Source organism: Chromobacterium vaccinii, assembly GCF_000971335.1.
GTDB classification, from domain to species: Bacteria; Pseudomonadota; Gammaproteobacteria; order Burkholderiales; family Chromobacteriaceae; genus Chromobacterium; species Chromobacterium vaccinii.
The window spans coordinates 1-46596 of record NZ_JZJL01000041.1 but is presented as its reverse complement, the minus strand read 5'-3'; the positions used below and the strand labels follow the sequence as shown (position 1 = coordinate 46596).

Sequence of the window (46596 nt, the reverse complement as noted above, 5' to 3'; positions counted from 1 at the left end):
ACGGCACCTGGCAGTTGCTGGCGAACGGCGATCTGGCTTTCATCAAGACCGCCAACACCCCGAGCGGCAACGTAGAAGTGCACATTGCCTCGCGCGCGTCCAACTATCAGACCCGCACGCTGGAAACCGCCACCACCTTCGGCAACGAAAACGACGGCACTTGGCAGCTGCTGACCAACAATGACCTGGCCTTCATCAAGACCGCCAACACCCCGAGCGGCCGCGTAGAAGTACATATCGCCTCGCGCGCGTCCAACTACCAGACCCGCACGCTGGAAACTGCCACCACTTTCGCCAATGAAACCGATGGCGTTTGGCAGTTGCTGGGCTATTAAGACCATCGCGGCGGCGGCAGGCCGCAAGCGAAACGGGCAAGGCCATTGGTCTTGCCCGCTTTTGTATCGGCTCATTCAGCCAGGCCCGCCAGCTTGAACAGGCTTTGGATGAAACCGATGGTCTGTCGCAACGTCAGACCGAGCAGGCCTTGACGGTCAAGCAGAACTGAATGGCCGCATCGCTGCAGGTCTGCGCCCGACCTCGCTTTACTTGCGATCTTGCCTGCCACTTCATGTTCACATCCAGCCAGATGGACAGCGAGCCGCGCTGGATCAGGGCTTGCTTGCAGGCTTGCCAGTTAGCGGTTCGATACTGTTCCGAAGCAGGCTTGGTCATGTTGCTAGCTTACCAAGCCTTCAGCGCGCGGATTTAGGCAACAGAGCCTCTCCAAATCCAGCACATGCCACTTTCCGAAACTCAATGAAATACATTCCGGACAAAACGAAAACTGAATCAGAACGATGAACAATCACATTTTTAATTATTCAGAATCAACCTGAAATTGTTACACAAAAACACTGCGCCTAATTATCAAGATAGCAATTCCGACATTTCAGAAAAGCGTTTCAAAACTATACAACCATGCTAAAAAATCAAGTCGAAAAATAATAAAGCTGTACTTTAAGACATGAAATCCATATTTCCCGCTCAAATATCTACATTCCAGGAATTTATATATTGCGCCGCCGCCGGATTGGAAATACCATGCGACCAGCATGTGGATAGCAGCTGGCATTGTAAAACTTGGCCAACCGCAATCCACATCGCTTTCTGCCTCAGCTTTTCCTGACAACCTCATTTCAAGGAGTGGCAACATGGCAAGCACCCTTCTCCCCAATCAGGTCCTGGGCATCAACGAATACCTGCTGTCGACCAACGGCGCCTACCAGCTGATTCTGCAAAGCGACGGCAACCTGGTGCTGTACCGGATGGCCAACCACCATCCGCTGTGGGCCTCCAACACCAATGGCAAGGACGCCATGCGCGCCATCATGCAGACCGATGGCAACTTTGTGCTGTACGACTTCCACGGCAAAGCGCTGTGGGCATCCGGCACCAACGGCAAGCCCGGATGTTTCGTCACCATGCAGGATGACGGCAACCTGGTGATCTACGAGCCGAAGATCCCGGTTTGGGCATCCAACACCGCCCAGTAAGCTCCAGGCGCCAGGACCCGCTGCAATGGCGGCGTCCGGGCGCCCCCTCCCCCGATCAAAGCCGCCCCGCCTGTCCTGCGCCCTGCGCCAGCGCCTGCAACTGTCCGCGCATCTCCAGCACCAGCTGCCATACCCGCTCCGCGGCCGGCGACAGCGTGCGATTGCGCCGGCGGATCAGCACGATGCGGCGGCTGGCCCGCGGCGACAAGGGACGCGCCGTCAGGCCACAGTTCTCCGGCAAAGGCATTGCAAGCCCCGGCGACACGCTGACGCCGATGCCTGCGGCCACCATGCGGAACACCGAATGGGAATGGCCCAATTGCTGCGCCACCGGACAATCCAGGCCATGCTCGCGCAGCAGCTGGTCTATCAGCGGCCGGCTGCCGGAACTGCCGTCCAGCAATACCAGCGCCTCGCCGTCCAGTTGCCGCCACTCCACCCGCTCCCCGGCGACCAACGGGTGATCGGCGCGGCACACCAGCCAGAAGTCGTCGATCAGCACCGTTTCTTGTTCCAGATCGTCGCAGGGCTCCGGCTCCACCACCAAACCAAAATCCACCTCGCCGCCGCGCACCGCCGCGACATTCAGGCGCTGGACCTGATCATGCAGGAGCAGGCCGAGTTGCGGATAGCGTTCGCGGCAGGCGGAAACGATGGCCGGCATCAAGCTGGCCGACAGCGTCGGACTGCTGGCGACGTGGACGCTGCCCAGCGCCTGCTCGCTCTCCTTGCGCGCGGCGTCCAGCACCTCGTCCAACTCCTCCAGCGCCCGCCTGAGCTTGGTCAGCAGCCGCGCGCCGGCCGCGGTCAGTGCCACTTCGCGGGTGGTGCGGTCCAGCAGGCGCAATTCCAGCGCCTGCTCCAGCTCGCGCACCGCGCGGCTGACCGCCGGCTGGGTCAGGCCCAGCTCATCGCCGGCCCGGCTGAAACTGGCATGCTCGGCCACCCGGCAGAAGGCTCTTAGCTGTCTCAGCGTGAAATTCATAAAAATATCTTTTTAATTGATCAGATAAATGCATTTGTATTCTTAATTAATCCGCGCTTCAATAGCAAGATCAAACAACGAATGCCCGATGCCATGCCCAAGCTGTTGGATTCCTTCACCCTCGCATTGCTGGCCACCGTCGCGCTTGCCAGCCTGCTGCCCTGCTCCGGCCAGGCCGCGCAGATCTTCAACTTGGCTACCAATCTGGCGATCGGCCTGCTGTTCTTCCTGCACGGCGCCAAGTTGTCGCGCGAAGCGGTGGTGGCCGGCGCCGGCCACTGGCGGCTGCACCTGACCGTGCTCGCCTGCACTTTCGCGCTGTTTCCGCTGCTGGGCCTGCTGCTCAAGCCGGTGCTGACGCCGCTGGTGACGCCGGAGCTGTACCTGGGCGTGCTCTACCTGTGCATGCTGCCGTCCACCGTGCAGTCGTCGATCGCCTTCACCTCGATGACCCAGGGCAATGTGCCGGCCGCCATCTGCAGCGCCACCGCGTCCAACCTGCTGGGCATCTTCATCACCCCGCTGCTGGTGGGCTGGCTGATGGCCAGCCACAGCGGCGCGGCGCAGAACATGGGGTCTGCGCTGGACATCGTCTACCAGTTGCTGCTGCCCTTCATCGCCGGCCAGATCGCCCGCCGCTGGATAGGCGGCTGGGTGGACAAGCACAAGGCCTTGCTGAAATACGTGGACCAGGGGTCGATCCTGATGGTGGTGTACACCGCGTTCAGCGCGGCGGTGATCAGCGGACTGTGGCAACAGACGCCGCCAGCGGCGCTGGCTGGCCTGCTGGCGGTCAACGCCATCCTGCTGGGCCTCCTGCTGGCGATCACCTCGCTGACCGGCCGCAAGCTGGGCTTCAGCCGCGAAGACCGGATCACCATCTTGTTCTGCGGCTCGAAGAAGAGCCTGGCCAGCGGCGTGCCGATGGCCAAGGTTCTGTTCGCCGGCCACGCGATCGGCGCCATCGTGCTGCCCTTGATGCTGTTCCACCAGATCCAGCTGATGGTGTGCGCGATGCTGGCCCAGCGCTTCCGCAAACGGCAGCTGGCAGAAGCCCGCGCCTGAAAGAAAACCCCCGCCGCAGCGGGGATTTTTCGTCGGCAAGCCGTCAAGCCTGCCGCGACAGCGAGGTGATCACCGGCAGCGACTCCTTGCCGTAGCACAGCCGACTGGGGCGCACCCGCATCCGCGCCAGCGACAGCAGCAAGCTGAAGCCGGCCTGGTTGGGGTCGATCACCGGCACGTAGCAGCCCAGCGTCGCCTCCAGCAGTTGCTCCACCCGGCGCGCCACGCCGACGAAGCCGGTGCAGCCAAGCAGGATGGACTGCGCGCCATCGCGGCGGACAGCCTCCAGCGCGCATTCGTATACCTTGGGCACCACCACATCCATATTGGACAGCTGGTCCACCGGGCAGTCTATCGCCCGGATCGAGCTGAACGAATCCTGCAGGCCGTAAGCCTGGACATGGCCATGCTGCATCGCCAGCGTCGACTGCAGCACGGTGACGATGGAGAAGCGCTGGCTGAGCAGCAGCGCGCTGAATGCCGCAGTCGGAAAGCCGCCGACAATGGGGATGTTCACCGCCTCGCGCGCGGCTTCGACGCCGCACATGTCGAAGTCGCTGAGCCAGATGCCGTCGAAACCCTCGCGCTCCAGCTGCAGCGCCGTTTCCACCACCGCCAGGCCGTTGGCCAGCCAGTCGATGCGGTCCTGGATATGGCTGGTGCCGCGCGGCAGGTTGCGCACCTCCACCTCGACATCGGCCGGGATAACCGGGCGGATGGATTCCAGTATCGGCTGGTTGAAGGTATCGACGCCCACCGGCACCAGCACGCAGATGCGCAAGCTCATCGCGCGCCCTCCACGCATGCATCCACCGGCGCGTACGGCCCCAGGTAGCCAAGCTGCGCCAGTTCGTCGGCGAAGCTTTGCAGGATCAGGCCCTTGCGCAGCGGCGCGGCGGCCGGCAATGCGATCACCGCCGCCTTGCGGCCGCGCACGGCCGGGTCCAGGCCATGGTCATCGCCCGACAGGTCGCCGTTGCTGAACACATGCTGGCCATCGCCTTCGACAAAGTAGCTGATGGCGTCCGGCGCGGTCGCCAGCGGATGGGAGACCGCGCTGTCCCAAGCCAGCAGCGATTCGTTCTGGTACAGCACCGTGCAACGGCGCTCGCCGTCCTCCAGGCTCACCTTGCCCAAGTCGAAGCCGCCGGCGGTGGCCACCTCGGACGACTCCAGCGTCGCCGGGCCGAACAGCAGCTTGCCCTTGATGTCGAGCTCGCGGCGCAGGAAGTCCAGCATCGCCTCCGCGGTCTTCACCTCGCCGTCCTGCAGCGCGCGGCCCAGCTTCAGCGCCCGGCTCAGGGTGCCGCGCACCGGCAGCGCGCCGTCCAGTTGTTCCGGCGACATGATCCACATCGCCAGGCCGCCGAATTGTCCGAACTGCGGATTGGTCAGAATGGGACGCAGCATCTGCTCCACCACGGTGGAAACGTCTTCCTGCGGCTTGCCGTCCGGCGGCGGCATGCGCACGCCCAGCTCCACGCACAAGCCGCTCTCGCCGGCCAGGAAAGCCGGCGTAGGCGGCACGCCGGCGGCGGCGTAGGTCAGCATCGGCAAGGACGGCACCGCGCGGCCGGCGCCGTCGGCGTCCACCACCGCCAGCCCCAGTTTGGCCGCCACCAGGCTGGCCACCACGAAACCCAGCGCGCCGCTTTCCGGCGCCACCACGTAGGCCAGCTTGCGCCCCTGCGACTCCAGCCGTTGCTGCGCGGCGCGCGCGGCCTCCACCGGCCCGTTCGGCCATCGCACCTGGTTGATCGCATCCGGCGCGCCCATATAGGCCACCATCACGCAGTCGCCGTCGGTCGCCTCGTCCACATCCACCACCCGCACCTTGTCGGTCGGGTAGTAGTCGCCGCTGCGGAAATTCGCCGCCAGATGGCGGGCGGAGATCATCGTCCCGCCGCCGCCGCTGCCGAAAAAGCACGCGCCTTGCAGCAAGGGTTCCAGATCGCGGGATGAAAGTTCAAAAGCCATGGCTTGCACCTGTTGTTGCGTTGTGGTCGGCGCGGCCGCCCGGCAAGCCGCCGAGCAGGCGACGCGCCCTTTGCAGCACGGGGTGGGCCGGCTCCCCGCGGCCATCGCAGGCCCGCAAGGTGGTTTCCAGCATCTCCCGCGCCTGTTCTTCCCTGCCCGACGCGGCCAAAAGGTCCGCCAGCCGGGCCGCGGCTTCCACTCTGGGCGGCACCGCGCCCAAGGCTTCCGCGGTGGTCAATGCGCTGCGCAAGCCTTGCTCGGCGCCGGCGGTATCGCCCTGCGCCCTCAGCGCGCTGGCGCGCGCGATCAGCAACTCGCCCAGATAGGCGCGCTCCTTGTGCGCCATCGCCAGCTCCAGCGCCTGCTCGGCCAGCGCCCTGCTCTCGGACGCCCGTCCCGACGCCAACAACAGCTCGCAGCGCCGCCAGGCGTAGAAAGAGTGGAACAGCTTGCCGCCATGCCGCAGCATCTGTCCCTGGTAGCCCTCCTGCATCGCAGCCTCCGCATCCTTTGCGCGCCCCTCTCTAGCCAGGCCGCAACCGAGGAAAAACTGGGCGACGCCCAGGTAGAAGGCGAAGCCGTGCTGCCGGGACAGCTGTTCCATCTGCGCAGCCAGCTCGCCCAGCGACGCGTCTTCGAACAGGCAGGCCAGCCATACCGCGCCTTGCAGCGCGATGGCGCGGCTGAAAGGCTGATCCTCGCCGGCCCGTCTCGCCAGCAAGGCCGCCAGCGCGGACCACGCCCGGGCGAACTGCCCCAGCTGGAAGGCCGCCAGCCCCTCGAAGGTCAGCACCAGCCCGCTCAGATCGAAACCCTGGGTGCCCATGCGCCGCCCACGGCCGCCTCCCAGCAAGCCGCCCCGCTCCAAGCAGGCCAGCACCTCGGCATGGTCGCCCAGCCAGAACAGGGTGTTGGCCATCACGAAATGGGCGTCGGCCAGCGCGCTGGCGTCGCCGGCCGCCTGGCCGCGCTGAAGCATCCGCTGCGCGGTGCCGCGCGCCCGGTCCAGTTCCAGCGACATCAGCTGGCTGGTCCAGACGCCGAACAGGATGGACATGATCTCCGGCTCGCGATCCAATTCCTTGCCCACCGCCAGCGCGGCCTCATAGCAGGACAATGCCTCGCCGTTGGACCAGCCGTGCCGCGCGCTGTGGCAGATGCCGAGCTGGCGCAGCAGGTGGAAGTGCTCCTCCCTCGCCTCCTGCTGCAGCGCCGCTTCCTCCAGCAAGGCCAAGCCGCGCGACAGGACTCGAGCCGCTTGCTCAAGATCGCCCGCTTCCAGCAACCGGCCGCCGTCCTCCAGCAACCGGCGCAGCGTCTGGCGCTTGTCTTCCCGCGCGCCCAGCCGGCGCTCCACCACCTTGCGGCCCACCCCCAGCATGCGCGCGGCCGCGGCCTTGTTGCCCCGGCACAGCTGCAGCGCCCGATTGAGCAGCAGGGTCTCGGCAGCCGCCAGCTTGTCCTCGCCCGGCAGGGCCAGCATGGCGTCCGCCAACTCGTCCGCGTCGGCCTGCCACGGATGGGCGTGCGGCTCGAGGAATTCGTCCAGCGCCGCCGCCGTGATCAGCGGACCGTCGGACAACACGCCCAGCCTGTCCACCAGGCTGCGCAGCTGGCGCACATTGCCAGGCCAGCGGCTGTTCTGCAGCCGCGACACGGCGTCGGGAGCGAAGCGCAGCGGGCGCGGCTGCGTCGCGGAGAAATGTTCGACCAGAGAAGGGATGTCGTCGCGGCGCTGCTCCAGCCCCGGCAGGCTGAGCACGAACACCGACAGGCGGTAGTACAGATCCTCGCGAAAACGGCCATCGCGCACCGCCGCCTGCAGGTCGCGATGGGTGGCGGCCACCACGCGGCCGGCGAAATGCTGCGGCTCGGCCGAACCCAGCGGGCGGAAGCTGCGCGTTTCCAGCACCCGCAGCAGCTTGGGCTGCAAGGCCAGCGGCAGTTCGCCGATCTCGTCCAGGAACAAGGTGCCCCGCCCCACCTGGGCCAGCAGGCCGACGCGGCTGCCTTGCGCGCCGGTGAAGGCGCCGCGGGCGTGGCCGAACAGCTCGGCCTCCATCAGGTGCTCGGGAATCGCCGCGCAGTTCAAATCGATGAAAGGCTGGCCCGCCACCAGGCTGTGGCGGTGCAGCTCATGGGCGATGACCTCCTTGCCCGCGCCCGTGGGCCCCCAGATCAACACCGTCTTGTCGGTCGGCGCCACCCGCCGCACCAGTTGCAGCAAACGCTGGAAAACCGCCGACTGGCCTATCGCCCGCTCGGCCGGACCAGGCGGGACGGAAAGCGGAGAAACATCGTGCGCGGAAATGTCCATGGCGACCTTGAGCAAAGGACGCGCCAGGCTGGCGCGCCGAATATGGCAAGGCATTATGCCAACGACTTTCAAAATGACAAGAAAGACGAGCGGAGATGGCGTCCGGATTCATCCATCAAAAAATCGAAAAATGGACGAATTCGTCCACCAGGCGGGGCAACGAATCGGGACAAGCGCAATGAATACAATACTTTACAAACTGGCACGCTTGCTGCTGTAGACAGCCGATGCCTCTGCAGCGGCCACAGCCGCCCGGCAACGAAAAACACACACCCGGACATTGGGCATGAACGCTCGCTACACCATCAATATTCTCAACAACAGCCGACACGCTCAGGACTTCTTCCTGTTTCAGGAACCCGCCCGCTACGCCGGCGCGGACAGCGCCGTCTACAGCAACAGCCTTTACCATCGGACGCTGCCGCCGATCTCCGAGACCGGCTCCATCCTGATCCTGGAGCTGCTGTCGTCCAGCTTCGCCGCCGCGCAGGCCCGCCTTGATCCGGCGCCGCGCGCCGGCCTTCCCTCCGGCCAGGCCATGTCCTGCCAGCCGGTGCGCGCCTCGCGCTCAGGCTTGCCCTCCCCCAACGCGGTCACCATGAGCCTGGGCCCCGAACCGGAGCTGAGCGCCCCCCGCCACCACCCCGGCGTGGACGAGGAGGCGTTCCGCATCAGCATTCCCCACTACGACGCAGGACGGCGGCCCTGCAATGTCGGCCAGGCGGTGCGCACCGGCGACGGCCGCATGGTCCTGTCCAGCTTCATCGACGCCCAGCCGGACAGCCACATCGATTGCGCGCCGCTGCCGCGCTTCTATGCCGGCGTCGGCCGCCGCCACGCCGGCACCGTCATCGACTTCGACAACAGCAGGCAAGGCGCGGCGCTGTGCGACGCCAGCGAAGGCCATACCACCTTCAACCTGATCTACGACCACCGCGGTGACTGGATCGTCGAGGCCGTCAAGGGCCGGCCCGCCTGGCAAGGCTGAACTCAGCGCGCCTGCGCCGCCGCGTCCGAAGCCTGACGCCTCAACAGCTGGCGGTAGTGATCGATCAACTCGGGGCCGTGCAGGGCGTCCAGGTGGCCGGCGATGACGGTATCGATGTCCAGCCCGCTGAGCGCGAGCCTGTCCAGCGTCTTCGGGTACTCGTTCAAATCGGCGTAATGGAGATTGCCCAGCTCCTGCTTGAGGATGCAGTTGCCGTACAGCACCTTCTCTTCCGGGAAGTAGACGAAAATGCCGTCACGGGTATGCGCCGCCCCCAGATGAAAGGCCTTGACCTTGCCGCCCTGCAATTCGAAATCGCCGGGAAACACCCGATCAGGCATTGAGGCGGGCAGCGCCGGGTAATCCGGAAAACCCTGCCGGGTAAAAGCGACGATGTCGTCCCAGCCGCGGCTCATCTCGTCGACCGTCTGCCGGGTGGCGACGATGCGGGCGCCGATCGACTTCCAGTACGCGTTGCCGCCGGCCCGGTCGGTGTGATAGTTGGGATTGATCACCTCGGCGATGGGCTTGTCGGTGACCGCGCGTATTTGCCGCGCCAGCTCGCGGGCGGTGTCCGGCGTCCAGGTGGCGCCCACCACGGTCACATGCTCCGCGCCGACGTATACCGCCGAGTTCTCCTTGGCGTAATAGTCGTCTTCCACCACGTACACGCCGCCCTTCAGGTGCTTGAGGCTCAGGCTGCCCTGCGCCGCGCAGGCCCCGGCCGCCAGCGCCAGGCCCAGCATCGCGCCGGCAAATTTAAATATTCTGTGCATTTTATTTTCCATTTATATTTCAAATAAAGGCGGCGATTTCCCAAATTTCCATTTTGGGGAGAACTCGCCGCTCGCCTGCCGCTCCAAAATCACGGTTCCTGCCAAACCTTGATCTTGGCAAGATTCTAGCCAGCCCGGCCCGGCGGGGTAAACCGCGCGGTCCGTAACTGCCGTAACCTGAAATAATGACCGCCGACGCCATCCATTTCGAACTCACCCCGCCCTACCGCCATGCCGGCAAACCCGTACGCTTCCAATCGCTGTGGCTGCTGGTCCGGCTTTACTACGCCGCGGCCCACGAAGACGGCATGGTGGCGGTCGCCGCGCTGCGGCAGCGCTTTCCGGCCAGCCGGACGCCGCGCATGCTGGTTTCCCGCGCCTTCGCCGATTTCGCCGCCTGGGGCGTGGAGGCCGGCTGGGGCGCGCCGCGGCGCGAACCCGCCTCCTTGCTCAATCCGGACGGACGCAGCCGCGGCCCTTTCTGGCTGGCCTCTGACGGCATGGCCCGGCTGGAATTTCTGGCGGACGGACTGCCGGCAGACCGCCGGCAGCTGGAACAATTCCTCGGCCTGGAGCCGGCCGCGGCGGAGGCTCCCGATTCGATTTCGCAACTGGAGGCGCTGACCCGCGGCCTGGATTACTGGAGCCAGCTCACCCAGGCGATCCGCGACGAGCGCGACGGCATGGGCAGGCTGGCGGGCCCGCAGGTGGCGGCTTCCTTCCATGCCGCCAGCCTGGCCGCGCACAACGATTTCCAGCAGGCGCTGGCCCTGACCAAGGAAAGCCTGGCCTGGCGCCGCGGCGCGCAGTTCGACGACAGCCGGCTGGCGCTGAAGAAACTGGGCCAGGTGCTGGACGGCCGCCGCTTCGAAACTGCCCAACCCACCTTTGCCGCCATGGCCTGCATTGCCCGCGCCTGGGACCACTACGCGCGCGGCGAGCCAGACGGCGCCGAGGCCTGCCTCGCGCAACTGCGCAATCCGGGAGAGCTGCAGCCGGTCTATCGCTACAACCCCCGCGTGCGCTTCGAATGCCTGAACCTGGGCGCGCTGTTGCACAAGCAGGCGGCCATCTCGGGACAAGCGCCGGAACGCGCCGAAGCGGCGTTGCGGGACCTGGCCGGCGCGCTGGAAGCCGCTTACGAGGCGGACTCCATCGACGCCGCCCAGCACGTTGCGGCCAACCTGGGCTGGTGCTTGTGGCTGTTCTGGAAGCAGGCGCTGGTCGATCCGCAACGCGCGCTGCCGGTCGCGGACATGCAGCGGCTGGCGATACGCTGGCTGGGGCTGTCGGAATGGATTTGCGATCGCTTCGGCGTCGGCAACGGCTCGGCGTGGAACGTCGTCTTCCTGCTGCGCATCGCCCGCGGCGACTGTCAGCGGACCAAGCGCCCGGCTCTGGCGGGCTTCCAGGCCGCGCGGCCATTCCCGCTGCAGGAGATGCGCCTCGCGCTGGCCCTGTCGCCCTGCCCGTTTTCCGCCGCCAAGGGCTACCGCAGCTGGACCGCCGTCGCCGAGCTGACGCTGGACGAGCACGATCAGGGCCGACTGCCGCTGACGCCGCTGCAACTGGCCAATCTGCTGCTGGAAACGCTATGGTTCCAGGCCTGGGAAGGCGGCGTCAGCCGGCAGGCCTGCGCCAGCGCGCTGCGCCTGAAACAGTTGCTGCCGCAACTGCGGCGCGGCGAGCGCAGCTTCTTCCGCGACGAGCTGGCTTTCCTGCCGCAGGAGTTGCTGGAGCCTGCCTGAACGGCCCGCTCGCCAGAAGGACGCAAAAAAACCCCGCGTCGCCGACGCGGGGTTGAATGGACTAAGCCGGCTCACAACTCGCTGAGCCAGGCCTTTTCCTTCAACTGCTTCAATTCGTCGCGGATGCGCGCCGCCCGTTCGAACTCCAGATTGCGCGCGGCCTCCAGCATTTCCTTCTCCAGCCGTTTGATCTCCTTGGACAGCGTCTTCTCGTCCATCATCGCCACCTTGGCTTCGTCCACCAGCTTCTTGCGCTCGGCTTCGACGCTGTAGACGCCGTCGATGATGTCCTTGATCTTCTTCTCCACGCCGCGGGGGATAATGCCGTGCTCGGCGTTGAACGCCATCTGCTTGGCGCGGCGGCGCTCGGTCTCGTCCATCGCCTTCTTCATCGAATCGGTGATGCGGTCGGCGTAGAGCAGCGCACGGCCGTTCAGGTTGCGCGCGGCGCGGCCTATGGTCTGGATCAGGCTGCGCTCGGAGCGCAGGAAGCCTTCCTTGTCCGCGTCCAGGATCGCCACCAGGCTCACCTCGGGAATGTCCAGGCCCTCGCGCAGCAGGTTGATGCCGATCAGCACGTCGAACATGCCCAGGCGCAGGTCGCGGATGATCTCCACCCGCTCGACGGTGTCGATGTCGCTGTGCAGATAGCGCACCTTGATGCCGTGCTCGGTGTAGTAGTCGGCCAGTTGCTCGGCCATGCGCTTGGTCAGCGTGGTGACCAGCACCCGCTCGCCGCGCTCCATGCGGTCGCGGATTTCGGACAGCAGATCATCCACCTGGGTCGCCACCGGACGGATCTCGATCTGCGGGTCCACCAGGCCGGTCGGCCTCACCACCTGCTCCACCACCTGGCCGGCGTGGTCCTTCTCGTACACCGCCGGCGTGGCCGAGACGAAGATGGTCTGCGGCATCAGTTGCTCGAACTCGTGGAACTTCAGCGGCCGGTTGTCGGCCGCTGACGGCAGGCGGAAGCCGTATTCCACCAGGTTGGCCTTGCGCGCGGCGTCGCCCTTGTACATCGCGCCCACCTGCGGCACGGTGACGTGGCTCTCGTCGATGAACATCAGCGCGCTCTTGGGCAGGTAGTCGATCAGCGTCGGCGGCGGATCGCCCGGACCGCGGCCGGAAAAATGGCGCGAGTAGTTTTCGATGCCCTTGCAGAAGCCCATCTCGTACAGCATTTCCAGGTCGAAGCGAGTGCGCTGCTCGATGCGCTGCGCCTCCACCAGCTTGCCTTCCTTCTGATACCACTCGATGCGGTAGCGCAGCTCGTCCTTGATCTGCTCGCAGGCGCGCAGCACGGTGTCGCGCGGCGTCACGTAGTGGCTGGACGGGAACACGGTGAAGCGGCCGACGCGCTGTTTCGTCGTGCCGGTCAACGGATCGAACAGCGTCAGCGTTTCAACCTCGTCGTCGAACAGGCTGACGCGCAGCGCGGTGTCGCTGCTTTCCGCCGGGTAGATGTCGATCACGTCGCCGCGCACGCGGAAGGTGCCGCGGCCGAAGTCCAGGTCGTTGCGGCTGTACTGCATGGTGGTCAGGCGGCTGATGATGTCGCGCTGCGGCGTGGCCTCGCCTTCCTTCAGGTGCAGAATCATCTGATGGTAGTCGGACGGGTCGCCGATACCGTAAATCGCCGACACCGTCGCCACGATGATGCAGTCGGGACGTTCCAATATCGACTTGGTCGCCGACAGCCGCATCTGCTCGATGTGTTCGTTGATGCTGGAATCTTTCTCGATGAACAGATCGCGGCTGGGAACGTAGGCTTCCGGCTGGTAGTAGTCGTAGTAGGAGACGAAATATTCCACCGCGTTGTGCGGGAAGAATTCGCGCATCTCGCTGTACAGCTGCGCCGCCAGCGTCTTGTTGTGCGCCATGATGATGGCCGGCCGTCCCGTCTGGGCGATGACGTTGGCCATGGTGTAGGTCTTGCCGGAGCCGGTCACGCCCAGCAGAGTCTGGTAGGACAGGCCGTCGGACAGGCCCTCCACCAGTTTCTCGATGGCGGACGGCTGGTCGCCGGCCGGCGGGAAAGGCTGGTTCAGTTGAAACGGACTGTCGGGAAAAGTGAGCAGCATGGCGGCCCCGGAGCAATGGCGAAAAGGTTGATTTTACGCCCATATCCGCCCGATCTCACCTTCCGTTTCCCCATCCCCGGCAAAGGACCGCCAGGCAAGGAAAAACCGCCGCCGCGCGCTGCTGTGAAAAACCGCAATTTGCCCTACACAGAGCGGAGACATTGTTTAAAATGCAAACAGGACGCAGCGGGCGCCTGCAACAAATGATGCCAACATCTTGACTGATTTTGCCTGCAGATGCCGTGAAAATGCCGTCCGGTTTTCTCCAAAATAAGCGCACAGTGGAGTGACGCATGATCAAGAAAATCGCAAGCCTGCTGGTATCGGCGGCCCTGGCCATGCCGGTGCTGGCGGCTTCGCCCCAAGGCGTGCTGGTAGCCAGCGAAATGTCCGGCTACACCGCCCCCAGGCTCAATTCCCATTCGGTGCTGATCCTCAACGGTCTGACCGGCGAGGCTCTGTATGAAAAGAACGCCCACCAGCGCATGCCCATCGCGTCGATCAGCAAGCTGATGACGGCGATGGTGTTGCTGGATTCGGGCGTGTCGCTGGACCAGCAGGTCACGGTGTCCGACGCCGAGATCGACCGCCTGAAGCACACCACGTCGCGGCTGGCGGTCGGCACCACGCTCAGCCGGCAGGAGATGCTGCTCTTGGCGCTGATGTCGTCGGAAAACCGCGCCGCAGCCACGCTCGCGCGCACCACCTTCCCCGGCGGCACCGCCATCTTCGTCGAACGGATGAACCACAAAGCCCAGAGCCTGGGCATGACCGAAACCGTCTTCCACGATCCCACCGGCCTGGACGTGCGCAACACTTCCACCGCCGCCGATCTGGCCAAGATGGTGCAGGCCGCGCAGAAATACCCGCTGATCCGCGAATTCACCACCACCGAGCGGCACCAGATCGTGTCGGTGCGCAACCGCGTGCTGCAGTACAAGAACAGCAACGCGCTGGTGCGCGAAGGCGACTGGGACATCGCGGTGCAGAAAACCGGCTACATTCAGGAAGCCGGCCGCTGCATGGTGCTGCAGGCCGTCGTCGGCTCGCAGCCGCTGATCTTCGTGCTGCTGGACGCCGGCGCCAGCGCCGCGCGCGTCAACGACGCCAAAAACATCAAGATCTGGCTGGAATCCCATCCCGGCAGCTGGCTGGCGGGTTGATCCGCAGCGATTCCCGACCGGGCCGGCCATGCCGGCCCTTTTTCATGTCCGCAGCGCCACCGGTCCGCCGGCAACCAGTTGCCGCCACACCCAGTCGTGCGCGGCCGAGCCCGCGTGCCGGCGATGGCGATACAGCTTCAAGCGGTACGGCGGAATGGCGAAGGGCGCGGGATACAGCCGCACGCCGGCCGCCTCGGCCAAGCGCAGCGCCGCGCGCCGGGGCAGCGTCATGATCAGCTCGCCGCCGCCGATGATGAACGGCGCAGCCAGCACCGACGGCAGCTGCAGCGCCACCTCCCGCGCCAGCCCCATCTTTTCCAGCACCAGGTCCACCACGCCGCGCGGCTCGTTCCACGGCGTGACCACCGCGTGCCGCTCCGCCAGATAGCCTTCCAGGCTCAGCCCCTGCCGGATGCGCGGGTGATCGCGGCTGGCGATGGCCACGTACTCTTCCTCCGGCCAATCGAATTCCTCGATGTCCGCCGCCGGCGGCCCGCCCTCTTCCGAATAACCGAGCGCGAAATCGATGCTGCCGGCCAGCAACGCCTCCAGCGGCAGCTTGCGCTCCGCCTGGACTACGCGAAAGCTCAAGCGCGGCGCCATCGACTGCATCCGGTTCAGAAAAGCGGGCAGCACCGCGAAGGCGGTGTAGTCGGTGGCGGACAGCACGAAGCGGCGCTCGCTGCGGGACGGGTCGAAATCCGCGCCCCGGCTCAAGCCATCGGACAGCAGCGCCAACGCCGCCTCCACCACTGGCGCCAGCTGCTCGGCCCTGGGCGTGGGCCGCATCCCCCCGCCCACCCGCACGAACAGCTGGTCGCCCAAAGCCAGGCGCAGCCGCGATAGCGCGTGGCTGCAGGCGGAAGCGCTGATCGCCAGACTGTCGGCCGCGGCCAGCACCGAGCCGGTGCGGAACAGCGCGTCCAACAGCAACAGCAGGTTGAGATCCAGGCCGCGCAGAGCTGGATGAATATTTTTCATTTTTACCTGAAAACAATGCACTGTTTTCATTCTAACACTTGCTCTAAGATGTTCGAAACCGACATTTCCACCATCTTAGGGAGCCACCCATGCAGATCGCCATCACCCCCGCCCAGCCCAGGGATGCCGCCGAAATCCACCGTTTCATCACCGAGCTCGCCGTTTACGAACGCGCCGAACACGAAGTGAAGGCCGGCGTCGCCGACATCGAGGCCACGCTGTTCGGCCCCGAAGCCAAAGCCCAGGCGCTGATGTGCCGCGTGGATGGCCAGTTGGCCGGCTTCGCCGTGTATTTCTTCAGCTACTCCACCTGGCTGGGCAAGAACGGGCTGTATCTGGAAGACCTGTACGTGACGCCGGAACTGCGCGGCGCCGGCGCCGGCAAGGCGCTGCTGCGGCATCTGGCCAGGCTGGCCTGCGACAACGATTGCGGGCGTTTCGAGTGGAGCGTGCTGGACTGGAACCAGCCGGCGATAGATTTCTATGAATCGATCGGCGCCGCGCCGCAGGCCGAGTGGATACGCTATCGGCTGGCGGGGGAAGGACTGCGCCGCTTCGCCTACGGCGAGGACGCGGTCGCAGCCTGATCAGCCCGCCTGTCCATCTCCCGGCGGCTCCGCCGCCAATCCAGCCAGGAATGCGTCAGGCATTCGCCGGACCGGCACGCGGCCTCGCCCAGGCAGCTGTCCAGGCTCAGGCACTCCGGCCCGCACGGCGGCTCGCAATAACCGGCCGGCCGCCGCCGACGTTCTGGCCTGAGCAACGCAGCAGGCGCTCGCGCGCGATCCAGCCTCCGCGCCGCAAGCCGTGGCGGCGGATCGCCCGATAGGCCAGGCCGGAATATCCGCTCCGGCTGGTCGCGGCCCGATAAGCGCAGCCGCATCCCTTGCGCGGCGACAATTGCCGCTAATACATCCGGATCAGCCACAGCGCCAATCGTTTCAGCATGTTTCCCTCCTTTATCGCGCCGCGCATCATACCCATTCCCCGCCCGCGCTGCTAAAGTCGTCGCGAGCGCGCCCGCGCCGCAGGCGAGCGTTTCGGCGCAGCCGCGCCGCGCGCCGACGCTTAACATGCTCCCACCATCTAGCCACAGGAGAACCGATATGCGCACCACCCTGCTGATCGCCAGCCTGCTCGCCCTGCCGCTGGCCGCCCAGGCCGACGCCTTCAAGCTGTCCAGCGACAGCATCGCCGACGGCATGCCGCTGAGCCTGAAACAGGTCTACAGCGGCTTCGGCTGCGAGGGCGGCAACGTCTCGCCGCAGCTGTCGTGGAGCGGCGCGCCGGACGGCACCAAGAGCTTCGCGATCACCGCCTACGACCCGGACGCTCCCACCGGCAGCGGCTGGTGGCACTGGACCGTGGCGAACCTGCCGGCTAATGTGCATTCGCTGGCCGAAGGCGCCGGCAGCGTGGGCGGCAAGCTGCCGCCGGGCGCGGTGCAGGGCCGCACCGACTACGGCGAAGCCCGCTTCGGCGGGGCCTGCCCGCCCGAAGGCGACAAACCCCACCGCTACCAGTTCACCGTCTGGGCGCTGAAGACCGACAAGCTGCCAATCGACGCCAACGCCAGCGGCGCGCTGGTGGGCTTCATGCTCAACGCCAACGCGCTGGGCAAGGCGCAGATCACCGCCACCTACGGCCGCTGAGCCCGATGCACGACATCGCCCACCGCCTGAGCCGCATCGAGGCCGGCGAGATCCGCGCCCGCCTGCCGCAGCATATGCGGCGGGTGCCGGTGTTCGCGCCGGCGCTGTGCCGCGTCCGCCTCGGCGGCAAGCGCATCCGGCTGGGCGAGCGGGAGATGTCGGCCGGATCGGCCCAGCTGGTGCTGATGCCCGCCGGCTGCGAACTGGACATCGCCAACCTGCCGGGGCCAGACGGCTACCTGGCCGACGTGGTCAACCTGCCGCCGGGTCTGCTGGACCGTTTCCGCGACCGCCACGGCCCGCTGCTGCTGCGGCAGCGGCCAGGGCTCGAGCTCTGCCCGACGATGGACGGCGCGCTGCAGTCGGCGTGGAGCCTGCTGATCGACAGCCTGCATGGCGGCGCGGCGCCGGAAATCCGCCAGCATCATGCCGAGGGCGTGTTGCTGGCCCTGGCGCTGGCCGGCCAGGCCGGGCCATTGCTGCGAGAGCAATCCGACAATTTGGCTCAGGCGCTGAAACAGCTGCTGATGCTGGACCCGGCCGCGCCGTGGAGCGTGGACGCGGCGGCGCGCCGGCTCAACCTGGGCGCGTCCACCCTGCGCCGCCGGCTGGCGGAAGAAGGCGCCGGATTCCAGACGATCCTGGAAGAGGTGCGGATGGGCCTGGCCCTGCAGCAGGTGCAAAGCGGCCAGCGGCCCATCGGGGAGATCGCCGAGGCCAGCGGCTACGCGTCGGCCTCCCGCTTCGCCGCCCGCTTTCGCCAGCGTTACGGACTCACGCCCAGCGCGCTGCGCAGGACGCTATGAGCGCCCTGTCGCCGCTCAGGCCGTTGCCTGCCTCAGTTCCAGCAGATTGCCCGCCGGATCCCGGACGAACAGCTGCTCCAGCTTGTCCGCCGCCACGCCGCGCTGGCTGAAGAAGGCGATGCCCTTCTCCTTCAGCTCCGCCGCGGCCCGCTCCAGGCTGGCCACCGTCAGCGCGACATGGTTGCTCACCGGGTCTTGCCCTTCGCCCTGCGCGTACGGCGATACGCCATCCTTGCCCATGATGTGCAGCTGGGTTGCGCCCGGCAAATCGAGGAAGCAGCCGGGCACGCCGGGTATGCGCCGACGCGACGGATCCGCCTCCAGACCGAACAGCTGGCCATAGAAAGCCTGCAGCGCCGCCACCTGATGCTTGGGCACGCTGAAGCCGACATGATGCAAAGCTTGCACTTCGATAGTCATCTCCGTTCCTTTTCCATATGAAGCCGGCTGATGCCGGCTTCCACATAATACGATAAGCATATAGTTAGTTAAACTAATAAAATATGCGAGAACGGAGTTCGACGCGCCGCGCCTTTTCAGCTAGCATCATCGCGGCCCATCACCTAGCCACAACCCAGCCAGGCGAATCCTCATGGACGCACGACACCCGCAAGACGCCAGCGCCGCGATGGCGCCCCATCTGCAACTGATGGCGGACACCGCCGACGCCGACACGCCGCAGGACGCCGCCGCCGCCGGCCTGTTGCTGCTATGGCTGGGCGACGACGTGCTGCTGCGCCTGAACCAACACCTGTCGCCGCTGGGCATTTCGGAAAACAAGCTGCACGTATTGCTGCTGTTCCGCCTGTTCGAAGACGGCCGGCTGGGCGCGGAGCCGCCGACGCCATCCAGCATCGCCGACTACTTCGGCATCACCCGCGCCTCGGCCACCGGCTTGCTGGACTGGCTGGAGAAGCGCCGGCTGATCGCCCGCCACCCCCACCCCGCTGACCGCCGCAGCCTGCAGCTTAGCCTGACCCAGGAAGCCCGCGCGCTGCTGAAGCAGGCGCTGCCCGACTTCTGGCGCGCCTGCGCCGGCCTGACTTCGCACCTGGACGCCCAGGAGCGCCAGCAATTGCTGCGCCTGCTGGCCAAGGTGTGGGGACAGGTCAAGAACTGAGCGAGGGGAAGCGCAGCAGGCGCGATTCGTCGACGCCGACGCCCAGCGTTCCGCCGACGAACAGCGCGTCGCCCAGCCACTCCGCCTCCCGCGCCGACAGCATCAACGCCAGCGGACCCGCCTGGGCTTCCACTCTCAGCCGCAAGCCGTCCGCCAACGGCGTCAGCTCCACGATGCGCGCCGGCGGCTGATCATCGCCCAGCAGCAGCGCGCCCGGCGGCACCGCCGCATGCTCCAGCACGTTGTCGAAACCGATGAAGCGCGCCAGCCAGGCATTGGCCGGCGCGGCTAGCAGCTGCCGCGGCGCGGCGCATTGCAGCAGCCTGCCGTCCTTGAACACCGCCACCCGGTCCGCCAGTGCGAACGCCTCGTCGCGGTCATGGGTAACGATGATGGCCGGAATGCCCGCCTCCCGCAGCAGCTCGCGGAACTCCCGCTGCAGCAGCCGGCGCAGATCGGCGTCCAGGCTGGAGAACGGCTCGTCCAGCAACAGCAGCCTGGGACGCGTGACCAACGCCCGCGCCAGCGCCACCCGCTGCTGCTCGCCGCCGGACAGCGTCCACACCTTGCGCGCGCCGTGCTCGGCCAGGCCTACGCGGGCCAGCATCGCCTGCGCGCGTTTAGCCGCGTCGCGCCTGGAGACGCCCTGCTCGATCATGCCGAACATCACATTGCCCAACGCGTCCAGATGCGGAAACAGCGCGAAGTCCTGGAACATCAGCGCGAAGCCGCGCCGCTCCGGCGGCACTCGGTCGAGGTCTTCGCCATCGAAGGCCAGCGCGCCGCCGTCCGGCCGCTCCAGGCCGGCTATCATTTTCAGCAGCGTGCTCTTGCCGCAGCCGGACGGTCCCAACAGGGCCAGCGTCTCGCCGGCGGATAAACCCAGCGACACGTCGTCGGCCACCACGCGCGCGCCGAAGCGCTTATTCAGGTTTCGCAGCGTCAGCACGGCTGTCCTCCTCCGGGCCGGCGCCGCCGGCGGTTTCGATGATCCAGAAAACGATGAGCGCCAGCAGCATCAGCACGCAGGAGAGCTGCATCGCCGCGTCGGCATTGGCTTCGCCGGGGCGGCCCAGCCGCTGGTAGATCAGCGTGGTCAGCGTCAGCCATTCCGGCCGCGACAAAAACAGCGTGACGGCGAACTCGCCGACCGCGGTGGCGGCGGCGAAGGCCAGCCCGCGCCGCATAGCCGGCTGCAACAGCGGCCAGGTGACGCGGCGGAAGGCCCGCCACGGGCCGGCGCCCAGGCCGCGGGCGGCGGCCAGCCAATGCGGCGACTGGCCGTCCAGCGACGCCAGCGCCGCCTTGGCCACCAGCGGATAAGCCAGCAGCGCGTAGGCCGCCATCAGCAGGCCCAGCGCCCCGCTCCATTGCGGATACAGCAGCAGCAGGCCGAAGGCCACGCACACCGGCGAGGCGACGAAAGGCAGGAAGATGGAAGCGCGCAGCGCCAGGCTGCGGCCGCAGGCCAATGCATGCGCCAGCCCCAGCGCGCCGGCGGCCAGCACCGTCATGCCGGTGAAGCGAGCGCTGTTCCACAAGGCCAACCGCGTGTCCTCGTCCCACAGCGCCGCCCACTCGGCGCCGGCGGAAAGGCCGCGCCACAGCACCGCCAGCAGCGGCAGGCCGGTGCACAACAGCAACGTCGACAACGCGGCGGCCAGCGCCAATCGCTCAGCCGGGCGCTCCACCCGCCGCAGCGGCAAGGGCTCCACCTTGGCCGCGGTGGCCAGCCGGCGCGCCAAGGCGGCGTAGACGGCGGCGATGCCGCCGCACACCAGCAACACCAGCAAGGCCAGCGCGCCGGCATCGGCCAGATTCAGCTCGTAAGCGACCAGGGTGTAGATCTCCACCTCCAGCGTCGCGTAGCGCTGGCCGCCCAGCACCAGCGCCAGGCCCAGACCGGAGAAGCAGTACAGGAACACCAAGCACAGGCTGGACAGCAGCCACGGCAGCGCCGCCGGCCATTCCACGCGCCAGAACGCCCGCCAGCGAGTGGCGCCAAGCGTGCGCGCGGCGGCCAGCCGGCTGGCCGGCACCTGGGAAAAGCCGTCGCAGCCGGCGCGCACCACCAGCGGCAGGTTGAAGAACAGATTGCCGTACAGCAGCAGCCACGGCGTGTCCTGCAGATTGACGCCGAACACGCCGCGCGGCCCGAACAGCGCCAGCACGCCCATCGCCGCCACCAGCGTCGGCATCACGAAGGGCAGCATCAGCAGCCGCAGCAGCAGCGCCCGCCCGGCAAAGCGGTAACGGGCCAGCATCCAGGCCAGCGGCATGCCCAGAAGCAGGCACAACAGGCAGCTGGCCGTGGCCTGGATCAGCGACCACAACAGCCGCCAGCGCAGATAGCCGTCGGCCAGCAAGGCGGGATCGAACTGCAAGCCGCCTTCGGCCAACAGCCGGGCCAGCGGCGCGACGGCCAGCAGAAAGAGAAAGGACAGCGGAAGTCCGGCCAGGATCAGCCGGGGCACGGCGGACTGCTTCAAACAAAGGCTCCAGGCAACGGCCAATCGGCCGTCAGCACATCTTCGCAACCGTCGTCGTCGCGCACCTGGCCCACCTTGGCGAAGCCAAGCTGGGCGGCCAGCGCCTGCGACGGCAGATTGCCGGGTTCGATCGACAACACCAGCTTCGCCACGCCGCCGCTTCGCGCCGCCCAGCCGGACATCGCCAGCAAGGCCTCGCGGGCGTAGCCCTGGCGGCGGAATTCGGGATAGACCGCGTAGCCGAGCTCGACGTCGCCGTAGCCGTTCAGATAAGGATGGCCGGGCAGCGTGTGGAAGTTGATGTGGCCGACCATGGCCAGATCGTCGCGACGCAGCAGCGCCCGCACCGACCACGGCGCGTAGGCCGGCTCCGCCGCCATGTCGGCCAGCCGCATTTTCATCAACGCCGTCTCCTCCATCCAGCCGTCGGCCGGGCGGCTGCCCAGCCGCGCCGCGGCGGCGTCGATGTCGCCGCATAGGCAGGATTCGAGAAAATCCGCGTCCAGATGGCGCAGGATCAGGCGGGGGCTGGCGATGTCGTCGATCATGAGTGAGCTTCCAAGTGAACTTGCCCGGATCATAACAGAGGCGAAACCGGGCAAGTCATCGCCGGATCACTGCCCGGACTTCAGCACCACCCGCGTCCAGCGGCCGACCCAGGCGCGCTGCTTGGCGGCCAGCGTCGCGCTGTCGGGGGTGTCGTGCGCGGCCGGTTGTTCGGCGTGCTTGTAAACCGGGTCCAGCGGGATGTTGTCCATCGCCGGGTACATCCACATCCGCGTCGGGATGTCCTTCTGCACCGCGTCCGAGCGCAGGAAGACGATGAACTGCTGGGCGAGCTTGGGCTCCTTGCCGCCCTTGACCAGCGCCGCGCCCTCCACCTGGCGGAACACCGAGCCCGGCAGCAGCAGATTGGCGGTCGGCGCGTCGGCCGGCTTGTCCTTGCTGTAGAACACCTCGGCCGCCGGGCTGGTGGCGTAGCTGACCACGATGGGCCGGCTGCCGCCGTTCTTGGAGAAGTCGGTGTAGTAGGCTTCGGTCCAGCCCTTGCTCACTTTCAGGCCGTTGTCGCGCAGCTTGCCCCACAGCGCGAAGGCCTTGTCCTCGCCCAAGGCATGGATGGTAGCGGACAGGAAAGCCAGGCCCGGGCTGGAGGTGGCGGGGTTTTCCACCACCAGCAGGTTCTTGTAGGCGGGCTGCGTCAGGTCGCTCAGGGTCTTGGGCAGCGGCAGCTTGTTCTTGGCGAACCAGGCCTTGTCATAGTTCAGCGTCACATAGCCGTAGTCGACGGCGGCCGCGCCCGGCAGGCTGACCTTGCCGCCGCGGGCCAGCTCCGCCGGCAGCGGCGCGAGCGCGCCAGCCTGCTCGGCCTTGCCGATCAGGCTGTTGTCGAGGCCGAACACCACGTCGGCGATCGGGCTGCCCTTGGTCAGAATCAGCTTGTTGACCATCTCGCCGGCGTCGCCGGCCTTGATGATGGACACTTTGGCGCCGGTCTGCTTCTCGAATGCGGCGAGCAGCGGCTTGTCGACGCTGAACGAACTGTGCGCGAGCACGCGCAATTCGGCCGCCTGGACGGACAGGCCGGCCAGGCTCAAAGCGACGACGACGAGTTTGGGGAACAGCTTCATGGACAATCTCCGCGCGGTACGGCCACGGAGCAAGCAGGCAAGGCGGACGAGGTTCCGCTTCATCACGCTCCCTCCGCTGGCATGATCCAGATCAGGTTCTCAGGGTGTCTCTCAGCCCGTTTGCAGGGCACCCCCGGTGACAGGGCGACAGTATAGCCCAGATGCGCAAACAACTTAACACTCTGGCCGGTCCGCTTAATACCGGAGCGAAGACTGCCCTCTATGCTCACAATCAATCGCTTATGCAAACGGCTTGCCGCGGTGAACCCATGATCAAAAGAATACTGCTCGCTTCCGCCCTGCTCGGCCTGCCTCTATGCGCGCTGGCCGGCATCGGCGCGGACGGCGCCCGCCACCTGCTGGCGCGCACCGGCTTTGGCGCCAACCCGGCGCAGATCGAGGCCTTCGCGCCGCTCAGCCGCGAAGCGGCGGTGGACAAGATACTGGCCGGCGTCCGCACCCAGGCGGCGATGCCGCCGCCGGGCTGGGCCAACGAGCCGTTCGAACGCCCTGGCCAGCCGGGGCTGACCGAGGAGCAGAAGAAGGCGCTGCAGCAGGAGCGCAACCAGCATGTGGTAGAGCTGCGCAGCTGGTGGCTGGCCGAGATGCGCGACACGCCGTCGCCGCTGACCGAGAAAATGACCCTGTTCTGGCACAACCATTTCGTGTCGGCGCTGGACAAGGTGCGCTCGCCGCAGATGATGTACCAGCAGAACCTGCTGCTGCGCCACTACGCGCTGGGCGACTTCGGCCAGCTCTTGCACGCGGTGGCGCGCGACCCGGCGATGATGCGCTATCTGGATACCGCCAATAACCGCAAGGACCAGCCCAACGAGAACTTCGCCCGCGAGGTGATGGAGCTGTTCACGCTGGGCGAGGGCCACTACAGCGAGCAGGACATCCGCGAGGCGGCGCGCGCCTTCACCGGCTGGGGCCTGGACCGCGACGACCAGTTCATCGTCCGGCCGCGGCTGCGCGACACCGGCGAGAAAGTCATCTTCGGCCAGCGCGGCAACTTCGACGGCGACGACGTGATCGAGCTGTTGCTGCAACAGCCCAGCACCGCGGTGTTCGTCACCAACAAGCTGTGGCGCAACTTCGTGTCGCCGACGCCCGACGCGGCGACGGTGAACAAGCTGGCCGCCGATTTCCGCCGCGGCCATTACCAGTTGAAGCCCTTGATGCGCGCGCTGCTGTTGACGCCGCAGTTCTGGCGCAGCCAGGGCCAACTGGTCAAATCGCCGGTGGAGCTGACCATAGGCACGCTGGTGACCTTCGATCTTAATCCGCCGGACTGGCGGGTCATCGCCGGCCTGAACCGCCAGCTGGGCCAGGACGTGTTCGCGCCGCCCAACGTCAAGGGCTGGCCCGGCGGCGAGGCCTGGATCAACAGCTCCACCCTGCTCACCCGCAAGCAGTTTCTGGACCGCATCGCCCGCGACGCCGCGCCGGCGCGCGACGCCTACGCCCAAGCCGACGGCAGCCTGAACGAGATGGCCGGCCGCGAGGCGCGCATCAACCGCTTCGTCGCCAAGGGCGTCGCCTCGATGAAGCTGCAACCCGACGAATGGGCCGCCGTCTACGGCGTCCGCACCGCCGGCGACGCCGCGCGGCTGCTGCTGGCCGTGCCGCCGGCCAACCCCTTGCCGCCGAATACCAGCGGCGCCAAGGCCATCGCCCAATTGCTGCTTGACCCGGCCTATCAGGTGGAATGAGGAGCCCGCCATGTTCAAACGACGCGAATTCCTGAAAGCGGCCGGCGCCGGCCTGATGCTGACCGTGCTGCCCAATCTGTCCTGGGCGCTGGCACCCGCCGGCTACAAGCGCCTGCTGGTGCTGGTGGAGCTGAAGGGCGGCAACGACGGCCTCAACACCGTGGTCCCCTACGGCAGCGCCGACTACTACCGGCTGCGCCCCGGCATCGCCGTCGCCCGCGAGCAGGTGCTGCAGATCAACGGCGACATCGGCCTGCATCCGTCGCTGGCGCCGCTGATGCCGCTGTGGCAGGACAAGCAGCTGGCGCTGCTGCAGGGCGTCGGCTACCCCGACCCCAATCTGTCCCACTTCCGCTCGATCGAGATCTGGGATACGGCGTCGGCCAGCCAGCAATACCTGAGCGAGGGCTGGCTGACCCGGCTGTTCCATGAGCAGCCGACGCCGAAGAACTTCGCCGCCGACGGCGTAGTGCTGTCCAGCCAGGTGCTGGGGCCGCTGGACGGCGGCGCGCGCGCGGTGGTGCTGTCCAATCCGCAAGACTTCGCCCGCCAGGCCAAGCTGGTGGCCGATCAGCAGCCCGGCCACGCCGGCTCGGCGCTGGAGCATATTTTGAAAGTGGAAGGCGACATCCGCCAGGCCGCCGCCAGCCTGGCGCCGCTGCCGCGCACCGCGCCGAGCGAAGCGCCCACCGCCGGCCCCAAGCCCAATGGCGGCTTCGGCGTGGCGGTGCGCACGCTGACCGACACCCTGGCCCGCGGCGTGGACATCGCCGTCGCCCGCATCACGCTCACCGGCTTCGACACCCACGGCAACCAGCAGCCGGCGCAGGCGCGGCTGCTGGCCGAACTGGCCGACGGATTGGCGCAACTGAGAAGCGAGATGACGCGGCTGGGCCGCTGGGACGATACGCTGGTGCTGACATACGCCGAATTCGGCCGCCGCCCGCGCGAAAACGGCAACCGCGGCACCGACCACGGCACCGCCAACGTCCATTTCGCGCTGGGCGGCCGCGTCAACGGCGGCCTATACGGCCAAACGCCGCAGCTGGCCGGCGTCAGCGAGGGCAATCTGCCGCACGCGATAGACTTCCGCCAGGTTTACGCCACGGCGATAGACGGCTGGTGGGGCAAGGACAGCCATAACGTGCTGGGCGGACGCTTCGCGCCGCTGCCGCTGCTGCGCGCTTGACGCTACAGGGCTTGCTCACGGCTCCGGATACGGCGCGCCGAACTGGCTGCGATACAGGCGCGCCACGGTTCCGTCCTGCCGCATCTCCGCCAACGCCCGGGCAAACGCCTGGCACACCGGCTCCGGCACGCTCTTCCTGCTGAACACGTAGTAGCCCTCGCCGGCCCGCCAGGACGGCTCCAGCGGCGCGATCTCCGGCTTCTCCGGCAGGCGGGCCAGCTCGCGGGTGGCCGTCGCCATCGTGGCCAGCAGCAGATTGGTCCGCCCCAGTTGCAGCTTGCGCATGCTGACCTCCAGAGTCTCGCTGATCTCGACATGCACGTTCGGCGGCGGCGTCTGCAGCCAGCGGTCCAGCTGCGCGCCGTAGCTGTCGCCCCGGGTCACGCCCAAAAGCACCTCTCCCTGGCGCCCCAGATCGTCCAATTGCCGCACCGGCCAGCGCGCGGCCTTGTCGCTGCGCGCCCACAACCTGACTATCGTCGGACTGTAGCCAGGCGCAAAACAGGCATAGGCCTCGCGCTCCGGCGTTCTCAAGGCCTGCATCGCCGCATCCACCTGCCCCAGCCGCAGCTGTTGCAAGGTGCGGGGCCAGGGCATCAGGCGGTAGGTCAGCCGGCATCCCAGCCTACCCGCCGCCAAATTCAGCAACTGCACCGCGTAGCCGTCGGGCTCGCCGCTGCGCCCCTGATAATGGAAAGGCGGCCATTCATCCCAGCCGATGCTGAGCGGCCTGCCGCAAATCCCTTCGGCAACCGCCGGCAAGGTCCAGACCACCAGCCAAATGACACGTCCGATTCCCAGCACTCATCCCTCCCGCAATCGGCAAGCGCACTCTCCTAACCATGTAGGTAGGATAGAATTCTCCACAGCCCATGCGGGCCACATCCCCACCCACGACGCGCTCGATGAACGACCAGAGGCATTGACCTCAAACCATAAAGCCCCCTGGCCATGACAAAAGATGTCCCTGGGACGCTCGTAAAAAAACATAAGCAGGCTCTGAGGCTCAGGGGCCGGGATAAGCGATATTGAAACGGCTGCGGTAAAGCCGGCCCACCACGCCATCGTGTTTCATGTCGCGCAAGGCGCCGGCAAAAGCCTGGCACAGCTCGGGGGACACGCTGCGCTTGCTGAAGACGTAAAATGCTCCCCCTATCGGCCATGCCGGCGACAAGGCCACGATCGCTGGCTGCTGCGGCAAGCGGGCCAGCTCATTCGGCAGCGTGTCCATGCTAGCCAGCAACAGGTCTATCCGCCCCAGCTGCAGCTTGCGCAAACTGCCGGCCAGCGTTTCCCCGGGGTCGATCCTCACCATGCCGGGGGGCGCTTTCAGCCAGCGGTCCCATGTGTCGCCGTAGCTGTCGCCATGCGTCACACCCAGCCTGACCATGCCCAGCTTGCCCAGGTCCTGCAGCTGGGAGACCGGCCAATGCGCCGCGCGATCGCCGCGCGCCCACAGCCGCACCAGCGAGGAGCTGTAGCCCGGCACAAAACAGGCGTACGCCTCCCGCTCCGGCGTTTTCAACGCCTGCATCGCGACATCCACCGTGCCCAGCTTCAGCTCCTGCAAGGTGCGCGACCAGGGAATCTGGCGATACGCCAGGCGACAGCCTATGCGCGCGGCAGCCTGGTTCAGCAGCTCCACCGAATAGCCCGCTGGCCGGCCATCCCGCCCCTGGTAGTGATACGGCGGCCGCTCCTCCCAACCCACCTGGATCGGCTTGCCGCATATCCCGCCCGCCATCGCCGGCAAAACCCAACATGCCAGGAAAGAAAAATTCCCGATGAACCGCACCGTCGCCTCCCGCCCTCGGCAAGCGCAAGCGCGCTCCCCTACAATGTAGGATAGAATCCCCATGCCGATGGCGTCCGGCGGACACAAGCAACCACCACCCAGCGACAGAACCACTGCCACATGACTTCGAACAATACCCAGAACAACGAGCCTCACCAGACAACGGAAGAGATTCCGCTGCCTCCGCCGGAAAGCGAAGTCACGCTGGCCAACCTGGCCATCCCGCTGGGCGAGACCATACTGACGCTCAGCACCGACGGCCGCCCCATCTACGGCATCCTGCAGCGCAGCCGGGCGATGACGGCCCAATCCGATTACTTCCGCCTGCAGTTCCGCGGCTACGCCCGCTCCGACGGCGCGCACTGGCAACCGCTGGAAGGCGACGACAGCCGCTTCCACGCCGTCTACAACCTGGCCTGGATTCGGGTGGACCGCCCCAGCAAGAGCGTGACTTTCGGCCCCAAAAGCGGCGTGCAGGCCAGTCCCGGCCTGGCCGGCAGCGGGCTGGACACCTATTTGTTCGCCAGCGTCATCACCTGGGCCAAGGGCGTCTGCCCCGAGTTCGCCATCAACCCCGGCATGATCACCATGGGCCAGACCCACTCCGAGGAAGAACGGCTGCACTGCCACGCCTTCTTCGCCGGCCAGGGCTTTCAGTTCGAATGGCAGGACCCGGCCCAGCGCACCGCGCTGTACTTCAAGGACAAGGTGAGCAAGCTCTTGGGTGTGTGGAACAAGGAGGCCATCAAGGAGTTCGGCGGCGAGGAGATGCTGAAAACGCTGGCCGGCCAGGACGAGGCGCGCGCCGAGCTGCAGCAGCAGCTGGACAAGCTGGAAAGCGCGCACGACAGCATGAAGCGCGCGCTGCAGAAGGAAAAAAGCACCTCGCAAATCCTGACCGGGGTGCTGATACTGGCCGCCATTTTCGCGATCTGGGCCGTCATCTAGGCTCGCAAGCGGCGCACAACGGTCAGAACGACGCGCCGGCCCTGGCAGCCTGGTCGTAAATGCCGGCCAGGGTGCGCATCAACTGGGCGATGTCGCCGATCAGCGGATTGGCGATGCCGCCGTCGCCCAACGTCGCCATCAGGCACTGCTCTCGCACCTGTCGGTAGCGCTCGCAGAGCTCGCGGCCGCTCTCCGTCGTGGAAAACAGCACTTCCTTGCCGCTTTTCTCGCTCTCCACATACCCCATCTTGACCAGCTTCTTCAGGGCGTAGGACACCACGTGGGTATCCTCCATGTTCAGCACGAAACAGATGTCGGCCAGCTTTTTCTGCCGCCCGCGATGGTTGACGTGATGAACCAGCAGCACCTCGGTCGGCGTCATGTCCTTCTCGCCCGCCGCCGCCATGCAGCGCACCATCCAGCGGTGGAAAGCGTTGTTGACCACGGTCAGGCTGAACTCGAACTCGGACAGCTCCGGACTGCGCTCGGAAACCAGATGCTGCGAGGACACGATCTTAGGCAAATCTTGCGTCGTTGACACCCATTCTTCTCCATATTGCGCCACAGTAGGTGGCAGGCCGCGAGGCCGCGATAAATTGACGAGAAATTCTCGACATAGCATCATCGCACCCAATCAAGCCATTATCATATCCATATTCCCGATTCACGCCATCCCGCACGCGATGCAATCTGATTCCACTTCCCCGCTGGCCATTCATTGGCTGGGCGCCCAGGCGCTGGTGCTGGAGCTGCCGCCGCCGGCCACGCTGGATCGCCAGCGCCGCATCTGGCGGCTGGCCGAGCAGCTGCGCGCCGACACCGACTTCCGCGAAGTCATCCCCGGCATGAACAACCTGACGCTGGAACTGCGCCCCGGCGCGAACGCCTCCGCGCTGCCGGCCCGGCTGCGACGGCTGTGGCAACGCGCGGACGGCGCGGAGGAAGCCGCCCGGGTAGTAGAAATCCCGGTGCGCTACGGCGGCCGCCACGGTCCGGATCTGGAAATAGTGGCGCGCCACTGCGGCCTGGCGCCGGACGAGGTCGTCGCCCGCCACTCCGCAACCCGCTATACGGTTTTCTTCCTGGGCTTTCAACCCGGCTTCGCCTATCTGGGCGGCCTGGATCCCGCGCTGACCGCGCCGCGCCGCGCCACGCCCAGGCAAAAAGTGCCGGCCGGCTCGGTGGCCATAGGCGGCAGCCAGACCGGCATCTACCCCACCGCCTCCCCCGGCGGCTGGCAAATCATAGGACGCAGCGACGCCGTGCTGTTCGACCCCGCGCGCCAGCCGCCCTGTCCGCTGAGGCCAGGCGATACAGTATGTTTCATCCCGCAGGAGGACGCCTGATGCTGGAAGTGATCAAGGCCGGACCGCAAACCACGGTGCAGGACCTGGGCCGCTTCGGCGCGCGCCATCTGGGGGTGTGCCGCGCCGGCGCCATGGACGCGCTGGCGCTGACCATCGCCAATCGCCTGGTGGGCAACCCCGCCGGCGCGGCCGCGCTGGAAATCACGCTGCCGCCGGCAGGCTTTCGCCTGCTGCGCGACGGCATGCTGGCGCTGGCCGGCGCCGACTGCCGGGCCACGCTGGACGGCGAGCCGGTATGGCCGGGCTGGCGCACCGCCTTCCGCGCCGGCCAGTCGCTGAGGCTGGAAGCGCCAAGCAGCGGCATGCGCGCCTACCTGGCGATCGACGGCGGCGTGAATGTGCCGCTGCTGATGGAATCGGCCAGCACCGACCTGATGGCCGGCTTCGGCGGACTCCATGGCCGCGCGCTACGCGACGGCGACCGGCTGCCGCTGGGTCGTCCGCAGCCGCCGCGCGGCAAGCTTGGCGTCTGGCTGCCGAGGCCGGGCAACCGCATCCGCGTCTGTCCGGGGCCGGAATACGCCTTGCTGCCCAAACCCGCCCGCCAGCGGCTATGGAGCCACCCCTGGCAGCTGACGCCGCGCAGCAACCGCATGGGCTACCGGCTGGCCGGGCCGGCGCTGCGCTTGAGCGAAGCGGTGGAGATGCCGTCCCACGGCGCGCTGCCGGGCCTGATCCAGTTGCCGCCGGACGGCCAGCCCATCGTGCTGATGGCCGACGCCCAGGCCACCGGCGGCTATCCCCGGCTGGGCATGGTGGTGGCCGCCGACCTGTGGCAGTTGGGCCAGGTGAGGCTGGGCAGCCAGCTGCATTTCATCGAAGCCGGCCGCGATGACGCCGAACAGGCCGACCGGGAGCTGCAACGCTATCTGTGGAGAATCGAAAGGGTGTGCGATGAACATTGATCTCAACGCCGACGTCGGCGAAGGCTGCGGCGGCGACGCTGAACTGCTGGACCTGGTCAGCTCCGCCAACATCGCCTGCGGCTGGCACGCCGGCGACGCCGACACCATGCGCAAGACCGTCCTGCTCGCCCTGGAAAGGGGCGTCGCCATCGGCGCCCACCCCAGCTTTCCCGACCGGGAACACTTCGGCCGCCGCGAAATGCGGCTGCCGATGGAAACGGCGCGGGCCGGCCTGCTATACCAATTGGGCGCGCTGGACGCCATCGTCCGCGCCGAAGGCGGCGCGCTGCGGCACGTCAAGCCTCACGGCGCGCTGTACAACCAGGCCGCGCGCGACCCCGAGCTGGCCACGACGCTGGCCCGCGCGATCCGCGACTACAACCCCGCGCTGCGGGCCGTCGGCCTGGCCGGCGGCTGCTTCATCGACGCCTGCCGCGCCGAAGGGCTGGACACATGGCAGGAAGCCTTCGCCGACCGCGGCTACCGCGCCGACGGCAGTCTGGTGCCGCGCGGCGCGCCCGGCGATCTGCTGGCGGACGACGCCGCCATGCTGGCCCAGGCGGAAGACATGGTATTGCGGCAAACCGTGGCCGCGGCGGACGGCCAGCGCGTGGCCGTTCGCGCCGACACCCTGTGCCTGCACGGCGACGGCGCCCATGCGCTGCGCTTCGCCCGCCTGCTGCGCCGGCGGCTGGAAGCGCTGGGCGTGAACGTGCGGGCCGGCTGAGCCGGCATCATCCAGGCGATAAGGACAAAACATGGACCAAACCGTCAATCTTTGGCCGCTGCTCGGCATCGCCGCCGTCATTCTGGGCTTCCTGCTGCGCGGCAATCCGCTGCTGGTGGTCTGCTGCGCCGGCATCGTCACCGGCGCGGCCGCCGGCCTAGACCCCCTGGCCATCCTGGCCAAGGTGGGCGACGGCTTCATGAAAACCCGCAGCCTGTCCGCCGCCCTGCTGCTGGCCTTGCTGGCGGTCGGATTGGCGGAACGCCACGGCTTGCGCGAACGCGCCTACCGCTGGATACAGGACATCGGCGACGCCACCGCCGGCGGCCTGCTGATCGTCTACCTGCTGGCGCGCCAGCTGTCGGCCGCGCTGGGCCTGTCCGCCCAGGGCGGGCACCCCCAGGTGGTGCGGCCCATCCTGGTGCCGATGGCTGAGGGCGCCTGGGAAAAGCTGCACGGCAAGCTCAGCGCCGCGCAGCGCACGCGCCTGCGCGCGATGTGCGCGGCCACCGACAACATCGGCCTGTTCTTCGGCGAAAACCTGTTCGTCGCCTTCAGCGCCGTGATCCTGATGCACGCTTTCATGCGGGAGAACGGCCACGCGCTAGACCCGCTCTACCTGGCGCTGTGGGGCATTCCCACCGCCATGTTCGCCTTTCTGATCCACGCCGGCCGGCTCGCCTGGCATGAATATCGCCTCAGCCGCGCCGCCCAACAGGAGGATCTGGAATAATGCTGCTGGCGCAATACCTGTACTGGCAGGTGGGCGGCATCCTGCTGCTAACCGCCGGCATGACGCTGCGGGACAGGCACCACCCGCGCCGACTGGGCAGCGCGGCCTTCTGGGGCTTGTTCGGCCTGCTGTTCATCGCCGGCGACTGGCTGCCCGCGGAGCTGGCCGGCGCGATGGTGCTGGCCATGGTGCTGCTGGCCGGGCTGGGGCGGCTGGCGCCGGGCCGGCATGACGCGCTGCCGCCCGAGCGCCTGCAGGACAGCCTGCGGCGGCTGGGCAACCGCATCTTCCTGCCCTCGCTGCTGCTGCCGCTGCTGACCATCGCGCTGAGCCTGCTCGCCCGCCGCCTTCCATCCTCCGGCGCCCCGCTGCTGGACCCCAAAAACATCACCGTCATTGCGCTGGGCATCGCCTGCCTGGCGTCCACCGCCCTGGCCTGCCGGCTCACCCGGGAAACGCCGCTGCAGGCGGTGCGGGAAACCCGCCGCCTGCTGGACAACGTGGGCTGGGCCTTCCTGCTGCCCCAGGTCCTGGCCTTGCTGGGCCTGCTGTTCGCCGACGCCGGCGTCGGCAAGGCCATCGCCCACCTCTCCGCGCATTACCTGCCGCTGGAGATCCGCTGGCTGGCAGTGCTGACCTATGTGCTGGGAATGGCCTTGTTCACGGTGATCATGGGCAACGCTTTCGCCGCCTTCCCGGTGATGACCGCCGGCATCGGCCTGCCCTTCCTGGTGGGCGCCCATCACGGCGACCCGGCGGTGATGGCGGCCATCGGCATGTTCTCCGGCTATTGCGGCACGCTGATGACGCCGATGGCGGCCAACTTCAACATCGTGCCGGCGGCATTGCTGGAGCTGCCGGACCGCAACGCGGTGATCAAGGCCCAATTTCCCACCGCGCTGGCCTTGCTGGCGGTGAATGCCGTATTGTTGGACTGGCTGATGTTCCGCTGAGGAAATGACCGTATGAAAACCGTCTTGCTGACCGGCTTCGAGCCTTTCGGCGGCGAAACCATCAATCCGTCCTGGGAGGCCGCGCGCCGCCTGGATGGCGAGACCATCGCCGGCGCGCGCGTGCACGCGCGGCTGCTGCCCTGCGCGTTCGGCTCGGCGCTGCATGCGCTCAACCGCGAGCTCGACGCGCTGCGGCCCGACATCGCCATCGCCGTGGGCCAGGCGGGCGGACGGCCCGACATCGCGGTGGAGCGCGTGGCGATCAATATCGACGACGCCCGCTTTCCCGACAACGCCGGCCGGCAGCCGATAGACCAGCCGATCGTCGCGGACGGCCCCGCCGCCTACTTTTCCACGCTGCCGATCAAGGCCATCGTCGCCGGCCTGCGGGAGCGCGGCCTGCCCGCCACCGTGTCGCAAAGCGCGGGCACCTTCGTCTGCAACCACGTGATGTACGGCCTGCTGCACCGCGGCGGCTTGCGCGGCGGCTTCATCCATCTGCCCTTCCTGCCGGAACAGGCGGTCCGGCACCCCGGCGCGTTCAGCCTGACGCTGGACGACTGCGTGTCGGCGCTGCGGCTGGCGGTGGAGCTGTCGGTGACGCGCGAGCGCGACCTCGCGCTCAGCGGCGGCAGCCTCCACTAGACGTGAAAAAACCCGGCATCGCCGGGTCTCGCAGTGCTCGCCTTCCAATACTTCAGACGTCTTCGGTCTCCGCCCAGCCCTGGCGGTCGCCGCGGGTTATCACCGCGTCGTCCGGCGCGATGTCGCCCGCTCCCCACGGCTGCGCGTCGGCCAGCTGCCGGTATAGCGGCGTGAAATCCGGCGCGGTGGCGTCGAACAGCTGCTTGAAGCTGTCGATGACGAAGTAGGTTTTCTGGAAGGTGTCGATCCGGTAGCGCGTGTTCATGATGCGCATCAGGTCGAAGCCGACGCGGTTGGGGCTCGCGCTCTCCAGGCAGTAGATCGATTCCGACTTGCTGGACAGGATGCCCGCGCCGTAGATGCGCATGCCGGCCGGAGTCTGGATCAGGCCGAACTCCACCGTGTACCAGTACAGCCGCGCCAGCATCGGCAGCGCGCCCAGCGCCTTGGCCTTCACCCCGCCCTTGCCGTAAGCCTCCAGATAGTCGGCGAACACCGGATTGATCAGCAAGGGCACGTGGCCGAACAGATCGTGGAACACGTCCGGCTCCTGCAGATAGTCGAGCTGGTGCGGCTCGCGCAGCCACCAGGTGACCGGGAAGCGGCGGTTGGCCAGGTGCTCGAAGAACACATCGTCCGGAATCAGGCCCGGCACCGCGACGATCTTCCAGCCGGTGGCGGCCATCAGCTTCTCGTTGAGCTTATTGAAGTCCGGCACCCGGTCGGCGTCCACTTCCAGGCGCTCCAGGCCTTCCAGGAACTCGTCGCAAGCGCGGCCGGGCAGCAGCTTGCATTGGCGCTGGTACAGCGTGGCCCAGGTGGCGTGATCTTCCGCGCTATAGCGATCCAGCGGCTGCGGCAGGGTGAAGTCGTTGGCGTCGTGGCTCAATCCGACATTTTTGCGGGTGGTGATGTCGGGCACCACAAAGTCGGCGCGGTCGTTCATTGCTGGGCTCCGTAGAATTTGGCGATTTACTCTAGTTTAGCCCGACCACTATGCGGAAAGACCGCATTATTTGCTGTTTTGCAGTAAATTTTGCATACTTGCCGCATTAAACGTCATAAATTGCTTGATATGCGCAAAATTGAATTAGACCGCTTCGACCTGCAGATCCTGCACCTGCTGCAGCAGGATGCCCGCGCCACCCATCAGAAGCTGGCCCAGGACATTCCGCTGTCCGCCTCCCAGATCGGCCGCCGCATCCAGCGGATGGAGCAAAATGGCGTCATCCAGGGTTATCAGGTCGCGCTCAATCCCGAGCATGTCGGCCTGTCGGTGATGGCATTCGCCAACGTCAGCCTGGAGCGGCACAACGAAGCCGCGCTGCTGGACTTCGCCCAGTCCATCGACAATCTGCCCGAGGTGCTGGAATGCTACGCGGCGGCCGGCGAGGCCGACTACCTGCTGCGCATCGTGGTGCCGGACCTGCCGTCGCTGTCGTCCTTCGTGATGAACAAGCTGATGCAGCTGTCGCTGGTGCGCAGCGTGAAGTCCACCATCGTGCTCAACGCGATCAAACAGACGATGAAGTTGCCCTTGTCCTCTCTGCCCTGAAACTCTCTGACATTTCTGTCCGTCTATTCTCCATGCCGCCGCAGCTATACCGGTACATGGCGGCTATCCGTTTTCCAGGCGGCTCATGCTGGAAACGATACAAGAAAGCGGTTCGACATCGCCCAGAATCGCCGCCGCGCCACGCTCAAAGACCAAGGAGAAATCGATGGAAGCGTCCCCCGACTGTCCGCCGTTCGACGCCTGCAGTCCCAACCTGGCCGCGTCGCTGCGGCAGCTGTCGCTCTATTCCGGCAGCCTGAACCAGGAACAGATTCTTCAATTCCACCGCGCGCTGCGCCCCACTCCGCAAGACCTCGCGCCATTCCGCCGCTTCGACGACGCGCGTTACTGCCGCAACCGCATCTACCGCGACGAGCATTGCGAACTGCTGCTGCTGTGCTGGCGCGACGGCCAGCGCAGCCAGATCCACAACCACAAGGGCAGCCTGTGCGGGGTGCGGGTGATAGAGGGCGTCGCCACCGAGACCGTGTTCGAAACCACGCTCTCCGGCCAGCTGGCCGCACGCGAAACCCGAGAGCTCGCCACCGGCAGCCTGGTGATCAACGGCCATCTGGACATCCATCAGGTGGCCAATCTGCAAGCCGACGGCGGAGATCTGGTCACCCTGCACCTGTACTCGCCGCCGCTGTCCCGGATGGAGCTGTTCGGCATGGAGCCGCAGCAGCGGCGGGTGCAAGTGCTGGACGACTGCCTGGAATTCCAGATCTGATCCAGCCATAAAAAAAGCGCGGCCTAAGCCGCGCCTTTTCTCATATCCAGACGGATATCAGAAGCGGTACTGCATCTGCACGCCCAGCAGGTGGCCGGTGATGGACGAGTACTCGCCCTGCAGATGGCTGGACGTGCCGAACGGGCTCTTGGTCGTATTGTCGACCTTCTTGTCTCCCAGCGCGCGCAGGTAGGCGTAGCCGACATCGACGCTGGCCTGCTTGCTGATCTTGTAGCTGGCGCCCAGGCTCAGCCACAGGCGGTTGGCGTCCGGGATCAGCGCGTTGCGGTCCTGTGCGCTCGGCACCGGGGTGGTTTCATAGCCCAGGCCGCTGCGCAGCGTCAGCGCGTCGCTGTAGAAGTAATCGCCGCCGACCGAGAACATCCAGCTGTTCTTCCAGTTGTTGGGAATACGGGTAGTGGTATCGATGGGGCCAACCGCCGGGCTGCCCTTGACCACCAGCTGGTCGAAACGGCTCCAGCGGGTCCAGCGCGCGGTGGCGCCGACGGCGAACTTGCTGTTCAGCTTGCTATAGCCGCTCAGCAGCAGCGATTCGGGAGCGGTCACTTCGGCGGAACCGGCGAAGGTGCCGTTCAGCTTCAGGCCCAGCGGTGCCAGCGGGCCGGCGGTCGGGAAGCCGGAGTTGGTGTAATCGCCTTCCGCCTTGTGATGGATCTTGGAGCGGTAGGACAGGCCGACGCGGCTGTCCTGATTGAACGAGTACATCACGCCCAGGTTGTAGCCGAAGCCCCAGCTGTCGGCCTTCAGCTCGCCTGTGGCGCCCGGCAGGTAGGCGCCCTTCTTCAGATCGGCCTGCGCGTACTGCGCCGACACGCCGGCGCCGAAGCTCCAGCGCTCATCCAGCTTGTAAGCCAGCGACGGATTAATGTCCACGGTCTTGATGGAGCTGGAGATGCCGTTGTCGCGGCCGCCCCAGTTGTCGCTGTAGCGCGCCCCCAGGCCGAACGGCGTGGTGATGCCGATGCCGGCGTACAGCTTGTCGCTGACCTGATGGGTCAGGTAGGCGCTGGGGATCAGCTCGCCCGGCGCGCGGCCGTTGTCGTTGGCGGAATAAGTGCCATTCAGGCGCGGATCTGGCGAGTCCTTGATTATATTGCTGCCATTGAACGGCGCGTCGATCTCGGCGTAGGTGAAACCGCCTTGCACGCGGGTGCCGGACAGCAGGGTCATGCCGGCCGGGTTGTAGAACACGGCGGACAGGTCGTCGCCGGCCAGGCCGGCGCCGGCGTAGGCGCGGCCCATGCCGAGCGCGCTTTGCTCGGTCAACTGGAAACCGGCTGCCTCCGCGGCGGGCGCGGCGGCGAACAGGGCGGCGATGGAAACGGACAACAGACTCAGGGAGCGGGGTGCGGCTTGCATTGTATTTTGAATTCCTGAAATGAATCGCGCCGGACGGGCCGGCGCATCATGCAAACAGAATAAAAAGATAGTGCTTGCATCTTTTAGGGGGTGGAGTCTAAGCTCGAAATCCGCTCGCCGCAAGAGAAAAACATATCTTTGTTAAGCATTGCGAACCCGCCGCCGCGCTACGGCGCCTGCCTCGGCCGCGGGCGGCTATGCTAGAATCAGCGCCCTGTCCCAACACGCCCGCAAAGCCATTCAACGATGAAGAATCTGATCAGCAGCCTGGCCCTCGCCGCCCTGCCCGCACTCGCCTTCGCCGCCCCGGTGGCGGAGATGGTCACCAACAAGGGCAATATCGAAATCGCGCTGGATTCGGCCAAAGCCCCCAAGTCCGTCGCCAATTTCGTCGCCTACGCCAAGGCCGGCCACTACAACGGCACCGTGTTCCACCGCGTGATCGACGGCTTCATGATCCAGGGCGGCGGCTTCGACGCCAAGCTCAACCAGAAACCGACCCGCCCGCCGATCGCCAACGAGGCCAGCAACGGCCTGAAGAACGACGCCGGCACCATCGCGATGGCCCGCACCTCGGACCCCAACTCCGCCACCGCGCAGTTCTTCATCAACGTCGCCGGCAACGACTTCCTCAATTACAGTTCGCCGACGCCGCAGGGCGCGGGCTACGCCGTGTTCGGCAAAGTCACCAAGGGCATGGATGTGGTCAACCGCATCGCCAAGCTCCGCACCGGCAGCATGAACGGCATGCAGGACGTGCCGTTCGAGCCGGTCATCATCCAAAAAGTCACCATCAAACCGTAAGGCCGTCCCGCGGCTGCATCGCAAAGGAAAACGCAATGATCAAACTGACGACCAACTTCGGTGAAATCACCCTGGAACTGGACCACGAGAAGGCGCCGAAAACCGCCGCCAACTTCGAAGAGTACGTGAAGAGCGGCCATTACGACGGCACCATCTTCCACCGCGTGATCAACGGCTTCATGATCCAGGGCGGCGGCTTCGACGCCGACATGAACCAGAAGCCCACCCGGGACCCGATCCAGAACGAGGCCAACAACGGCCTGTCCAACAAGACCTACACCGTCGCCATGGCCCGCACCATGGACCCGCACTCGGCGTCGGCCCAGTTCTTCATCAACGTCTCCGACAACGATTTCCTGGACTTCAAGTCCGAAAGCTCCCAGGGCTGGGGCTACGCGGTATTCGGCCAGGTAGTGGCCGGCCAGGAAGTGGTGGATCGCATCAAGACCGTCCGCACCGGCCGCAGCGGCATGCATCAGGATGTGCCGGTTGAGCCCGTCGTGCTCCAAAAGGCGGAAGTCATCTAAGCGTCCGCTTGCAAAATCCAGCCGGGGCCTCGCCCCGGCTTTGTCTTTCCCCGGATAAACCAGCAGCCATGGCCATTCATTTCATCTCCGACCTGCACCTCGCCGACGACACCCCGGCGCTCAACCAGTTGTTCCTGGACACGCTCGCCGCCTGGCGCGGCCGGATCGCGGCGCTGTACATCCTGGGAGACCTGTTCGAATACTGGGTGGGAGACGACGACGACTCCCCCTACCTGGAAGCGCCGCTGGCCGCGATGCGCGCCTTCGCCGCCGACACCCCGCTGTACGTGATGCGTGGCAACCGCGACTTCCTGCTGGGCGCCGGCTTCGAAGCCCGCAGCGGCGCCAGGCTGCTGGACGACCCGACGCTGATCGAGGCGCACGGCCGGCGCATCCTGCTCAGCCACGGCGACGCGCTGTGCACCGACGACGCAGCCTACCAGCAGTTCCGCGCGATGAGCCGCAACCCGCAGTGGCAACAGGCGATGCTGGCCAAGCCGCTGGCCGAGCGCCACGCCATCGCCCGCCACGCCCGCGCGCAGAGCGAGATGAACAAGCAGCAAACCGGCCTGACAGCGATCTCCGACGTCACCGAGGCCGCGGTGCGCGAGCTGCTGGCCGCCCATGACTGGCCCACGCTGGTCCATGGCCACACCCATCGCCCCGCCCATCACCTTCACGACGCGTCCAGCCGCTGGGTGATCCAGGATTGGCACGACGACCACGGCGGCTACCTGCGCCTGGATGAGCAGGGCATCGCTCAACTGCCGCTCTCTTAAGAACCGCTGACAAAACCCCTCAGCCTGCGTTGCGCCTCTCTGCCGCACGCGGGCGCTGCCTGCGGCGGCGCGCTCAGCGTCTCGGCGCGGGCTTGCCAACAGCGTCAAGCCCTCCCCCGCCGCCCCGCGTCGCTCCCCACCTCCCTAGCGAAAGACAACGCATCGAGCGGCCACAGCCAAAATGATGCCATATCAATTTTTATTCAAACTCCCGACCGGCTTTACAATCTATTAAAACTTGTCCGACTTTCTGCCCTGCACAACCCAATTTAGTCTGGCCTCCTCTCTATAAACTTCATTTAAAGACATATTTCTTTATTCTTTTTGCAATATTTGTTTATTGAAATGGAAATGACAATAGACTAAATTTGCCGCTTGAAAATAATTACAAGCCGAACTAATCCGAACTGGTTATTTTCCAGACATGAGCGCGCCTAGACGCCACGCGTACGCAGCGGCTCTCATGAACGCGAAATTTTCCAGCCAGGACAAGGCCCGCCCTCCGCCTCGCCCAAGTCATCCACTTGGTTTGCCATGCAATTGCCCATGCCTGACGGCAGGCCCGCTGCTGCGCATGAAAAATGCATAAGAACTAAAAATTGGTTTTTCTACATCTCAGGAAATGAAATGGATAAGAAGGCATACTTGCGCCCCTTGACTCTGGCCGTGCTCGCGGCCCTGGCCAGCCAGGCCTCGCTCGCGGAGGAAACCCAGCTGCAAACCGTCACCATCACCGGCGCCGGCGACAAGCTGGGCGTGGGATTGCTGCAGCAGCAGGAAGGCGCGCGCGCGCGCAGCGACGTCAGCAAGGCCGCGCTGGAGAAACAAAGCCCGACCTCCAACATCTATCAGGGCATCAACATGCTGCCCGGCGTCAACGCCTCCAGCCAGGACAACACCGGCATGTTCGGCGGCGCGCTGACCATACGCGGCTTCAACTCCGATCAAATCGGCGTCACCATCAACGGCGTGCCGGTCAACGACTCCGGCAGCTACAGCGTCTATCCGCAGGAATTCGTCGACCTGGAAAACCTGTGCCAGGGCTCGGTCACCCAGGGCTCCAGCGACACCGACGCGCCGCACATGGGCGCCAGCGGCGGCAATATGAGCTTCGTCACCTGCGATCCGGAAAAGGAGCGCCGCGTACGCATCGCCCAGAGCCTGGGCAGCAACAGCCTTCAGCGCACTTACATCCGCGGCGACACCGGCCTGTTCGCCGACGGCAAGGCCCGCGCCTTCGCCAGCTATTCGCACAGCGAAACCGACAAGTGGAAAGGCGCCGGCGGCATGAAGCGCGACCACGTGGACACCGGCATCCGCTACGATTTCAGCGGCGGCTACATCAACGCGTCCCTGCTGTACAACCGCCAGATCGGCAACGCTTTCGGCACCCCGACGCTGCAGCAGCTGCAGCAAACCGGCTATGGCTATGATTACGCCACCAACTTCATCCCGGGGCATCTGACGCCGAAGAACGGCACCGCGCAGAAGGAAACCGGGCCGACTCCCGCCTATTATCAGCTGCAGCAAAACCCGTTTGAGAACGTGATCGCCAAGGTCGACGCCGTGCTGAAGCTCGGTCCGGACACCCGCGTCAAGATCCAGCCTTACTTCTGGTACGGCTACGGCGGCGCCACCAGCCAGCAGACGCAGTCCGAAAGCGCCTTCCTGAACAAGGCCGCCCATGCCGACACCGCGGCCAAGGATCTGAACGGCGACGGCGACACGCTGGACACCATCGTGGTCAACGGCAGCAGCATCACCCGCACCCGCCGCCCCGGCATCACCGTCACCATGGAGCAAAGCCTGGGCAACCACCTGCTGCAGGCCGGCGTATGGTACGAACGCGCCCAGCACGTCCAAACCGGACCGGCAAGCCTGACCAACGCCGACGGCAGCCCGCAAGACCCGTGGATGCGGTCCAATCTGCTCACCCGGCCGGACGGCAGCCTGTACCAGTACCGCGATTGGGAAACCGTCAGCACCGCCACCCAGCTGTTCGCCATCGGCACCTTCAACTTCCTGGACGATCGCCTGGGCATCAACGCCGGCCTGCGCACGCCGCAGATCAAGCGCCAGTTCACCAACCACGCCAACGACGGCTGCGGCGCCTCCAGCAAAACCTGCGCGGCGGCCTACGACTACACGATCAACAAGACCTACCGCGAAACCCTGCCCAGCTTCGGCATGCGCTACTTCCTGACGCCCAAGCAGCAAGTGTTCTTCAACATCACCAAGAACTACCGCGCGGTGCCGAACTACGCCTACAGCAGCAGCAACGGCAATGTGCAGGTGATCAACGGCCAGGTGGTGATGACCAACGACGTGGTGCCGGAAACCTCGGTCAATACCGACCTGGGCTACCGCTGGCAGGGCGACATCCTGACGCTCAGCGGCTCGCTGTTCAACGTGGACTTCAGCAACCGCCAGGCCAACTCCTATGACCCGGTCACGCTGAAATCGGTGAACATCAACGCCGGCGGCGTGCACACCTGGGGCGGCGAGATCGAGCTGGGCACCGTGCCGGTCAAGGGCTGGAGCGCCTACGCCTCGCTCACCAGCAACCACAGCCAAATCCAAAACAACCTGAACTGGAAGGACGCGTCCGGCAACAACACCTTGCTGCAGACCCAGGGCAACGACTTCCCGATGACGCCGCGCTGGATGGCCGCGCTGTCGCTGCAATACTCGCCGGGCGCCTGGTACGTCCGCGCCGACGTCAAGCACACCGGCAAGCAGTTCGCCACCCTGGTCAACGACGAGGTGGTGCCGGAGTACACGACGGTGGACCTGGATGCCGGCTACCGCTTCGGCAATATGGGCATGCTGAAAAACCCGACGCTGAAGCTGAACCTCAGCAATATGTTCAGCACCAGCTACCGCATCCCGAGCTCGTACAAGGTCAATGCCGCCGATACCGTGCGCTACAACCTTGGCGCGCCGCGCAGCGTGGCGGTGACGATGCAGGTCGATCTGTAATCATCAGCCCGCCCGATAAGAACAGGCCGGATATTCCGGCCTGTTTCTTTTCGGATCAGGCTTGCATCTGCGGCATCGCCTCGCCGTTGACGCTCACGCTGACAGCGCTGCCGCTCAGGGAAATTTCCACCTTCGACGGAGCAGGCATGCTCGACGTGTAATGACGGTACACCGCCATCCGTTCTGCGTCGTTGCTCGCCCGGTACCAGTCTCGGATATAGTCGCCGAATTCATCCATTGCCGGCACGCCGGCCGCGATCACGTGCAGATTGCAAATGGCGCTGTTCAGCTCCTGATTCTGGTTGCACAGCTGCTCGATGCGCGCCAGATCGGCCCGCTTGCCGGACAGCGTCACCTTCCCGTCCTCCACGCTGGCAATCTGAACCGAGGGATTCATCGGCAAACCGGCCCGAGTCATCGCATCCGCCAGCAACTGGCGGACATATTCTCCATGCAAGGCGACGCCCTCCCGCGACGGCAGCAGCCATTTGACATCCTCGTCGTTCAGCGGGCCATCGTGAACTGGCGGCGGCCGCACGGTCGGCGCGCTGCCGGCCAGTTGCCGGTGGGCCTGCTCCAGCGATGTGGCGAATTCATTGTCATGATTCTTGCCGGCAAGATTTGCCGGTTTTGCGCTTGATGGACTCACGCCGCTCTGCGCATAGACCCGATCCAGTCGCATGGCAGCCTCCTAACGATTAAGCGCCGCCGACAACGCGCCTGGGCTCAGGCTCTCGGTGAGGATTTGCAGGCAACGCCCCCATTAAGCAGCAAGAAATATTCCATCAGGATTGCCTTCTCGGCGAAAATACCAAGGCAGAGGCCGCGGCGGACATGAACACGCCGCCGCAGAATCGAGCTTCGGCGCGCCGGCCATCGCGCGAAAGCGGTGGAAACAGGAAGAATGGGAGCAAGCGTCCTTTGCGCGGGCGATCGGTCAGAGGCTAGCCGGACGCCATACCGGCCACCAACCGGCCTCCATCGCCAAACGGTGAGATACGGCGATGCCAGGCACCGCCAGCAGTTCGCCATCCGCGCCGTACAGCAACGGCCAGCGGCGGCGCAGCAACGGCGGCACCCCGGCCTCGCGAAACAGGTCCTTCACCTCGCGGCGCCCCACCCGGGCGGACAGTTTCTCGCCGCCCCGGCGCGGCGCCAGACTGGCGCCGCTCGCCAGCAAGGCCTCCGGCAAGCCGTGATCGCGCCACTCCCAAGCCAGCTCGCCGCCCCACTCAGACAGCGGCTGAGCGTCGCCGCCGCGCCACAACAGCGCCGTGAAGGCCGGCGGTTCCGCCAGTGCTTTAGGCCAGGCCTGCACAGTATCGGCAAAACGCAACAAGCAGCCCTGCGGCAACGTCAAAACCGGGCTGGCGCCCTGATCCGCATGCTCGGCCTGCCGCAGAAACTCCAGCAAAGCGCCCGGCTCCGGCGCCGGCCAGCCCTGCGCATCCAGCCAAGCCAGCAAAACCTGGCGCCGGCGCGGCGCGGACAGCGCCAGCAGCTGCGCGCAATCCAGCCCGTTTTCGGTCTGGCAGGCTCCCAGATCCTGGCGCGCCACTTCGTCCAGGATGGCCGCGGCATCCGCCTGCAGCATCGCCGCGCGCGCCAGATGGCTGCGGTAATGGGGCAGCGCCCGCTCCAACCGCGGCAGGATGTCGTGCCGCAGCAGGTTGCGGCGATAACGGGTGTCCAGATTGCTTTCGTCGTCGACCCAGGACAGCCCCCGCTCCCGGACATAAGCCTCCAGCCGCGCGCGGGGAATCTCCAGCAGCGGCCGCCACAGCAGCTTGCCGGCCGACAGCTCGCGCAGCGCCGGCATCGCCGCCAGCGCGCGCGCGCCGCCGCCGCGCAACAGCTGCAGCAATACGGTTTCGGCTTGGTCATCCTGATGATGGGCCAGCGCGATCACGCTGGCGGCGGAAAGCCGGTAGGCCGCGTAACGCGCCTCGCGCGCCGCGGCTTCGACGCTTTCGCCGCCGCCGGCGCGCACCTGCACCCGCTCGATGCGCAAAGACACGCCCAGAGCGTCGCACAAGGACTGGCAATGCCCAGCCCACGCGTCGGCGTTGGGGCTCAAGCCATGGTGGACATGCACGGCGGACAGCGCGAGCGCCGGCCGCCGCTCGCGCGCCTCGCACAGCAGCGACAACAGCGCCACCGAGTCCAGTCCGCCGGAAAGCCCGACCTCAAAAGCGAAAAGGCCGGACAATTCGTCCGGCCAGTGCTTGATCAGGCTGTCCGCCAGCTCAGGCTGCGTCTTCCTTGAAGCGGCCATAGCTCATCAGGCGGTCGAAACGCTCTTTCAGCAGCGCATCCATCGGTTTGGATTGCACGTCCTTCATCTCGTCCTGCAATACGCGCTTCAAGGTGGCCATCATCTGCGCATGGTCGCGATGGGCGCCGCCCACCGGCTCTGTGACCACGCGATCGATCAGGCCCAAAGTCTTCAGGCGCGGCGCGGTGATGCCCAGCGCCTCGGCGGCGTCGGACGCGCGCTCTGCCGTCTTCCACAGGATGGATGCGCAGCCTTCCGGCGAAATCACCGAATAGGTGGCGTACTGCAACATATTGACGTGGTCGCCCACTGCGATGGCCAAAGCGCCGCCGGAGCCACCCTCGCCGATCACGGTGACGATGATGGGCACGCGCAGGCGAGTCATTTCATACAGGTTGCGCCCAATGGCTTCGGACTGGCTGCGCTCTTCCGCGCCAATGCCCGGCCAGGCGCCGGCGGTATCGACAAAAGTCATCACCGGAATGCCGAACTTCTCGGCCAGCTTCATCAGGCGCAGGGCCTTGCGATAGCCTTCCGGATGCGGCATGCCGAAATTGCGGCGGATCTTTTCCTTGGTGTCGCGGCCCTTTTGCTGGCCGATCACCACCACGGACTGGCCGTTGAAACGGGCAAGGCCGCCGACGATGGCGGCATCGTCGGCGAACGCGCGGTCGCCGTGCAGCTCTTCGAAATCGGTGAAGATGGCCTGGATGTAATCCAGCGTATAAGGACGCTGCGGATGGCGAGCCACCATCGCGATCTGCGAAGGCGTCAACTTTGCGTATAGCGTCTTGGTCAGTTCCAGGCTCTTCTTCTGCAGGCGGGCGATCTCTTCGGAGATATCCAGCACGGAGTCGTCCTGCACGAAACGCAGCTCTTCAATTTTGTTCTCGAGCTCGGCAATCGGTTGCTCAAAATCGAGAAAGGTCGGCTTCATTCTTACAATCATCCGTCAAACCTAATCGCGGCATGATACATGAGGCGCGAAGCAGCCGTCACCCGCAGACCCGGCAAAAAGCCGAAAAATTGGAGCAAATATTCAAAATCGGCGCTTTCCGCAAAAAAACTTCCCCCCAGCACTTGCGCGAGCTTAAACCCTGTGCTTTAATTCGCCTCCTCGCTGAAACGCAAGCAGCGAAACGAATTCAGGGCGTTTAGCTCAGTTGGTAGAGCGTCTGCCTTACAAGCAGAATGTCGGCGGTTCGACTCCGTCAACGCCCACCAAAGTTTTCGGCTGGAGTGGTAGTTCAGTTGGTTAGAATACCGGCCTGTCACGCCGGGGGTCGCGGGTTCGAGTCCCGTCCACTCCGCCAAC

The 46596-nt window shown here is 66.1% G+C and carries 47 protein-coding genes, 2 tRNA genes, 1 pseudogene and 1 riboswitch; of the genes and pseudogenes, 28 read left to right on the top strand and 22 right to left on the bottom strand.

Annotated features, from left to right (window positions below; genetic code table 11):
- Positions 1–335, top strand: a 335-nt coding sequence (locus VL52_RS25065; protein ID WP_046158291.1) for a hypothetical protein, incomplete at its 5' end; no start/stop codon positions are given.
- An 80-nt stretch (positions 336–415) separates the two neighbouring features.
- Here the strand turns inward: VL52_RS25065 and VL52_RS24160 are convergent.
- Positions 416–672: pseudogene (locus VL52_RS24160) on the bottom strand (transposase); the annotation flags it as partial.
- Positions 673–889: 217 nt separating this feature from the next.
- On the bottom strand, positions 890–1153 hold the full coding sequence (locus VL52_RS25060) for a hypothetical protein (RefSeq protein ID WP_160298961.1): 264 nt from the start codon (positions 1151–1153) through the stop codon (positions 890–892).
- On the opposite strand from VL52_RS25060, the gene VL52_RS17790 reads away from it, so the two are divergent.
- Positions 1152–1493 (top strand): hypothetical protein, encoded by a 342-nt coding sequence (locus VL52_RS17790; RefSeq protein ID WP_046158289.1) that lies wholly within the window; start codon positions 1152–1154, stop codon positions 1491–1493. The genes VL52_RS25060 and VL52_RS17790 overlap by 2 nt on opposite strands.
- Positions 1494–1548: 55 nt before the next feature.
- Here the strand turns inward: VL52_RS17790 and VL52_RS17785 are convergent, their stop codons facing one another.
- Positions 1549–2478 (bottom strand): LysR family transcriptional regulator, encoded by a 930-nt coding sequence (locus VL52_RS17785; RefSeq protein ID WP_046158288.1) that lies wholly within the window; start codon positions 2476–2478, stop codon positions 1549–1551.
- Between the two features lie 93 nt (positions 2479–2571).
- On the opposite strand from VL52_RS17785, the gene VL52_RS17780 reads away from it, so the two are divergent.
- Positions 2572–3543, top strand: a complete 972-nt coding sequence (locus VL52_RS17780; protein WP_200896044.1) for a bile acid:sodium symporter family protein — start codon at positions 2572–2574, stop codon at positions 3541–3543.
- Between the two features lie 43 nt (positions 3544–3586).
- Here the strand turns inward: VL52_RS17780 and VL52_RS17775 are convergent, their stop codons facing one another.
- Genes VL52_RS17775 through VL52_RS17765 form a run of 3 tightly spaced genes read right to left on the bottom strand, consistent with a single transcriptional unit; the run spans position 3587 to position 7837 of the window.
- Complete coding sequence (locus tag VL52_RS17775; protein WP_046158286.1) at positions 3587–4330, bottom strand: aspartate/glutamate racemase family protein; 744 nt, start codon at positions 4328–4330, stop codon at positions 3587–3589.
- Positions 4327–5520, bottom strand: coding sequence for an S-methyl thiohydantoin desulfurase family protein (locus VL52_RS17770; protein ID WP_046158285.1), 1194 nt, complete (start codon positions 5518–5520; stop codon positions 4327–4329). The genes VL52_RS17775 and VL52_RS17770 overlap by 4 nt, the downstream gene beginning before the upstream one ends.
- Positions 5510–7837 (bottom strand): sigma-54-dependent transcriptional regulator, encoded by a 2328-nt coding sequence (locus VL52_RS17765; protein ID WP_052729388.1) that lies wholly within the window; start codon positions 7835–7837, stop codon positions 5510–5512. The genes VL52_RS17770 and VL52_RS17765 overlap by 11 nt, the downstream gene beginning before the upstream one ends.
- Between VL52_RS17765 and VL52_RS24750 the strand changes: the two genes are divergently transcribed.
- Positions 7836–8057: a hypothetical protein gene (locus tag VL52_RS24750; protein WP_144410315.1), complete on the top strand. Its 222-nt coding sequence runs from the start codon at positions 7836–7838 to the stop codon at positions 8055–8057. The two genes, VL52_RS17765 and VL52_RS24750, sit on opposite strands and share 2 nt — an antisense overlap.
- 66 nt (positions 8058–8123) lie before the next feature.
- Positions 8124–8825, top strand: coding sequence for a hypothetical protein (locus VL52_RS17760; RefSeq protein ID WP_046158284.1), 702 nt, complete (start codon positions 8124–8126; stop codon positions 8823–8825).
- A 2-nt stretch (positions 8826–8827) separates the two neighbouring features.
- On the opposite strand, the gene bla is transcribed toward VL52_RS17760, so the two are convergent.
- On the bottom strand, positions 8828–9601 hold the full coding sequence (gene bla / locus VL52_RS17755) for a subclass B2 metallo-beta-lactamase (RefSeq protein WP_235429325.1): 774 nt from the start codon (positions 9599–9601) through the stop codon (positions 8828–8830).
- A gap of 185 nt (positions 9602–9786) precedes the next feature.
- Here bla and VL52_RS17750 point away from each other — a divergent pair, with 185 nt between their 5' ends.
- Positions 9787–11349 (top strand): hypothetical protein, encoded by a 1563-nt coding sequence (locus VL52_RS17750; protein ID WP_046158282.1) that lies wholly within the window; start codon positions 9787–9789, stop codon positions 11347–11349.
- A 71-nt stretch (positions 11350–11420) separates the two neighbouring features.
- Here the strand turns inward: VL52_RS17750 and uvrB are convergent, their stop codons facing one another.
- Positions 11421–13433: an excinuclease ABC subunit UvrB gene (uvrB, locus tag VL52_RS17745; protein WP_046158281.1), complete on the bottom strand. Its 2013-nt coding sequence runs from the start codon at positions 13431–13433 to the stop codon at positions 11421–11423.
- Positions 13434–13726: 293 nt separating this feature from the next.
- Here uvrB and VL52_RS17740 point away from each other — a divergent pair, with 293 nt between their 5' ends.
- On the top strand, positions 13727–14596 hold the full coding sequence (locus tag VL52_RS17740) for a serine hydrolase (protein ID WP_046158280.1): 870 nt from the start codon (positions 13727–13729) through the stop codon (positions 14594–14596).
- A 42-nt stretch (positions 14597–14638) separates the two neighbouring features.
- Here the strand turns inward: VL52_RS17740 and VL52_RS17735 are convergent, their stop codons facing one another.
- On the bottom strand, positions 14639–15577 hold the full coding sequence (locus VL52_RS17735) for a LysR substrate-binding domain-containing protein (RefSeq protein WP_082113818.1): 939 nt from the start codon (positions 15575–15577) through the stop codon (positions 14639–14641).
- A gap of 89 nt (positions 15578–15666) precedes the next feature.
- On the opposite strand from VL52_RS17735, the gene VL52_RS17730 reads away from it, so the two are divergent.
- From VL52_RS17730 to VL52_RS17720, 3 genes are all read left to right on the top strand, one after another.
- Positions 15667–16164, top strand: coding sequence for a GNAT family N-acetyltransferase (locus VL52_RS17730; RefSeq protein WP_046158278.1), 498 nt, complete (start codon positions 15667–15669; stop codon positions 16162–16164).
- A gap of 519 nt (positions 16165–16683) precedes the next feature.
- Positions 16684–17229, top strand: a complete 546-nt coding sequence (locus tag VL52_RS17725; protein ID WP_046158277.1) for a kinase inhibitor — start codon at positions 16684–16686, stop codon at positions 17227–17229.
- Between the two features lie 5 nt (positions 17230–17234).
- On the top strand, positions 17235–18035 hold the full coding sequence (locus tag VL52_RS17720; RefSeq protein ID WP_046158276.1) for a helix-turn-helix transcriptional regulator: 801 nt from the start codon (positions 17235–17237) through the stop codon (positions 18033–18035).
- Positions 18036–18050: 15 nt separating this feature from the next.
- Here VL52_RS17720 and VL52_RS17715 read toward each other — a convergent pair whose 3' ends face one another.
- Entirely contained in the window at positions 18051–18455 is a 405-nt protein-coding gene (locus VL52_RS17715; RefSeq protein WP_046158275.1) for a VOC family protein, read from the bottom strand.
- 172 nt (positions 18456–18627) lie between these two features.
- Here VL52_RS17715 and VL52_RS17710 point away from each other — a divergent pair, with 172 nt between their 5' ends.
- Positions 18628–19155 (top strand): MarR family winged helix-turn-helix transcriptional regulator, encoded by a 528-nt coding sequence (locus tag VL52_RS17710; protein WP_046158274.1) that lies wholly within the window; start codon positions 18628–18630, stop codon positions 19153–19155.
- Here the strand turns inward: VL52_RS17710 and VL52_RS17705 are convergent.
- The 4 genes from VL52_RS17705 to VL52_RS17690 form a co-directional block, all read right to left on the bottom strand.
- Positions 19145–20104, bottom strand: a complete 960-nt coding sequence (locus VL52_RS17705; RefSeq protein WP_046158294.1) for an ABC transporter ATP-binding protein — start codon at positions 20102–20104, stop codon at positions 19145–19147. The two genes, VL52_RS17710 and VL52_RS17705, sit on opposite strands and share 11 nt — an antisense overlap.
- Entirely contained in the window at positions 20079–21644 is a 1566-nt protein-coding gene (locus VL52_RS17700; RefSeq protein WP_046158273.1) for an ABC transporter permease, read from the bottom strand. The genes VL52_RS17705 and VL52_RS17700 overlap by 26 nt, the downstream gene beginning before the upstream one ends.
- Positions 21641–22192: a GNAT family N-acetyltransferase gene (locus VL52_RS17695; protein WP_052729387.1), complete on the bottom strand. Its 552-nt coding sequence runs from the start codon at positions 22190–22192 to the stop codon at positions 21641–21643. Before VL52_RS17695 ends, VL52_RS17700 begins: the two co-directional genes overlap by 4 nt.
- A gap of 66 nt (positions 22193–22258) precedes the next feature.
- On the bottom strand, positions 22259–23275 hold the full coding sequence (locus VL52_RS17690) for a thiamine ABC transporter substrate-binding protein (protein ID WP_046158272.1): 1017 nt from the start codon (positions 23273–23275) through the stop codon (positions 22259–22261).
- Positions 23276–23325: 50 nt separating this feature from the next.
- Positions 23326–23420, bottom strand: a riboswitch (TPP riboswitch).
- A 124-nt stretch (positions 23421–23544) separates the two neighbouring features.
- Here VL52_RS17690 and VL52_RS17685 point away from each other — a divergent pair.
- Together VL52_RS17685 and VL52_RS17680 are read left to right on the top strand one after the other, a co-directional pair.
- Positions 23545–24990: a DUF1800 domain-containing protein gene (locus VL52_RS17685; protein WP_235429324.1), complete on the top strand. Its 1446-nt coding sequence runs from the start codon at positions 23545–23547 to the stop codon at positions 24988–24990.
- A gap of 10 nt (positions 24991–25000) precedes the next feature.
- The gene (locus VL52_RS17680) at positions 25001–26179 is read left to right on the top strand and encodes a DUF1501 domain-containing protein (protein WP_046158270.1); all 1179 of its coding nucleotides are present in this window, start codon (positions 25001–25003) and stop codon (positions 26177–26179) included.
- 15 nt (positions 26180–26194) lie between these two features.
- Here VL52_RS17680 and VL52_RS17675 read toward each other — a convergent pair whose 3' ends face one another.
- The gene (locus VL52_RS17675) at positions 26195–26983 is read right to left on the bottom strand and encodes a substrate-binding periplasmic protein (protein WP_046158269.1); all 789 of its coding nucleotides are present in this window, start codon (positions 26981–26983) and stop codon (positions 26195–26197) included.
- A 202-nt stretch (positions 26984–27185) separates the two neighbouring features.
- Positions 27186–27923: a substrate-binding periplasmic protein gene (locus tag VL52_RS17670; protein ID WP_046158268.1), complete on the bottom strand. Its 738-nt coding sequence runs from the start codon at positions 27921–27923 to the stop codon at positions 27186–27188.
- A gap of 171 nt (positions 27924–28094) precedes the next feature.
- Here VL52_RS17670 and VL52_RS17665 point away from each other — a divergent pair, with 171 nt between their 5' ends.
- Entirely contained in the window at positions 28095–28922 is an 828-nt protein-coding gene (locus tag VL52_RS17665) for a hypothetical protein (RefSeq protein ID WP_046158267.1), read from the top strand.
- A 22-nt stretch (positions 28923–28944) separates the two neighbouring features.
- Here the strand turns inward: VL52_RS17665 and VL52_RS17660 are convergent, their stop codons facing one another.
- Complete coding sequence (locus VL52_RS17660; RefSeq protein ID WP_046158266.1) at positions 28945–29463, bottom strand: winged helix DNA-binding protein; 519 nt, start codon at positions 29461–29463, stop codon at positions 28945–28947.
- Between the two features lie 142 nt (positions 29464–29605).
- Between VL52_RS17660 and pxpB the strand changes: the two genes are divergently transcribed.
- From pxpB to pcp, 6 genes are read left to right on the top strand one after another with little or no spacing between them, the layout of a single operon-like run.
- A complete protein-coding gene (pxpB, locus tag VL52_RS17655) occupies positions 29606–30268 on the top strand; it encodes a 5-oxoprolinase subunit PxpB (protein ID WP_046158265.1) in 663 nt (220 codons plus the stop codon).
- Positions 30268–31194, top strand: coding sequence for a 5-oxoprolinase subunit C family protein (locus VL52_RS17650; protein WP_046158264.1), 927 nt, complete (start codon positions 30268–30270; stop codon positions 31192–31194). Before pxpB ends, VL52_RS17650 begins: the two co-directional genes overlap by 1 nt.
- Positions 31184–31921 (top strand): 5-oxoprolinase subunit PxpA, encoded by a 738-nt coding sequence (pxpA, locus tag VL52_RS17645; RefSeq protein WP_046158263.1) that lies wholly within the window; start codon positions 31184–31186, stop codon positions 31919–31921. The genes VL52_RS17650 and pxpA overlap by 11 nt, the downstream gene beginning before the upstream one ends.
- Positions 31922–31952: 31 nt before the next feature.
- Positions 31953–32654, top strand: coding sequence for a DUF969 domain-containing protein (locus tag VL52_RS17640; RefSeq protein WP_046158262.1), 702 nt, complete (start codon positions 31953–31955; stop codon positions 32652–32654).
- Positions 32654–33607: a DUF979 domain-containing protein gene (locus tag VL52_RS17635; RefSeq protein WP_235429323.1), complete on the top strand. Its 954-nt coding sequence runs from the start codon at positions 32654–32656 to the stop codon at positions 33605–33607. Before VL52_RS17640 ends, VL52_RS17635 begins: the two co-directional genes overlap by 1 nt.
- Positions 33608–33619: 12 nt before the next feature.
- Positions 33620–34252, top strand: a complete 633-nt coding sequence (gene pcp / locus VL52_RS17630) for a pyroglutamyl-peptidase I (protein ID WP_046158260.1) — start codon at positions 33620–33622, stop codon at positions 34250–34252.
- Between the two features lie 52 nt (positions 34253–34304).
- Here the strand turns inward: pcp and phhA are convergent, their stop codons facing one another.
- On the bottom strand, positions 34305–35198 hold the full coding sequence (gene phhA / locus VL52_RS17625) for a phenylalanine 4-monooxygenase (protein WP_046158259.1): 894 nt from the start codon (positions 35196–35198) through the stop codon (positions 34305–34307).
- Positions 35199–35327: 129 nt separating this feature from the next.
- Between phhA and VL52_RS17620 the strand changes: the two genes are divergently transcribed.
- Together VL52_RS17620 and VL52_RS17615 are read left to right on the top strand one after the other, a co-directional pair.
- Positions 35328–35807: an Lrp/AsnC family transcriptional regulator gene (locus VL52_RS17620; RefSeq protein ID WP_043618703.1), complete on the top strand. Its 480-nt coding sequence runs from the start codon at positions 35328–35330 to the stop codon at positions 35805–35807.
- A gap of 166 nt (positions 35808–35973) precedes the next feature.
- Positions 35974–36537 carry a cysteine dioxygenase gene (locus VL52_RS17615; protein WP_046158258.1) on the top strand — a complete coding sequence of 188 codons (564 nt, stop codon included), beginning with the start codon at positions 35974–35976 and terminating at the stop codon, positions 36535–36537.
- Between the two features lie 57 nt (positions 36538–36594).
- On the opposite strand, the gene VL52_RS17610 is transcribed toward VL52_RS17615, so the two are convergent.
- Complete coding sequence (locus VL52_RS17610; protein WP_046158257.1) at positions 36595–37917, bottom strand: OmpP1/FadL family transporter; 1323 nt, start codon at positions 37915–37917, stop codon at positions 36595–36597.
- Positions 37918–38163: 246 nt separating this feature from the next.
- On the opposite strand from VL52_RS17610, the gene VL52_RS17605 reads away from it, so the two are divergent.
- From VL52_RS17605 to VL52_RS17590, 4 genes are all read left to right on the top strand, one after another.
- Positions 38164–38721 (top strand): peptidylprolyl isomerase, encoded by a 558-nt coding sequence (locus tag VL52_RS17605; protein ID WP_046158256.1) that lies wholly within the window; start codon positions 38164–38166, stop codon positions 38719–38721.
- Positions 38722–38756: 35 nt separating this feature from the next.
- Positions 38757–39248, top strand: coding sequence for a peptidylprolyl isomerase (locus VL52_RS17600; RefSeq protein WP_046158255.1), 492 nt, complete (start codon positions 38757–38759; stop codon positions 39246–39248).
- 68 nt (positions 39249–39316) lie between these two features.
- Positions 39317–40027, top strand: a complete 711-nt coding sequence (locus tag VL52_RS17595) for a UDP-2,3-diacylglucosamine diphosphatase (protein ID WP_046158254.1) — start codon at positions 39317–39319, stop codon at positions 40025–40027.
- A 627-nt stretch (positions 40028–40654) separates the two neighbouring features.
- Positions 40655–43006: a TonB-dependent receptor gene (locus tag VL52_RS17590; RefSeq protein ID WP_052729386.1), complete on the top strand. Its 2352-nt coding sequence runs from the start codon at positions 40655–40657 to the stop codon at positions 43004–43006.
- A 55-nt stretch (positions 43007–43061) separates the two neighbouring features.
- Here the strand turns inward: VL52_RS17590 and VL52_RS17585 are convergent, their stop codons facing one another.
- The 3 genes from VL52_RS17585 to VL52_RS17575 all read right to left on the bottom strand — a co-directional run bounded on the left by VL52_RS17585 (position 43062) and on the right by VL52_RS17575 (position 46218).
- On the bottom strand, positions 43062–43688 hold the full coding sequence (locus tag VL52_RS17585) for a hypothetical protein (protein WP_046158253.1): 627 nt from the start codon (positions 43686–43688) through the stop codon (positions 43062–43064).
- Between the two features lie 255 nt (positions 43689–43943).
- Positions 43944–45281, bottom strand: coding sequence for a tRNA lysidine(34) synthetase TilS (gene tilS, locus VL52_RS17580; protein WP_046158252.1), 1338 nt, complete (start codon positions 45279–45281; stop codon positions 43944–43946).
- Positions 45253–46218: an acetyl-CoA carboxylase carboxyltransferase subunit alpha gene (locus VL52_RS17575; RefSeq protein ID WP_046158251.1), complete on the bottom strand. Its 966-nt coding sequence runs from the start codon at positions 46216–46218 to the stop codon at positions 45253–45255. The genes tilS and VL52_RS17575 overlap by 29 nt, the downstream gene beginning before the upstream one ends.
- Positions 46219–46429: 211 nt before the next feature.
- Between VL52_RS17575 and VL52_RS17570 the strand changes: the two genes are divergently transcribed.
- Both VL52_RS17570 and VL52_RS17565 read left to right on the top strand, forming a co-directional pair.
- A tRNA-Val gene (locus VL52_RS17570) sits at positions 46430–46505 on the top strand.
- Between the two features lie 12 nt (positions 46506–46517).
- Positions 46518–46594 (top strand) — tRNA-Asp (locus VL52_RS17565).
- Positions 46595–46596: the final 2 nt, after the last annotated feature.

Coding starts and splice junctions, on each gene's coding strand:
- VL52_RS17790 (WP_046158289.1), top strand. CDS start 1,152: ATGGCAAGCACCCTTCTCCCCAATCAGGTCCTGGGCATCAACGAATAC.
- VL52_RS25060 (WP_160298961.1), bottom strand. CDS start 1,153: ATGTTGCCACTCCTTGAAATGAGGTTGTCAGGAAAAGCTGAGGCAGAA.
- VL52_RS17785 (WP_046158288.1), bottom strand. CDS start 2,478: ATGAATTTCACGCTGAGACAGCTAAGAGCCTTCTGCCGGGTGGCCGAG.
- VL52_RS17780 (WP_200896044.1), top strand. CDS start 2,572: ATGCCCAAGCTGTTGGATTCCTTCACCCTCGCATTGCTGGCCACCGTC.
- VL52_RS17775 (WP_046158286.1), bottom strand. CDS start 4,330: ATGAGCTTGCGCATCTGCGTGCTGGTGCCGGTGGGCGTCGATACCTTC.
- VL52_RS17770 (WP_046158285.1), bottom strand. CDS start 5,520: ATGGCTTTTGAACTTTCATCCCGCGATCTGGAACCCTTGCTGCAAGGC.
- VL52_RS24750 (WP_144410315.1), top strand. CDS start 7,836: ATGGCGACCTTGAGCAAAGGACGCGCCAGGCTGGCGCGCCGAATATGG.
- VL52_RS17765 (WP_052729388.1), bottom strand. CDS start 7,837: ATGGACATTTCCGCGCACGATGTTTCTCCGCTTTCCGTCCCGCCTGGT.
- VL52_RS17760 (WP_046158284.1), top strand. CDS start 8,124: ATGAACGCTCGCTACACCATCAATATTCTCAACAACAGCCGACACGCT.
- bla (WP_235429325.1), bottom strand. CDS start 9,601: ATGCACAGAATATTTAAATTTGCCGGCGCGATGCTGGGCCTGGCGCTG.
- VL52_RS17750 (WP_046158282.1), top strand. CDS start 9,787: ATGACCGCCGACGCCATCCATTTCGAACTCACCCCGCCCTACCGCCAT.
- uvrB (WP_046158281.1), bottom strand. CDS start 13,433: ATGCTGCTCACTTTTCCCGACAGTCCGTTTCAACTGAACCAGCCTTTC.
- VL52_RS17740 (WP_046158280.1), top strand. CDS start 13,727: ATGATCAAGAAAATCGCAAGCCTGCTGGTATCGGCGGCCCTGGCCATG.
- VL52_RS17735 (WP_082113818.1), bottom strand. CDS start 15,577: ATGAAAAATATTCATCCAGCTCTGCGCGGCCTGGATCTCAACCTGCTG.
- VL52_RS17730 (WP_046158278.1), top strand. CDS start 15,667: ATGCAGATCGCCATCACCCCCGCCCAGCCCAGGGATGCCGCCGAAATC.
- VL52_RS17725 (WP_046158277.1), top strand. CDS start 16,684: ATGCGCACCACCCTGCTGATCGCCAGCCTGCTCGCCCTGCCGCTGGCC.
- VL52_RS17720 (WP_046158276.1), top strand. CDS start 17,235: ATGCACGACATCGCCCACCGCCTGAGCCGCATCGAGGCCGGCGAGATC.
- VL52_RS17715 (WP_046158275.1), bottom strand. CDS start 18,455: ATGACTATCGAAGTGCAAGCTTTGCATCATGTCGGCTTCAGCGTGCCC.
- VL52_RS17710 (WP_046158274.1), top strand. CDS start 18,628: ATGGACGCACGACACCCGCAAGACGCCAGCGCCGCGATGGCGCCCCAT.
- VL52_RS17695 (WP_052729387.1), bottom strand. CDS start 22,192: ATGATCGACGACATCGCCAGCCCCCGCCTGATCCTGCGCCATCTGGAC.
- VL52_RS17690 (WP_046158272.1), bottom strand. CDS start 23,275: ATGAAGCTGTTCCCCAAACTCGTCGTCGTCGCTTTGAGCCTGGCCGGC.
- VL52_RS17685 (WP_235429324.1), top strand. CDS start 23,545: ATGATCAAAAGAATACTGCTCGCTTCCGCCCTGCTCGGCCTGCCTCTA.
- VL52_RS17680 (WP_046158270.1), top strand. CDS start 25,001: ATGTTCAAACGACGCGAATTCCTGAAAGCGGCCGGCGCCGGCCTGATG.
- VL52_RS17670 (WP_046158268.1), bottom strand. CDS start 27,923: ATGGCGGGCGGGATATGCGGCAAGCCGATCCAGGTGGGTTGGGAGGAG.
- VL52_RS17665 (WP_046158267.1), top strand. CDS start 28,095: ATGACTTCGAACAATACCCAGAACAACGAGCCTCACCAGACAACGGAA.
- pxpB (WP_046158265.1), top strand. CDS start 29,606: ATGCAATCTGATTCCACTTCCCCGCTGGCCATTCATTGGCTGGGCGCC.
- VL52_RS17650 (WP_046158264.1), top strand. CDS start 30,268: ATGCTGGAAGTGATCAAGGCCGGACCGCAAACCACGGTGCAGGACCTG.
- pxpA (WP_046158263.1), top strand. CDS start 31,184: ATGAACATTGATCTCAACGCCGACGTCGGCGAAGGCTGCGGCGGCGAC.
- VL52_RS17640 (WP_046158262.1), top strand. CDS start 31,953: ATGGACCAAACCGTCAATCTTTGGCCGCTGCTCGGCATCGCCGCCGTC.
- VL52_RS17635 (WP_235429323.1), top strand. CDS start 32,654: ATGCTGCTGGCGCAATACCTGTACTGGCAGGTGGGCGGCATCCTGCTG.
- pcp (WP_046158260.1), top strand. CDS start 33,620: ATGAAAACCGTCTTGCTGACCGGCTTCGAGCCTTTCGGCGGCGAAACC.
- phhA (WP_046158259.1), bottom strand. CDS start 35,198: ATGAACGACCGCGCCGACTTTGTGGTGCCCGACATCACCACCCGCAAA.
- VL52_RS17620 (WP_043618703.1), top strand. CDS start 35,328: ATGCGCAAAATTGAATTAGACCGCTTCGACCTGCAGATCCTGCACCTG.
- VL52_RS17615 (WP_046158258.1), top strand. CDS start 35,974: ATGGAAGCGTCCCCCGACTGTCCGCCGTTCGACGCCTGCAGTCCCAAC.
- VL52_RS17610 (WP_046158257.1), bottom strand. CDS start 37,917: ATGCAAGCCGCACCCCGCTCCCTGAGTCTGTTGTCCGTTTCCATCGCC.
- VL52_RS17605 (WP_046158256.1), top strand. CDS start 38,164: ATGAAGAATCTGATCAGCAGCCTGGCCCTCGCCGCCCTGCCCGCACTC.
- VL52_RS17600 (WP_046158255.1), top strand. CDS start 38,757: ATGATCAAACTGACGACCAACTTCGGTGAAATCACCCTGGAACTGGAC.
- VL52_RS17595 (WP_046158254.1), top strand. CDS start 39,317: ATGGCCATTCATTTCATCTCCGACCTGCACCTCGCCGACGACACCCCG.
- VL52_RS17590 (WP_052729386.1), top strand. CDS start 40,655: ATGGATAAGAAGGCATACTTGCGCCCCTTGACTCTGGCCGTGCTCGCG.
- VL52_RS17585 (WP_046158253.1), bottom strand. CDS start 43,688: ATGCGACTGGATCGGGTCTATGCGCAGAGCGGCGTGAGTCCATCAAGC.
- tilS (WP_046158252.1), bottom strand. CDS start 45,281: ATGGCCGCTTCAAGGAAGACGCAGCCTGAGCTGGCGGACAGCCTGATC.
- VL52_RS17575 (WP_046158251.1), bottom strand. CDS start 46,218: ATGAAGCCGACCTTTCTCGATTTTGAGCAACCGATTGCCGAGCTCGAG.